Origin of the sequence: Cysteiniphilum sp. JM-1, assembly GCF_008711525.1 — a bacterium.
Classification (GTDB): Bacteria; Pseudomonadota; Gammaproteobacteria; order Francisellales; family Francisellaceae; genus Caedibacter.
Map to the genome: position 1 here is coordinate 1 of NZ_VXKS01000010.1, position 57,671 is coordinate 57,671.

The 57,671-nt window shown below is 38.1% G+C and carries 58 protein-coding genes and 1 pseudogene (1 of these 59 running past the window's edge); 29 read left to right on the forward strand and 30 right to left on the reverse strand.

Annotated features, from left to right (window positions below):
- Window positions 1–253 precede the first annotated feature (253 nt).
- Window positions 254–1,519, forward strand: coding sequence for an RING finger domain-containing protein (locus tag F3D68_RS05835; protein ID WP_151193514.1), 1,266 nt, complete (start codon window positions 254–256; stop codon window positions 1,517–1,519).
- Between the two features lie 10 nt (window positions 1,520–1,529).
- Here F3D68_RS05835 and F3D68_RS05840 read toward each other — a convergent pair whose 3' ends face one another.
- Complete coding sequence (locus tag F3D68_RS05840) at window positions 1,530–2,981, reverse strand: APC family permease (protein WP_224728251.1); 1,452 nt, start codon at window positions 2,979–2,981, stop codon at window positions 1,530–1,532.
- 211 nt (window positions 2,982–3,192) lie between these two features.
- On the opposite strand from F3D68_RS05840, the gene F3D68_RS05845 reads away from it, so the two are divergent.
- The 8 genes from F3D68_RS05845 to F3D68_RS11210 all read left to right on the forward strand — a co-directional run bounded on the left by F3D68_RS05845 (window position 3,193) and on the right by F3D68_RS11210 (window position 9,238).
- The gene (locus tag F3D68_RS05845) at window positions 3,193–3,651 is read left to right on the forward strand and encodes a hypothetical protein (RefSeq protein WP_151193515.1); all 459 of its coding nucleotides are present in this window, start codon (window positions 3,193–3,195) and stop codon (window positions 3,649–3,651) included.
- A gap of 6 nt (window positions 3,652–3,657) precedes the next feature.
- The gene (gene rlmB / locus F3D68_RS05850) at window positions 3,658–4,437 is read left to right on the forward strand and encodes a 23S rRNA (guanosine(2251)-2'-O)-methyltransferase RlmB (RefSeq protein WP_151193516.1); all 780 of its coding nucleotides are present in this window, start codon (window positions 3,658–3,660) and stop codon (window positions 4,435–4,437) included.
- 14 nt (window positions 4,438–4,451) lie between these two features.
- Window positions 4,452–4,952 (forward strand): sel1 repeat family protein, encoded by a 501-nt coding sequence (locus F3D68_RS05855; protein ID WP_151193517.1) that lies wholly within the window; start codon window positions 4,452–4,454, stop codon window positions 4,950–4,952.
- Window positions 4,953–4,957: 5 nt separating this feature from the next.
- Entirely contained in the window at window positions 4,958–5,632 is a 675-nt protein-coding gene (ung, locus tag F3D68_RS05860) for a uracil-DNA glycosylase (protein ID WP_151193518.1), read from the forward strand.
- Window positions 5,633–5,712: 80 nt separating this feature from the next.
- The gene (gene def / locus F3D68_RS05865) at window positions 5,713–6,228 is read left to right on the forward strand and encodes a peptide deformylase (protein ID WP_151193519.1); all 516 of its coding nucleotides are present in this window, start codon (window positions 5,713–5,715) and stop codon (window positions 6,226–6,228) included.
- A 181-nt stretch (window positions 6,229–6,409) separates the two neighbouring features.
- Entirely contained in the window at window positions 6,410–6,859 is a 450-nt protein-coding gene (locus F3D68_RS05870; protein ID WP_151193520.1) for a heavy metal-responsive transcriptional regulator, read from the forward strand.
- Window positions 6,849–9,092 (forward strand): heavy metal translocating P-type ATPase, encoded by a 2,244-nt coding sequence (locus F3D68_RS05875; RefSeq protein WP_151193521.1) that lies wholly within the window; start codon window positions 6,849–6,851, stop codon window positions 9,090–9,092. The genes F3D68_RS05870 and F3D68_RS05875 overlap by 11 nt, the downstream gene beginning before the upstream one ends.
- The gene (locus F3D68_RS11210; RefSeq protein ID WP_191092720.1) at window positions 9,089–9,238 is read left to right on the forward strand and encodes a hypothetical protein; all 150 of its coding nucleotides are present in this window, start codon (window positions 9,089–9,091) and stop codon (window positions 9,236–9,238) included. Before F3D68_RS05875 ends, F3D68_RS11210 begins: the two co-directional genes overlap by 4 nt.
- On the opposite strand, the gene F3D68_RS05880 is transcribed toward F3D68_RS11210, so the two are convergent.
- Together F3D68_RS05880 and F3D68_RS05885 are read right to left on the reverse strand one after the other, a co-directional pair.
- Window positions 9,220–10,089: a MipA/OmpV family protein gene (locus F3D68_RS05880; protein ID WP_151193522.1), complete on the reverse strand. Its 870-nt coding sequence runs from the start codon at window positions 10,087–10,089 to the stop codon at window positions 9,220–9,222. The two genes, F3D68_RS11210 and F3D68_RS05880, sit on opposite strands and share 19 nt — an antisense overlap.
- Window positions 10,090–10,106: 17 nt before the next feature.
- The gene (locus F3D68_RS05885; protein WP_151193523.1) at window positions 10,107–10,709 is read right to left on the reverse strand and encodes a UPF0149 family protein; all 603 of its coding nucleotides are present in this window, start codon (window positions 10,707–10,709) and stop codon (window positions 10,107–10,109) included.
- A 182-nt stretch (window positions 10,710–10,891) separates the two neighbouring features.
- Here F3D68_RS05885 and F3D68_RS05890 point away from each other — a divergent pair, with 182 nt between their 5' ends.
- The 6 genes from F3D68_RS05890 to F3D68_RS05915 all read left to right on the forward strand — a co-directional run bounded on the left by F3D68_RS05890 (window position 10,892) and on the right by F3D68_RS05915 (window position 16,384).
- Window positions 10,892–11,533: an AAA family ATPase gene (locus F3D68_RS05890; RefSeq protein WP_191092721.1), complete on the forward strand. Its 642-nt coding sequence runs from the start codon at window positions 10,892–10,894 to the stop codon at window positions 11,531–11,533.
- On the forward strand, window positions 11,530–12,438 hold the full coding sequence (locus F3D68_RS05895; protein WP_151193525.1) for a ParB/RepB/Spo0J family partition protein: 909 nt from the start codon (window positions 11,530–11,532) through the stop codon (window positions 12,436–12,438). Before F3D68_RS05890 ends, F3D68_RS05895 begins: the two co-directional genes overlap by 4 nt.
- Window positions 12,439–12,462: 24 nt before the next feature.
- Entirely contained in the window at window positions 12,463–13,182 is a 720-nt protein-coding gene (locus F3D68_RS05900; RefSeq protein WP_151193526.1) for a glutamine amidotransferase-related protein, read from the forward strand.
- Window positions 13,169–14,050 carry an SGNH/GDSL hydrolase family protein gene (locus F3D68_RS05905; protein WP_151193527.1) on the forward strand — a complete coding sequence of 294 codons (882 nt, stop codon included), beginning with the start codon at window positions 13,169–13,171 and terminating at the stop codon, window positions 14,048–14,050. Before F3D68_RS05900 ends, F3D68_RS05905 begins: the two co-directional genes overlap by 14 nt.
- Before the next feature lie 47 nt (window positions 14,051–14,097).
- Window positions 14,098–15,108: a glucokinase gene (glk, locus tag F3D68_RS05910; protein WP_151193528.1), complete on the forward strand. Its 1,011-nt coding sequence runs from the start codon at window positions 14,098–14,100 to the stop codon at window positions 15,106–15,108.
- A 109-nt stretch (window positions 15,109–15,217) separates the two neighbouring features.
- On the forward strand, window positions 15,218–16,384 hold the full coding sequence (locus F3D68_RS05915) for an acyl-CoA desaturase (protein ID WP_151193529.1): 1,167 nt from the start codon (window positions 15,218–15,220) through the stop codon (window positions 16,382–16,384).
- A 56-nt stretch (window positions 16,385–16,440) separates the two neighbouring features.
- Here the strand turns inward: F3D68_RS05915 and F3D68_RS11460 are convergent.
- Window positions 16,441–16,634, reverse strand: a pseudogene (locus F3D68_RS11460) (oxidoreductase); the annotation flags it as partial.
- A gap of 195 nt (window positions 16,635–16,829) precedes the next feature.
- On the opposite strand from F3D68_RS11460, the gene F3D68_RS05925 reads away from it, so the two are divergent.
- Window positions 16,830–17,996 carry an MFS transporter gene (locus F3D68_RS05925; protein ID WP_151193530.1) on the forward strand — a complete coding sequence of 389 codons (1,167 nt, stop codon included), beginning with the start codon at window positions 16,830–16,832 and terminating at the stop codon, window positions 17,994–17,996.
- 26 nt (window positions 17,997–18,022) lie between these two features.
- Here the strand turns inward: F3D68_RS05925 and F3D68_RS05930 are convergent, their stop codons facing one another.
- The 3 genes from F3D68_RS05930 to F3D68_RS05940 all read right to left on the reverse strand — a co-directional run bounded on the left by F3D68_RS05930 (window position 18,023) and on the right by F3D68_RS05940 (window position 21,880).
- The gene (locus tag F3D68_RS05930) at window positions 18,023–19,492 is read right to left on the reverse strand and encodes a peptide MFS transporter (RefSeq protein WP_151193531.1); all 1,470 of its coding nucleotides are present in this window, start codon (window positions 19,490–19,492) and stop codon (window positions 18,023–18,025) included.
- Window positions 19,493–19,661: 169 nt separating this feature from the next.
- The gene (locus F3D68_RS05935) at window positions 19,662–20,945 is read right to left on the reverse strand and encodes a replication-associated recombination protein A (RefSeq protein WP_151193532.1); all 1,284 of its coding nucleotides are present in this window, start codon (window positions 20,943–20,945) and stop codon (window positions 19,662–19,664) included.
- Window positions 20,946–20,947: 2 nt separating this feature from the next.
- Entirely contained in the window at window positions 20,948–21,880 is a 933-nt protein-coding gene (locus F3D68_RS05940; protein WP_151193533.1) for a Ppx/GppA family phosphatase, read from the reverse strand.
- A gap of 246 nt (window positions 21,881–22,126) precedes the next feature.
- Between F3D68_RS05940 and F3D68_RS05945 the strand changes: the two genes are divergently transcribed.
- Window positions 22,127–22,582, forward strand: a complete 456-nt coding sequence (locus tag F3D68_RS05945; protein ID WP_151193534.1) for an Hsp20 family protein — start codon at window positions 22,127–22,129, stop codon at window positions 22,580–22,582.
- Here the strand turns inward: F3D68_RS05945 and pyrF are convergent.
- The 6 genes from pyrF to F3D68_RS05970 all read right to left on the reverse strand — a co-directional run bounded on the left by pyrF (window position 22,579) and on the right by F3D68_RS05970 (window position 29,598).
- Window positions 22,579–23,340 (reverse strand): orotidine-5'-phosphate decarboxylase, encoded by a 762-nt coding sequence (gene pyrF, locus F3D68_RS05950; RefSeq protein ID WP_151193535.1) that lies wholly within the window; start codon window positions 23,338–23,340, stop codon window positions 22,579–22,581. The two genes, F3D68_RS05945 and pyrF, sit on opposite strands and share 4 nt — an antisense overlap.
- A gap of 105 nt (window positions 23,341–23,445) precedes the next feature.
- On the reverse strand, window positions 23,446–25,434 hold the full coding sequence (locus F3D68_RS05955; protein ID WP_151193536.1) for a flavohemoglobin expression-modulating QEGLA motif protein: 1,989 nt from the start codon (window positions 25,432–25,434) through the stop codon (window positions 23,446–23,448).
- The gene (gene gshB, locus F3D68_RS05960) at window positions 25,409–26,455 is read right to left on the reverse strand and encodes a glutathione synthase (RefSeq protein WP_151193537.1); all 1,047 of its coding nucleotides are present in this window, start codon (window positions 26,453–26,455) and stop codon (window positions 25,409–25,411) included. The genes F3D68_RS05955 and gshB overlap by 26 nt, the downstream gene beginning before the upstream one ends.
- A gap of 142 nt (window positions 26,456–26,597) precedes the next feature.
- Entirely contained in the window at window positions 26,598–26,759 is a 162-nt protein-coding gene (locus F3D68_RS11215) for a hypothetical protein (protein WP_157968156.1), read from the reverse strand.
- 23 nt (window positions 26,760–26,782) lie between these two features.
- Window positions 26,783–27,982: a cytochrome d ubiquinol oxidase subunit II gene (gene cydB, locus F3D68_RS05965; protein WP_151193538.1), complete on the reverse strand. Its 1,200-nt coding sequence runs from the start codon at window positions 27,980–27,982 to the stop codon at window positions 26,783–26,785.
- Window positions 27,982–29,598 (reverse strand): cytochrome ubiquinol oxidase subunit I, encoded by a 1,617-nt coding sequence (locus F3D68_RS05970; protein WP_151193539.1) that lies wholly within the window; start codon window positions 29,596–29,598, stop codon window positions 27,982–27,984. Before F3D68_RS05970 ends, cydB begins: the two co-directional genes overlap by 1 nt.
- 200 nt (window positions 29,599–29,798) lie before the next feature.
- Between F3D68_RS05970 and F3D68_RS05975 the strand changes: the two genes are divergently transcribed.
- Window positions 29,799–30,506, forward strand: a complete 708-nt coding sequence (locus F3D68_RS05975) for a Crp/Fnr family transcriptional regulator (protein WP_151193540.1) — start codon at window positions 29,799–29,801, stop codon at window positions 30,504–30,506.
- A 208-nt stretch (window positions 30,507–30,714) separates the two neighbouring features.
- On the opposite strand, the gene F3D68_RS05980 is transcribed toward F3D68_RS05975, so the two are convergent.
- Genes F3D68_RS05980 through F3D68_RS05990 form a run of 3 tightly spaced genes read right to left on the reverse strand, consistent with a single transcriptional unit; the run spans window position 30,715 to window position 32,048 of the window.
- On the reverse strand, window positions 30,715–31,626 hold the full coding sequence (locus tag F3D68_RS05980) for an LPS biosynthesis protein (protein ID WP_151193541.1): 912 nt from the start codon (window positions 31,624–31,626) through the stop codon (window positions 30,715–30,717).
- The gene (gene rpsU, locus F3D68_RS05985) at window positions 31,627–31,839 is read right to left on the reverse strand and encodes a 30S ribosomal protein S21 (RefSeq protein WP_151193542.1); all 213 of its coding nucleotides are present in this window, start codon (window positions 31,837–31,839) and stop codon (window positions 31,627–31,629) included.
- Complete coding sequence (locus tag F3D68_RS05990) at window positions 31,839–32,048, reverse strand: cold-shock protein (protein ID WP_151193543.1); 210 nt, start codon at window positions 32,046–32,048, stop codon at window positions 31,839–31,841. The genes rpsU and F3D68_RS05990 overlap by 1 nt, the downstream gene beginning before the upstream one ends.
- A 379-nt stretch (window positions 32,049–32,427) precedes the next feature.
- On the opposite strand from F3D68_RS05990, the gene F3D68_RS05995 reads away from it, so the two are divergent.
- From F3D68_RS05995 to waaF, 3 genes are all read left to right on the forward strand, one after another.
- Window positions 32,428–33,138, forward strand: coding sequence for a tyrosine-type recombinase/integrase (locus F3D68_RS05995; protein ID WP_151193544.1), 711 nt, complete (start codon window positions 32,428–32,430; stop codon window positions 33,136–33,138).
- Window positions 33,139–33,374: 236 nt separating this feature from the next.
- On the forward strand, window positions 33,375–33,572 hold the full coding sequence (locus tag F3D68_RS06000) for a zinc-finger domain-containing protein (protein ID WP_151193545.1): 198 nt from the start codon (window positions 33,375–33,377) through the stop codon (window positions 33,570–33,572).
- Complete coding sequence (gene waaF, locus F3D68_RS06005; protein WP_151193546.1) at window positions 33,565–34,620, forward strand: lipopolysaccharide heptosyltransferase II; 1,056 nt, start codon at window positions 33,565–33,567, stop codon at window positions 34,618–34,620. The genes F3D68_RS06000 and waaF overlap by 8 nt, the downstream gene beginning before the upstream one ends.
- Here waaF and F3D68_RS06010 read toward each other — a convergent pair.
- Both F3D68_RS06010 and epmB read right to left on the reverse strand, forming a co-directional pair.
- Window positions 34,553–35,092 (reverse strand): chorismate mutase, encoded by a 540-nt coding sequence (locus F3D68_RS06010; protein WP_191092722.1) that lies wholly within the window; start codon window positions 35,090–35,092, stop codon window positions 34,553–34,555. The genes waaF and F3D68_RS06010 overlap by 68 nt on opposite strands.
- A 125-nt stretch (window positions 35,093–35,217) precedes the next feature.
- Entirely contained in the window at window positions 35,218–36,240 is a 1,023-nt protein-coding gene (epmB, locus tag F3D68_RS06015; protein ID WP_151193548.1) for an EF-P beta-lysylation protein EpmB, read from the reverse strand.
- A gap of 49 nt (window positions 36,241–36,289) precedes the next feature.
- Here epmB and efp point away from each other — a divergent pair, with 49 nt between their 5' ends.
- A complete protein-coding gene (gene efp / locus F3D68_RS06020) occupies window positions 36,290–36,859 on the forward strand; it encodes an elongation factor P (RefSeq protein ID WP_117001280.1) in 570 nt (189 codons plus the stop codon).
- 13 nt (window positions 36,860–36,872) lie between these two features.
- Window positions 36,873–37,427 (forward strand): oligoribonuclease, encoded by a 555-nt coding sequence (gene orn, locus F3D68_RS06025; RefSeq protein WP_151193549.1) that lies wholly within the window; start codon window positions 36,873–36,875, stop codon window positions 37,425–37,427.
- A 103-nt stretch (window positions 37,428–37,530) separates the two neighbouring features.
- Here the strand turns inward: orn and F3D68_RS06030 are convergent, their stop codons facing one another.
- The gene (locus F3D68_RS06030) at window positions 37,531–38,154 is read right to left on the reverse strand and encodes a fumarylacetoacetate hydrolase family protein (protein ID WP_151193606.1); all 624 of its coding nucleotides are present in this window, start codon (window positions 38,152–38,154) and stop codon (window positions 37,531–37,533) included.
- Window positions 38,155–38,323: 169 nt separating this feature from the next.
- Here F3D68_RS06030 and F3D68_RS06035 point away from each other — a divergent pair, with 169 nt between their 5' ends.
- Window positions 38,324–39,025, forward strand: coding sequence for a DUF445 domain-containing protein (locus F3D68_RS06035; RefSeq protein ID WP_151193550.1), 702 nt, complete (start codon window positions 38,324–38,326; stop codon window positions 39,023–39,025).
- Here the strand turns inward: F3D68_RS06035 and purB are convergent.
- Window positions 39,018–40,385: an adenylosuccinate lyase gene (purB, locus tag F3D68_RS06040; RefSeq protein ID WP_151193551.1), complete on the reverse strand. Its 1,368-nt coding sequence runs from the start codon at window positions 40,383–40,385 to the stop codon at window positions 39,018–39,020. The genes F3D68_RS06035 and purB overlap by 8 nt on opposite strands.
- A gap of 193 nt (window positions 40,386–40,578) precedes the next feature.
- On the opposite strand from purB, the gene F3D68_RS06045 reads away from it, so the two are divergent.
- Window positions 40,579–41,349, forward strand: a complete 771-nt coding sequence (locus F3D68_RS06045) for a YgfZ/GcvT domain-containing protein (RefSeq protein WP_151193552.1) — start codon at window positions 40,579–40,581, stop codon at window positions 41,347–41,349.
- A 6-nt stretch (window positions 41,350–41,355) separates the two neighbouring features.
- Entirely contained in the window at window positions 41,356–43,419 is a 2,064-nt protein-coding gene (locus F3D68_RS06050) for a UvrD-helicase domain-containing protein (protein ID WP_151193553.1), read from the forward strand.
- Here the strand turns inward: F3D68_RS06050 and F3D68_RS06055 are convergent.
- On the reverse strand, window positions 43,412–44,179 hold the full coding sequence (locus F3D68_RS06055) for an ABC transporter ATP-binding protein (protein ID WP_151193554.1): 768 nt from the start codon (window positions 44,177–44,179) through the stop codon (window positions 43,412–43,414). The two genes, F3D68_RS06050 and F3D68_RS06055, sit on opposite strands and share 8 nt — an antisense overlap.
- Before the next feature lie 249 nt (window positions 44,180–44,428).
- Between F3D68_RS06055 and F3D68_RS06060 the strand changes: the two genes are divergently transcribed.
- From F3D68_RS06060 to hslR, 3 genes are all read left to right on the forward strand, one after another.
- The gene (locus tag F3D68_RS06060; protein WP_117001272.1) at window positions 44,429–44,770 is read left to right on the forward strand and encodes an ArsR/SmtB family transcription factor; all 342 of its coding nucleotides are present in this window, start codon (window positions 44,429–44,431) and stop codon (window positions 44,768–44,770) included.
- A 224-nt stretch (window positions 44,771–44,994) separates the two neighbouring features.
- Window positions 44,995–46,362 carry a glutathione-disulfide reductase gene (gorA, locus tag F3D68_RS06065; protein ID WP_151193555.1) on the forward strand — a complete coding sequence of 456 codons (1,368 nt, stop codon included), beginning with the start codon at window positions 44,995–44,997 and terminating at the stop codon, window positions 46,360–46,362.
- 32 nt (window positions 46,363–46,394) lie between these two features.
- Window positions 46,395–46,787: a ribosome-associated heat shock protein Hsp15 gene (gene hslR / locus F3D68_RS06070; protein WP_151193556.1), complete on the forward strand. Its 393-nt coding sequence runs from the start codon at window positions 46,395–46,397 to the stop codon at window positions 46,785–46,787.
- Here hslR and F3D68_RS06075 read toward each other — a convergent pair.
- The 9 genes from F3D68_RS06075 to F3D68_RS06115 form a co-directional block, all read right to left on the reverse strand.
- On the reverse strand, window positions 46,766–47,509 hold the full coding sequence (locus tag F3D68_RS06075) for a copper homeostasis protein CutC (RefSeq protein WP_151193557.1): 744 nt from the start codon (window positions 47,507–47,509) through the stop codon (window positions 46,766–46,768). The two genes, hslR and F3D68_RS06075, sit on opposite strands and share 22 nt — an antisense overlap.
- A 39-nt stretch (window positions 47,510–47,548) precedes the next feature.
- On the reverse strand, window positions 47,549–48,520 hold the full coding sequence (speB, locus tag F3D68_RS06080; RefSeq protein ID WP_151193558.1) for an agmatinase: 972 nt from the start codon (window positions 48,518–48,520) through the stop codon (window positions 47,549–47,551).
- A 15-nt stretch (window positions 48,521–48,535) separates the two neighbouring features.
- Window positions 48,536–49,162, reverse strand: coding sequence for a zeta toxin family protein (locus F3D68_RS06085; RefSeq protein WP_151193559.1), 627 nt, complete (start codon window positions 49,160–49,162; stop codon window positions 48,536–48,538).
- 21 nt (window positions 49,163–49,183) lie between these two features.
- Entirely contained in the window at window positions 49,184–49,828 is a 645-nt protein-coding gene (locus F3D68_RS06090) for an O-methyltransferase (protein ID WP_151193560.1), read from the reverse strand.
- Window positions 49,825–51,201, reverse strand: a complete 1,377-nt coding sequence (locus F3D68_RS06095; protein WP_151193561.1) for an RNA-binding domain-containing protein — start codon at window positions 51,199–51,201, stop codon at window positions 49,825–49,827. The genes F3D68_RS06090 and F3D68_RS06095 overlap by 4 nt, the downstream gene beginning before the upstream one ends.
- A complete protein-coding gene (locus F3D68_RS06100) occupies window positions 51,198–53,321 on the reverse strand; it encodes an AAA family ATPase (RefSeq protein ID WP_224728252.1) in 2,124 nt (707 codons plus the stop codon). The genes F3D68_RS06095 and F3D68_RS06100 overlap by 4 nt, the downstream gene beginning before the upstream one ends.
- 75 nt (window positions 53,322–53,396) lie before the next feature.
- Window positions 53,397–53,933 carry a methylated-DNA--[protein]-cysteine S-methyltransferase gene (locus F3D68_RS11490; protein WP_151193562.1) on the reverse strand — a complete coding sequence of 179 codons (537 nt, stop codon included), beginning with the start codon at window positions 53,931–53,933 and terminating at the stop codon, window positions 53,397–53,399.
- Between the two features lie 157 nt (window positions 53,934–54,090).
- Entirely contained in the window at window positions 54,091–56,181 is a 2,091-nt protein-coding gene (gene dinG / locus F3D68_RS06110) for an ATP-dependent DNA helicase DinG (RefSeq protein WP_151193563.1), read from the reverse strand.
- A protein-coding gene (locus tag F3D68_RS06115) for a single-stranded-DNA-specific exonuclease RecJ (protein ID WP_151193564.1) crosses the window boundary here: on the reverse strand, window positions 56,178–57,671 show its 3' portion. 324 nt of this gene lie beyond the right edge of the window; the window shows 1,494 of its 1,818 coding nt (coding positions 325–1,818); the start codon falls outside the window, past its right edge — the gene reads right to left on this strand; it ends in the stop codon at window positions 56,178–56,180. The genes dinG and F3D68_RS06115 overlap by 4 nt, the downstream gene beginning before the upstream one ends.

The window sequence follows — 57,671 nt, forward strand, 5'->3', positions numbered from 1 at the left end:
TACATCATGCAACCGTGATTAGCCTAGAAGGAGAAAGTTATCGTATGAAAAAATAATTTTTTTGCTATAAATCGGCAAAGTTAGTTGTCGTAACCGGAAAAGTTAGTTGACATTTGATAATGGAACACCAGCTAAATGGCAAGGAAGCACGAATAATGTTATTTGAATGGTTAGCAACAATATTATTATTTGATGCTAATTTATTTCAATGTATTTAATGTTGTCAAATAAAGTAGGAATATAAGGAGATATAATGCCTGCATATAATATTATTGAGCCTAGTAATACTACTGCTCGCGTAAATTGTACCATTTGTCTTGAGGACTTACATGCTGATAATCCAACAGAACAGAAAGTCATATGTGAAACCACGTGCAAACATTATTTTCATAAGCCATGCATTGACACATGGTTGTCACGCTCAGAGGAGTGTCCACTGTGTAAAACGAGCTTTGGTAATAGGCGGCAACGACCAGAAGATAACTTTGATATCGGGGAGTTTTTAGAGGCGGAACAAAATGGCTTGGGACAAGCAGATGACTGTATTATTTGTCTTCAGCCAATGGATAGGTCATTTAATATTTTATGTCCAAATCAGCATGATTGTTTTCATGAAGCATGTGCGCGAACATGGTTGCAAAGTTCTCAAAGGTGCCCCGTTTGTCGAGGGGTTTCCCAACTACAAGTAGATCGTCCAGTGAGAAATGGCATAAGAGTTATAAATGGAAATGTTCCAGAGCCAAACTATCAAACAACTTTAAACCCATTATTACCAAATCGTCGAGAGTTTTTTCAAAATCTAGTAAATCAAAGTATTCCAAGTCAAAATATCACCTTGCAAAATTTAAAGGATGCTATAAATAGTGCCACTGGGAACTATTTAACGTGGCGAGGAAATGGCAGAGGTTTTTTCCACAGAGGAAATACAGGACGCGACCGAGCAGAAAATTTTAGAATAGAGATTAATAACTATAATGCTTCAGTTAGTAATTGTTGGCGACATATTTGTAATACCATTAGGGACTACCCGAGACATAATCACTCATACACATCATTTATTTTAAACAGCTTTAAAAACATTCCAGGTTTGAGGCTTAGAAACCTTGACTATACTTTAGATACGCGTGAAGTAAGAAACGAGCGTTACAGGTTGCTTGATGGCGGGTTATTGCAAATTAATATAGCTGAGCAACAAGCTCGTACCTTAAAAGCACTTGTTTTAGGGAGTACAGAAAGTCATCGTTTATTTTGGCGTATATGTTTTAATGAGAATGAGCCCAATAACCTCAGCACAATCGGGCAGACAAATAAAACCATTAATCTTCAACATAATGAGCGTTTGCAGTTATGGATAACCGCAGGACAGGAGCGTTTTAGAACGATTACAAGAAGTTACTACAGAGGTGCCCACATGATTATATTGGTAGGTGATAATAATGAGCTTAGGGACTTTGCCTCGCGCATACAGGAGAATAATGACACACCCGTAGTATGGATCAGATTACCTGTGGATCAGTAAATTTGTATCTTTATTTATTCAGTGAATGCCCTAATTTCGTCACAAAACGTTGACTGGTGACAATTAAAAAGAACACAATTGCCAAGATAATAGTGGCAATTGCTGAGCTTGCCACTAACATCAAAATCCATAAGAATATGACAAAACTAAATGCAAACCAGTTAAAGCCACCTTGTTTTATTTGCAGTACAGCATAAACTGCCATCATGACAGTGACAGCAAGATTACTCAGTAAAAAGTCTTTTTCTGGTAGGGTGGCTAATAGCAACGCCAGTACAATAAAGACAAATAAAGTCATTATTTTGGTTGATAGTTTGCGGCTACCTAACACAGCTAGCGAAAGTGGCGCACCCATATAACCTAACACGTTAAAGGCAGTAGTAATTACCATTAACGATGCCCAGCTTGCGGAATTTAACAAAATAATAATGCCAATAATGAAGTTTAAAAATAGTGAACGTTTAGATAAATGATGCACAGGACACAGCTTAGCAATCCAGCGTGGCATTTGCCCTTTTTCAGCCATCGCATAAAGCATTCTTGAGCAAGAGCCCATATAAGTTAAGCCGGTAACAGATGGGCTTACGATCGAATCAGCAATTAATAAAACAGTTAAGAAATTCAAACCAAGTAGCATGGTTAAGTTAACTAAAGGGCTTGAGAAATTAAGAGCCGCCCAACCTTTAGCAGCAACATCATGCGGCATTGCCGTCATAAAGGTAAATTGCAATAGCATGTATAAGATAAGGGTAACCACAACAGAGATAATAATCGCTAATGGAATATTGCGCGTTGGGTTTTTAATCTCGCTGGCAAACGATGCAACGACTTGAAAGCCATTAAACGCATAGACAAGCCCCGCACCTATAAGTGCCGTTTGAATCGAGCTTGCTGTGTAGTGATTAACCGCAAGATTAAGATTGGTGGTATCAAAGTGAGCAGCTAATAAAACGATAATAGTTAGTGTTGGAATACTGATTTTAAAAACAGTTGAGATATTGTTGACATAGGCTAATAGCTTGATGCCAAAGTAATTCACGATAAAGTAAATTGCTAAAATAATAATGGCAAATAGCTTGCCTGACCAAGTCAAACTTTCACCATGATATAAAGTCGTAAACTTGATAAATGGACTTAAATATTGCACGGTTGCTTGCGCTTCAGTTGGGATCATTGCTAATAATCCAAACCAGATGGCAAAAGCAAAGACCATGCCAAAGTCTTTGCCGTGGCTTAGTGATACGCATTTGGCATTTAAACCACGTTCAGGGAATAATGCGCAAAGTTTTGCAAAACATAACCCGACAATAATGGCGATAAAAGCCGCGCCTATCCATGCGATAAACGCGTAGTTTCCTGCTAATTGTGCATTTAATTGTGCGCTAAAGAGCCAACCAGAACCCACCATTGATGTCACTGGAATAGCAATGGCTGAAAATAATCCTACTTTATGTGCTTGCACTTGAGTAATCTCCCTAAAATTTTATACCCTAGACGTCATTATCCTACCAGTCTTTGAATAAAATTCATTATAAATTTTGCTGATTTATTTAAATGTCGATCATGTGCTAAATGCTTTCTTGAGTGATGGTACAAAACGCCAAGAAAACGCTGCAAAAAATGCAGTGTTAAGTATATAATGCCTGACATATATCTTCATAAGCTAAGTAATTATGTCCAAAAATAAAGTCACTTTATCGAACAGGAAGCGTTTAAGTGAGCTGCAAAATGAATCTGTGAGAACCATTGCAGATGTCAGGCGTGAGCAGATTCAATCAATGCGAGAAATGCATATTATGCCCGAAGGCAAGCTTGAGCTCGCGATTGAGCAAATGGTCACGGATGTGGTGTTTGAGCTAAGTAATTTGTATCGCCAGTGGAGTCAACCGCTTGATTTTAATCGTTTTCGCTACAGCCCGAACGAGCGCAATAAAAAATTATTATCTGAACTTAAGATGTTTTTGAATGAGATTGCAGATTGGTTGGTAACCAAAGGGTTTCGTGGTGAGGAATGTAAAGAAAAATGCCAAGAAATCATTAATCGGATTACCCATGGGTTACATTTTGAAGGAATTCCAATTGGTCATTTATACTTACGTGCGCCGAAAGGTCAAAGAAAAGAGAGTTTTTAATTAATTATGTCACTACTTTATGGAATACATGCGATCAAGGCGCGCCTTAAACTACATGCCGATGGTATTAAAGTTATCTATTGTCTTAAAGGCAAAGACACATCCCCAAGATTGGGTGAGTTAAAATCATTGATGGCTAAGAAAAATATTGAGTTTGAGCTTGTCAATAAGGATGAATTTCAATCATTACTACAGTCTCATGCACTTGAAGATGTGGTACATCAAAATGTATTAGCAGCTTGCCAAAGCGATATTAAGTTATATGAAGAAAGTGATTTATCGGATCTTATCGCTAGCTCTTCAAAAACACCTTTTATTTTAATCCTAGATGGCGTTCAAGATCCACATAATTTAGGTGCATGCATTAGAAGTGCTGAAGCTGCTGGGGTTGATTTTATTGTTTTCCCAAAAGACAACAGTGCGACGATCAATGCAACGGTTGAGAAGGTTGCCAGCGGTGCAGTAAGTAGCATGAAGCTTGTATCAGTCACGAATCTCTCGCGTGCTATTGGCGTCTTAAAGGATAAAGGTATATGGGTTACAGGATTAGCGGGTGAAGCAGAGAGTCTGATCTATGATAGCGACTTTAGCGGTGCGATAGCGTTAGTGATGGGTGCTGAGGGTTCAGGTCTTCGTTTTGGTACGCGTAAGATGTGTGACTATCTTGTGAAACTACCAATGCAGGGGCAGGTATCAAGTCTGAATGTCTCAGTTGCAGCAGGTGTTGCCATGTATGAAGTAGTGCGCCAGCGTCGTGAGCTATTGGCAGAAAACCTAAACAATTAAACTAGGAGATTGTTTTGAAATTAAAAAAATCAAAACCTATGCAGTGGGTTATTCTGGTCATTTTATTGTTTATCTTTGCGGGCATTATGGTAGATGCTTTGCATAGTCGTTATGAAAGTAAGCTGACGTTAAACACCTCACAACGTCAGGTTCAAGCCGATGCCAGTGCCTTATTGTCTTCCATTAAATTGACAAGTGACGAGCCACAAAACTATCAGTTGGGTTATCATAATTTTGAAGAAGGCAATTGTCCTCTTGCTTATCAGCAGCTTTTGCCTTTTGCGCGAAGTGCGGATACCAATGCCACTTTAGTGATTGGCTATATGTATGAGTTTGGCTGTGGAGTTGCCAAAGATATGAAAACAGCTAGTCTTTGGTATTATATTGGCGTACAACGCAATGCCTATAATAAATCACCAATGTTGCGTGGTTTGCATGCATATAATAGCGGTGATTATAGAATGGCAGCTGAGTGGTTTCGTATGGCCAGTGAGCTTAATGTCATCAGAGCATAACTAAGATGCAAGCAGATCTCTCATTGCTCTCATGGTCAGATGTTTTAGCTGATTATAAAAAAAGCACTGAATTTAAAGAAACCTTGGCTTTTGTTGATAATGCGCGATGCCAAGGAAAACAAATTTTTCCGCAAAAGGAAGATGTCTTTAATGCATTTAAATTGTGTTCATTTGAATCGCTAAAAGTTGTTATTCTCGGACAAGACCCTTATCACAATATCAATCAAGCTCATGGTCTGGCATTCTCAGTGCAGGCAGGTGTTAAACTACCGCCGTCGGTTATGAATATTTATAAAGAGTTGCACAATGATTTGAATGTCGATATTGCGAAAACAGGCGATTTGAGTGCTTGGGCAAAGCAGGGTGTGTTTTTACTCAATACTGTTTTAACGGTAGAGGCGCATCAAGCACATTCGCACGCCAATAAAGGCTGGGAGCAATTTACTGATCATGTGATTCGTCAGATTAGTCAACATAAAAGTCATGTTGTTTTTTTATTATGGGGAGCTCCCGCGCAAAAAAAAGCACAATTAATCGATCACAATAAGCATTGTATTTTGAGATCGCCACATCCATCACCCTTGTCAGCACATCGTGGCTTTTTTGGCTCAAAACACTTCTCACAAACAAATAATTACTTATTAGCGCATGATTTATTGCCAATTGATTGGAAAGTGTGACGCAAGTAGTTAAGCTCAAAAACAATTTATGGTAGACTAACGCGCATATTACAAATTGTTATAAATGAAGCTTTATCAATATGGCACTATTAACTGTATTAAAATATCCACATCCCTTTCTAAAGCAAAAGGCAGATCCTGTCGCTATTGATGCGATTAATGATGCGTTACGTCAAACAATTGCTGATATGTTTGAAACGATGTATGTCGAGCATGGTGGCGGTTTAGCTGCCACGCAAGTGGGACTCAACATGCGCTTATTTATTATGGATGGCTCTGAAAATAAAGATCAAAAAATCGTTGCCATTAACCCTGAAATCATCGAACGCAAGGGTGAAATTGATGACGAGGAAGGGTGTTTGTCATTCCCTGGCGTCTCAGCTAAAGTTAAGCGTGCTGAGTGGGTTAAAATGCGCGCTTTAAACGAGTTTGGTGAAGAATATGAAATGGAATGCGATGGCTATCATGGTCGCTGTATTCAGCATGAAATTGATCACTTAGATGGAATTACTTACTTTGATCACTTATCAGCACTGAAGCGTAAGATGATTGAGAAGAAATATAAAAAATTGATGCAGGAAAATGCTGAAGACTAAACTGCATAGATTATTTATTAAGTAGTCATTGCCTGATTGGCTGCTCTCACCACTTTTAAAGTATACTATTTTTTGCTTAACTTAAATTTCTTAAAATATTTCAAACTAGCTCCTTGACCTTAACCCTAAGGTTAATCTTATATTGACTATACTAAATGAAAGATAATCATCTGGAGACGTTATGAATATTGGTGAGCTTTCGCAGCAATTAGGCATTACAACGGTTACTTTAAGGCATTATGAAAAGATTGGTTTATTAAAGCCCAAGCGCAGTGCTAGCGGTTACCGACAATATGACCAATCAATCATTGATAAGATACGATTTATTGAAAATGCCAAGTATATTGGCTTTAGTTTGGCAGAAATTTCTGAGTTATTTGCGATTGAGGATAAAAATCTATCAAGTGCTGAGATCAAGCAAAGAGTTTGGCAAAAACTAGAAGATGTTAATGAGAAAATTACATTATTGACACAGTTAAAGCAGCATCTCACAAAGCTTGAACAGTTCTGTGACGGCAAGGCAGCAAGCAAAGACTGTCCGATTTTAAAAGACCTTTATCAAAATCAAGAAAATACGAAAAGGCTGCAAGGAGCAATAAGAAGTAAAAAGGAGCAAAGTAATGATGAATAATGCAAAAATAAATCAGTATGAGTTTGCATTGAAAAATGTCTCATGCATGAGCTGTGTTGGCAAGATTGAATCAGCGCTTGCTAAAACACCGGAAATTACAGAAGGGCGCGTTAATTTTGCTGATAGAACCCTTCATGTTGAAACGCATCTTAAAGCACTAGATATTATTCAATGTTTAAAGCAATTAGGTTATATCGCTGAAGAAATCACCGAAGCCTCAGAGAAAGCTACATTGGCTGAAAAACCTAAGCTATGGCAGAAGGTAATTATCCCTGGTGTTTTTGGCTTGTTTTTAATGTTTTATGGTATGAGCTCATACTCGCCAGTAATTATGCCGCATAACATAAATATATTTTGGCTTATTATGTCAGTGCTTACGCTTGTTATTATGGTTACATCAGCTGCACATTTATATAAATCAGCCTATAAAGCCTTTTTGCAGCATCACGCAACAATGGATACGCTGATTAGTTTAGGCACGATAGCCGCGTGGATTTATTCAATAATTGTGATTATAACGCCAACAATAATCCCTGAAAATGCCAGACATAATTATCTTGAGGCAGCACTTATTATCATAGCACTGGTTAATCTTGGCGCTTGGTTAGAGCAAAAGGCACGTGGTAAAACATCCGAAGCCATTAAACAACTTATTGGTTTGCAACCAAAGTTTGCCTATCGTATTAATGCTGATGGGCAAGAGGAGAAGGTTGAGATCGATCAGCTGAAACTGGGTGATGTAATCCGTGTTAAGCCTGGATCTAAAATTGCACTAGATGGTGAGATTATCGAGGGTAGCTCTTATGTTGATGAGTCTATGTTAACTGGTGAGCCCGTAGCCGTTGCAAAGTCAATGTCAGATAAAGTATTCTCAGGTACCATCAATAAAACGGGTAGTTTTAACTATCGTGTGACTAAACTCACTAAAGATACGATACTTGCGCAAATCATTGCATTGGTGAAACAAGCGCAAAATACCAAGCCATCTATTGCGCGCTTTGCCGATACGGTATCAGGCTATTTTGTCCCTTTTGTTATATTATGCGCAATTGCAGCAGCACTTATTTGGTTTAATTTAGGATTTGGCATTGGTTTTATGCTCGTGTCAGGTATTACAGTACTTGTGATTGCCTGTCCGTGTGCACTAGGTTTGGCAACGCCAATTTCAATTATTGTGGGGATGGGTAAGGCCGCACAACTAGGCATTTTAATCAAAAATGGTGAAGCCTTACAAACTGCGAGTAAAATAACACATGTGGTGCTTGATAAAACCGGTACGATTACCAAAGGGAAACCTGAAGTTGTCAGTGTAACTTGTGTTGATGGTATTAATGAACAAGATTTATTAAAAATAGCGGCGAGTGTAGAAGCACATTCTGAGCATCCATTGGCTGAAGCAATTGTCAAAAAAGTGTTAAATTCAGCAGAGCTATTACCCGTTAATAATTTCCAAAGTCATACAGGGTTTGGTGTGACAGGAGATGTCGACAGTCAGAATATTATCATTGGCAATCATAAAATGATGGCAAATCATGGCATTGAAAATCTCAAGTTAGAAGCACTTGCGACAACTAAAAGCCATGAAGGTCAAACGGTCATGTATGTGGCAGTTAACAAGGTATTAAGTGGCATTATTGCTGTTGCTGATCCCGTTAAAGAACATGCTAAAGAAGCCATTGATACATTCAAGCGCAATAACATTCAAATTACGATGATCACAGGTGACAATAAACAAACCGCGAAAGCAATTGCTAAAACGCTTGGTATAGATAAGGTCTTAGCCGAGAGTATGCCAGAGGATAAACTTAAGCATATCAAAGCTTTACAGCAGAAAAATGAAACGGTTGCCATGGTTGGCGATGGGATTAATGACGCACCTGCATTAGCACAAGCGGATGTGGGTTTTGCGATTGGTAATGGCACAGATATTGCGATAGAAAGTGCCGATATTACTTTGATGCGCAGCTCACTTATGAATGTTGTTGATGCTATTTTGGTCTCACGGGCTACAATGAAGAATATCAAGCAAAATCTATTTGGTGCTTTTATCTACAATGGCTTGGGGATTCCAGTAGCTGCAGGGGTGTTATTCCCTGTTTTTGGTGTGCTTTTAAGTCCGATGATTGCAGCAGCTGCAATGGCTGCATCATCACTCACGGTTGTTACTAATGCAAATCGCCTACGGTTTTTTAAGGTTAAACATGTTAACCAATTTAAAGGAGAAGTAGTATGATTACGGTTATTGTGAATTTTCTATTAATCATTATCGCCATTTTTGTAGTGTATTGGTTTTGGTTGTCGCAAGCAAAGATTGAGAAAATACAAAATAATATAGCGACGATCACTGTTAAAGATGAGGGCTATAAAGCAAAGTTGTAAGTAAAGGAAACAACAGTTGTAAAAATATATTGATTGCTGACCATTGGGCTATTATAAACTTCATTTGATAAACGGTTTAATCTGGTGGCAATGAAGATATTCCAATGTTTTGAAAAGTTTACTGCTGTCATCAAACCAATATAGGGGCTAAGTGCGCCATTTGTTGTGTATTGTGGCAACCCTGATTTCTGTGACTCAGGTGCTGTAATTCCATAGTAATAATCAGTGATTTCCTTGCTGCTATAACTTAAACCAATCGAAGGTGTAACAAAGAAAATTAACTTTGTATTTACTGGCAATATCAGACGTTTACTATATTCAGCACTTAGCAAATAACCGTTGGTGCGCGTTGTAACATCAATATTAGCAGCGAATGCTAAATCACCATAAGTGCTTTTGAAACCTTGGGTGAGTCCCAACATTACAAGGTAGTTGCGATTATCAAGCTGTTGTAACTGCGGATCATCACTTTGACTAGCCCTAAATATTTCAGGATATAGAAATAACTGTGCTTGTGTTTTAGTGTGCTTGGTATTTAAAAATCGGTAAGCAATATATGGTCCATTGATCGAGAGATTTTCACCTTGATAGCTAATGACGGGGATGGGTAAGATAGTTGGCGAGGTATTTTTATAAGGATTTGGCGAAAAAATACCACCAAAGCCGATGCCAAAAGGGTATGCTTCCGGTTTGAAAGCTTTATATTCATTATTGAGTTGTTTCGCTTTAGTATTATCAGTCGCAGTGATCGTCTTGGTATTGTTGTCTGAATTATGAATGTCAGAATATGCGGGCGCAGAAAGCGCCAATAAAAGATAAAAAGATATTGTAGCAAGATCTTTTTTCATCATATGAATGTCGTCCTATCTTATTTGGCATTTGGGTTACTGCAAATTAACGCATATAACTGAATGATTAAATCAGTGAGTCTCTCTAGTGATTTATTACGTTGATCTAATGATAAATGCTCGAAATCGCAATCATCATCAAACCCTAAAATATCATCAATAACGGCTTCAATTTGCGGATTTAATATCCAAGCATCTACGAAGTACTCAAAGCCACGTTCAAAACCATCAAGCCATAGATCAATCGCAGGCAATGCTTGATCATTATGCATTTCGTGATAAACAAGTGGTTCAAACTCAGTCAGCTCATTGGCAAATGCTTTTTTGACACGGCTGTGTTCAGCAATCAATAACTTTATCAGTTTTTCTTTTTCTGCTTGAGATGTAAATTGAGGTAGTGCATCTTCTTGCCAAACACCTTCTAACCAATCGTCATGATCTATCATGTCAGGGCAAAGCAATACCGCTGTCAGATATCCATCTAACATAGATAGTGAAAAAATATGCTCATCTTTATCAAAATCATCGGCAGGTTCTGGATATAAATTAAGAAGCAGATCATCGAGCTCATTAGCTTTATTTGAATCGAATTTAGTGTGTTTACTTGAGGCTTTGTTATGCATAATGCATCCTTGTTTTTTGTTATTGGGTCAAACTAGGAAGAGAGTATAGTCAAACTGAGCCGGTGAATCAAAATAAACACTAAGCTTCATACGGAATAAAGCAAAAAAGCCATGGCAGAAAGGCTGTAAAATGCTTGATGAGTGTTATATACTGGCACAAGCATTAAACGTAACTTAATCAGTTGAAGATGAAGACAGCAAAAGTAATTGCCCTTTTACAACAAAAAGGTGGCTCTGGTAAGACAACAACCGCAATGAATATTTATGGTGGACTTAAGGAATTAGGTCATTCTGTATTAGTTATTGATATGGATAAAGACAAGCCAGATGCTTGGTCATGGGCAGCTAAAAATGAAGACTCGGCTGATAGTGTTATTCAAGTGGATGAAAAGCATGCCAGAGAGGCAATTGCAGAAGTTAAATCAAAAGTCGATTATATCGTTATTGATACACCACCAAATTTTCAAACGGCAGCCTTAAAGGCGGCCTTACTAGCTGATTTAGTGATTATTCCAGCAGCGCCCAGTGGCATGGATTTATCAGGCCTTCTTGAAGCAAAAGATCTAGCGTTAACTGCTGATCGCCCTTATAAGCTACTGGCTAATCGCGTCGTTAAAGGCTCAAACATGTCACGCAGCTTGCTTAATGTGTTAGAAGAAGAAGGTAAATCTTTTAGTACGTTTATTCCGCAAAGTGTTAAGTTTGTCGAAGCTGAGGCCTCTGGTATGTATATTGGCGATTACGCACCTGAGAGCAATGTCCATGTTCAAGTCAGAAGGTTAGCTAAGGAAATCGTGGCTTCATTCTTAAGGGTGACTGCATGAGTGCCAAAATATCCTTAGCCAATAGAAAAAGGGTGCATGAATTGGGGAGCACTGATGGCAGCGCTGATAATAAAAAGGAAGCGTTACTGGCACTTAAGCTTAAAACTTTAAACGAACATGCAGCACAATCAGGTGGGTTGCTTAATATCAATTTAAATGAATTAATGCCTGATCCAAATCAGCCGCGTAAGATCTTTAGAAATATTGATACTTTGGCGCAGAGTATCGCGCAAAAAGGCATTATCCAACCGATTATTGTAACGCCTAAAAAGGATGATGGTTTTTATCATATTATTGCTGGTGAGCGCAGGTTTAGAGCGGCAAAAGAGCTTAAGCTTGAAAGTGTGCCATGCATTTTACGTGATGAAGCAGATAATGATATTTTAATTATTCAATTGCTTGAGAACGAGCAACGTGAAAAAGTCTCTCCCTTTGAAGAAGCGGATGCTTTAACTGAGCTTGTAATGAAGCGCAAAGTGAACAAAGCAGAAGTTGCTGAATCTTTAGGGCGTGAACCAAGCTGGGTATCAATGCGCTTAAAACTTGCCAAATCGTCACAAGCAATTCGTCTGTTAAGTCAAGATGGTTTGATCGATGATGTGCGTACACTCTATGAATTAAAAAAGCTTGAGGATGAATTACCGCAAGTTGCCAATCAATTTGTGCAAAAAGTGCGAGAGAATAAAATTCATGGCGCTTATCGCCAAGCGATCAAGCGTGCTAAAGAAACATGGTATAAGAAACAAGATAAGCTTGACGACAAAGAAAGCTCAATTCAGATTGAAGAAATCTTGAATTTAGATGATGGGGTAATCGGCTTTAAAGCAGATAAAGAACATGCCAGTAAACTCTATACGTTCAAGTTATCAAAAGCAGCATTAATGCAGCTCAAAGAGATGATTTAAAGAGTTGGGGTTTAAGAGGTCTTAATGAAAATAGCCTTACTGCAAGCTGATCATATTCCAGAATATCGCCACTGTGTTTCAGGGGGTAATTACCCTGATATGTTTGCCAATCTTTTTTTGAAAGTCTCAACCATTGTCGATATTGATGTTTTTGATGTGACTGTTGGTGAATACCCAAAGGATATCAATCATTATGACAAGTTTATTATTACCGGCAGCAAAGCAACATCATTTGAACGTTTGCCATGGATTTGTGCCCTAGAAAATTACATAAAGACACTGTTTAGTTTGCACAAAAAGATGATTGGTATTTGCTTTGGTCATCAAATCCTAGCGCAAGCCTTAGGTGGACGTGTTGAACGCTCTGTTAAGGGCTGGGGTGTTGGTGTACAGTGCATTAAAATACTTGAAAGACAAGCTTGGATGTGTCCATTTCACGATCATTTGAGCTTGGCTTTTTATCATCAAGATCAAGTGGTTGAGCTGCCGAAAGGCGCCACTTTAATTGCCACAAACACCTTTTGTCCTGTACAGATGTTTGTCATTGATAATTTAGTGTGGGGAATGCAAGCACATCCAGAGATGTTGCGCGCGCATAATCATTTATTAATAAAAGAGCAAAAAGAAGCATTATCACATTGCTTTGAGTCAGGCATAGATAGCTTGAGAATGCGTGATCACGGTAGGGTGGTTGCGCAATGGATGGTTAATTTTTTTGAAGGAGCTAACGATGACTGTTGGTAGTATTGTAGTATTTGGCGATAGCTTGCAAGATAATGGCAATTTAATTAAAACACTGGAAATTCCAGGGGTACCTTATGATCGTGGGCGCTTTAGCGATGGATTGGTTGCTTGTGAGTATCTTGGCAAGATGCTCAAAGAAAAGCAGCAAACAGTAGCGGATATTAAAGTAAATAATTATGCCATAGGTGGTGCATGCACCTCAGGTAAAAATCCAAAATCATTATTAACAGCGCATTCTTTTTCAGTACAAAATCAGATTGATCGCTATGTTGCTCGACAAGGGCGCTTTGCTGATGATGCGCTTATTATGCTAAATGGTGGTGGCAATAACTTTTTATTTGCTGTGCATAATGAAAAACCTTTCTTAAACTTTCCCGCGGTCTATCGCGTTGCCAGTGATTTACTTTCTAGTATTGATCGAGTCATTAAGCTTGGTGCCAAGAGAGTTGTTGTCTGGAATGTGCCAGATGTGACTGTCGCACCTGCTTATGAGGTGACACCTTTTCCAAAGCCTGTAGTTATTTGGCTTAAGAAATATATCAAGCGTAATATTATCAAGCAGAATAAGCAGCTTGAAATCGGTGTTAATAAGCTTAAAGAGAAATATCCTTTCGTACAGATTCATTTATTTGATGCCTATGCCTTATTGCACGAAGCCTTAGAAACACCAATGGCATTTGGTTTTGATAATGCAACGGAAGCCTGTATTAGAAGCTTTGGTGGTGTTGATGCTAATGGTGAAATCCAAACAGATATTCCGATTGAACATGATCCACAGACACATTTATTTTGGGATTATGTTCACCCAACAACCAAAGCACAAAAGATGCTTGCTGAGAAAATATTTGACTTACTACATCCGCTGTAGTGTATTTTAACCATGATTTAATTTGTTAAACAACAAGGACAAAATAGATGATCGTATTAGCTGGTGATGTTGGTGGAACCAATACACGTTTGCAGTTGACTGAGTATAAAGACAAAAAGTCAAAAGTATTATTTGCTAAAAAATATTTAGCCGTTGATTTTAAAAGCTTATCCGCCATTATTGAGAAGTTTCTTTCCGAATCGGCGATTGATAAGGCGTTGATTAAAGCTGCTTGCATTGCTGTGGCAGGTCCTGTTAAAAATGGTGCGATTGAATTTACCAATCTACCGTGGGGACTTACGGAAACCGAGTTAGCTGAAGTATTAACGCTTGATATTAGTAAGGTTAAATTAATTAATGATTTTGCCTCTATCGGTTATGGCTTAGACTCTGTGGAAACCAAAGACTTAGTCTGTCTACAACAGGCGCCGATTGATCAAAATGCACCTGTTGCAATGGTTGGTGCGGGCACTGGCATTGGTATGGGGATCGTTACTAAGCATGATAACAAGACCTTTGTTTACCCAAGCGAAGGAGGGCATCAAGATTTTGCACCTGTTGATGATGAACAGATTGGCTTGTTTCAATTTTTAAAGAAGAAGCTGCATCGTGTGTCCATCGAACGTATTTGTTGCGGTCCTGGTCTTGTTAATATATATAAATACGTCGTTGCTAACCCTTTATATAATCAACCAGAGTCACCTGAATTAAGACGCGATATGCATAAAGGTGGCGATCAAGCGCAGCTGATTACGCAATATGCCGTTGAAAAGGGTGATCCGATGTCATTAAGAGCCGTCGATATCTTTATTCGAGTTTATGGCGCAGTTGCTGGAAATATGGCGCTAGCCACTTTGCCAAAACGTGGGCTTTATATTGTTGGCGGCATTGCGCCAAAGCTTATTAAGCAAATGCAAGATGGCCGCTTTATGAAAAACTTCCATGATAAAGGACGTATGACGGGGTTAATGAAAGAGATTCCGGTTTTTGTCGTGATGGATACTGATGTAGGTATAAAAGGGGCTAGCGCTTTTGCCTTGTCATTGTGCGAAAAATAATCCTAGTATTTTTAGAGATTTGCGATAAGATGAGCAGTGGAGATTCATTTTTCGCTTTGCGTTTTCGCATTTTTGTTTTTTGCTGAATTAACTTAGAAAAAGGATACGTATGCAAAACAATGTAGAAAAACGGCCACTTGATATGAAAAGTGTGCTGATTTTAACGTTAACACCGATTGCGGCATTAATATTTATTCCATATTATGCCGTAACTTATGGCTTTTCCTTGGCTGACTGGCTTTGGTTTGCCTTTTTTATGATAGCAACTGGCTTGTCGATTACTGCAGGCTATCATCGCTTGTGGTCGCATCGCGCCTACAAAGCAAAAGCACCCCTTAAGATCTTTTTTATGCTATTTGGTGCGGCAGCTTTGCAAAACAGTATTATCAAATGGTCATCGGATCATCGTAAGCATCACCGTCATGTTGATGATAAGGAACTTGACCCTTATGCAGCAACCAAAGGCTTTTGGTATAGCCATTTCACTTGGATGCTAAGAGAGTTACCAAGAAAAGTGAGTAAAATTGAAAACGTCAATGATCTTGAGAAAGATAAGATCGTTGCTTTTCAACATAAATACTATGTGCCATTAGCTATTTTTATGTGTGTATTATTGCCAATGCTTATTGGAGCTACCTATGGCAGTATTGGTGGGTGTTTGTTATTAGCGGGCTTATTACGTTTAGTGCTTAATCATCATTTTACATTCTTTATTAACTCACTAGCGCACATTTGGGGTAAACAGAAATACTCTGATGAGAATACCGCACGTGATAATCCTATTTTGTCATTAGTAACTTATGGAGAGGGTTATCATAACTATCATCACAAGTATGCTGGAGACTATCGCAATGGTGTCAAATGGTATGACTTTGATCCTTCTAAATGGATTATTTTTAGTGCATCAAAAATTGGTTGGGCATATGATCTAAAAACCACACCAAAGCCTGTGATTGAAGCAGCACGCGCGTCGATGCAATTGAAACATGCACAAAACAAGCTTAAAGATAAACGTTATATCAAGTTAGTTGTTGACTTTGAGCAGCGCTTAGAGACGCAGTATAAATTGCTTTTTGATAGTATTAAAGACTGGGCAAAGGCCAAACAAGCCTGTTTGCAAGCAAAGAAAGATAAACTTCCATCAACACAAATAATTCAACTTAAAGAGCGCTATAAGGAATTAAAGCGTAAATTCAAAACTGAACGCAAAGTATGGCGCGTAATGGCTTATTCGTCAGTTAAACTTGCCAAGTCACAAAATGGACGTGCTGCTTAAGGTTAAAGTCAGATAACCACCCCTCCACAAATCACTTTTTGATGGGTATATATCAATTAAGGTTGTTGTTTTGTTGCCGCAATAACAATTTCGCGAATGCAAACATAATGCAAACATTTTGTGGCTGCATATAAGCATAGATAGCGGCATTAGCAACATCATCAGCGGATAAAACTCCGCCCATATCATCTTTCCATGCTTCATAACCAGCTTTTATCTCTGATGATGAAGTATGGCTTAATAATTCAGTTATTGAGACGCATGATTCTATAAAAGCATGGTAGATTTAATTTAACATAATATATATTATGCGAATCTATATAATCATAGTAAAACAACTGCCTCATAATAAGCTTCATACATTTATGCTTGTGATCATCTTGTTAATTCAACCAAAGTAACTATCATCTTTTATTATGCAAACTGACCTTATTATTTAATCATCATGGATAAATCCAAGACGCTGATAGCGCTTTTACTTTGTACGCCAATATTTGGTATTGGTATTGATCTTTACACACCTTCATTGCCACATATGAGTGCCTATTTTAATAGCACAGCAACAGCAACTAAATTAAGCATTAGTTTATTTATGCTCGGCGCATTTATCGGCATGATTGTTTTTGGCACGATTGCTGATGCTTTGGGACGGCGCAAAATTGTCTTATGGAGTTTGGCGCTTAATATGGTATTTAATATTGCTATTGCATTATCACCGTCAATGTCATGGGTTATTATTTTCCGTTTTATCACAGGTATTTGTGCAGGAAGTGTGTCATCAATGAATCGCGCGCAAGCCACCGATATCTTTAGCGCGCAAGAGATGAAAAAAGTCTCTTCATCAATGACGATTGCTTGGGGTCTTGGACCGATTTTGGCACCCTTTATTGGCGGCTTGCTACAGGAGTATATTTCATGGAAAGCAAGCTTTGTGTTTCTTGCATTTTATTCCTTTATTCTTATGGCGTTTGTTTATCGTTATGTGCCTGAAACTCATGTACACAAGCACAAATTAAGTCTATCTAAAGTGTTTGCTAATTATAAGCTCGTCCTAAGCTGTCAGCAGTTTTTAGGGGCTATTTTACAAAGTGGCGTGCTGTATATGCTGCTGCTTTATTTTGGGATTATTGGCAGCTTTTATATTCAAGAAATATTACATTATTCTGCCGCAATCTTTGGTTATATTTCATTATTTATCGGTATCGCTTATTTTGCTGGAACGATTGTAAGGCGCTTATTAAGCTTTGTTGATGATAAAATTCTAATGAATATCTCATTTGCCATTTTGCTTATAAGTAATGTTGTATTCCTTATTATGAGTTTTGCCTTTAGCCAAAGCCTTAGCATATTACTTATTAATATCTTTATCGCCTGCTTTCTTACCGGTATTTTATATCCTATTTACTTGAGTAAAACCTTAAGCTTATTTCCGCAATTAGGAGGTACTGCTGGCGCTATGGCAGGGGCTTCAGTCATGTTAATCATTAGCTTAATGACCTCCATTGCCAGTCTTTTTCGCATCCATACGCTAACAGAGTTTGTTGTGCTTTATCTTGTGACGGTTGTTATTGTCGTCATTATTCAAATGCTAACAAGCACAAAAAAATCTTAAAATTGACACAGCCGCCCTGCTTTTTGTTATTTTAATTCAATCTGATGTTTGTTAGCCCAAAGCTGCATAAGATAAGCAAATATCACATAGATCACACCTAAGCCGATACATATTAATCCAACCCAAAAGAAATAAGACATATAGGTTGGCAGGCTTTCCAATGGATTAACTTTACCATCAGGCATGGCAACTAATTGCCCTAGTTTTCCTGCAAGCGCCCCACCTGCGGCTAATGCCAACATGAAAAAGCCCATGCCAAGAGTGACGATCTCTTTTCTGAAATATAATGCTACCAATGAGAAGCCAAGAGCAGCAACAAGTAGTTCAGCTAAAGCAGCAAAAACATAAAATAAAATCATCCAGTTACCATTGATATAACCATCTTTGGCACTCAATAGACAAATGACAAATAGTACGATAAATGCAGCACCTGATATGATAGTGCCTAATGCATATTTATAAGGGATAATTGAAAATTTAGTGCGCTTTGATCGTTGATATAATAGTGCAAGAATCGGACTTAAAATAACTAACCAAAAGGCATCCAATGAGGCATAAGTCGCCGGTGACACATTTAAACCAATTAAAGTTAAATGCACATTATGCTTAGCAAATAAGACAAGGGTTGAAAACATCTGATTATAAATCACAAAGTAAACAATGGCTTCAATAATCAATAGCACACCGATAATTTGCATGAAACGCACTTTAATATCTGCCACTTTCATTGCGTCTTGTAGCATATAGATAAACATTACAATACATAGCGCTATAATCAGATAAAAGGAGACATCAGATATCTGAAATAGCAAGTAACAAACGACGATTTGCACTAAGGAACCTAAGACAATCATCGCAATAATTTTTAAATTAATGTGCTCACCATCACGTTCACCGTTAATATCTTTTAATAATTGGTAACGCAAGCCATAGTTTAGTAGTGAGACAATCATCCCCAGTACCGATATTCCAAAAGCTGCTGAATAGCCCGTGTGTTCAGCAATGATTGGGGTAATGGCAATTCCTAGGAAACTACCAATATTAACACCCATGTAATATAGCGTGAAAGCTGAGTTGGAACTGGCTACGTTATTGCTAAATATCTTTGAGATTAACGCTGTCGGTGCCGGTTTAAAGAAACCATTACCAACAATAATAAACGATAATGCCCACATAACGGTATTAAGATTATGCGTCAATGCCAACATGCCATAACCAACAAAGAGCATAATGCCACCGGCAACTAAAGCACGCTTAATACCAATGTATTTATCGGCAATATAGCCGCCAATAGTCGGTGTTAAATATAGCAGTGCGGCAAAGATGCCAAAAATCAGATAAGCTTTAGATTCATCAAGATGCTCTGCGGTGATAAATAATAAAAACAATGATTGAAAGCCATAAAAAGCATAACGCTCCCATAACTCCATAAACCAAATGACGCCAAATTGGCGCTTACTTAAATTTTTTTGATTGATTTGATGTTGTGTACTCATTATTGGTGAAATTCTCGATATTTTAGCGTGAAAATTATGTTTTTAACCACGCATTTTTGAACAAGGAAAGTCAATAATGGCGAGATTTAGTGCTTTTGTAAATAATTAATTTATGCTGCAGAGTCAATGGGTGCTATTGAGTTTAATGTAAATAGTTATTTACGATATATTACATTTTGTATTTTGATTTTAAATACGTAAGCTTTTGCGCGATCTTACTTTCAAGCCCCCTATCTGTTGGATAGTAATATTGGCTAATGATACCTTCCGGTAAATAGCGCTGATTAACATACGCATCTGGAAAATCATGTGGGTATTTATAGCTTTGCCCTGCTACCTCTCCTGCGGGTTTCACATTACGCAAATGCATTGGCACGCTGACATCTGAATGATTTTTTAAATCGCTAAAAACATTCTTATATGCCATGTATGATGCGTTACTCTTAGGCGCTGAAGCGAGGTAAATTGCTGCCTGAATTAGTGGCAAGCGCCCTTCTGGTAATCCTAAACGTTCATATGACTGCCATGCATCTAATGCAACGCTAAGTGCGCGTGGGTCAGCATTACCAATATCCTCCGAGGCAATACATAGCATGCGCCTTGCAATCACCAAAGGATCAGCACCACTTTCGATCATATTGGCAAGCCAGAAAATCGCAGCATCTGGGTCAGAGCCGCGCACTGATTTATGAAATGCCGATAATTGATCGTAGAAATAATTACCCTGTTTATCGAGCTTATGGGCGTTTTCACCCAACGCAATATTTAGCAATTCATCATTTAATTCCACCGATTTTTCTTGACTGGTATCTGCCATTAAAAAAAGCATTTCAAGGACATTAAGCGCTTGTCGGCAATCGCCTTTAGCATAATGATATATTTTCTCAATAACTGTATCTGATAATATGAGCTCATGCGCTGATAGTGTCTCATCATAGATAAGCACATATTGCAAAAGCTCACTAATATCTTCAAGAGACAACGGCTTTAAGCGCAGTACTGTCAAACGAGATAACAACGCGTTATTGACTGAAAAAAATGGATTCTCCGTCGTCGCACCAATTAAGATTAAATCACCACTTTCAACATGAGGTAATAACGCATCTTGTTGTGATTTATTAAAGCGATGAATCTCATCTAAAAATAAAATAGTTGCCTGCTGATGCTCAGCAAAATGCATTTTTGCTGATTCTACAGCAAGCTTAATATCTTTAACACCGGCACTGACTGCCGATAGCTCTATAAAGTTATAGGAAAGCTCTAGTGCCAAGACTTTGGCCAAAGTGGTTTTACCAACACCAGGATCGCCATAGAAGATCATTGACACAATATGAGACTTATCAAGCATCCGTGTTAGTATCTTTTGTTCACCTAATAAATGTCGCTGCCCTACATAGTCCTTGATGTTTTTAGGGCGCATTCGATAGGCTAAGGGCGCTTGAACATAAGACATAGCTAATCCTTATTATTTTGATAATTATTGACGATTTCGTACAACATTCCTTCACGCAACGCGCCATCTGATTTCAACATGTTTTTAATCGATAAACGATTAAACAGCGCATAGAGTACGCAAAATCCACCCGCCAAGATGTTTTCGCGATCTGCTCTTAGACCATTAAAGTGAATATTAGCAACCACCTTCTTTTGTAATAACTCAGCGGCCAAATTCTCTAAAACCTCACGTGTGATACTGCCATCTGACCAGTTATTTGCTAAGGCCAAATCCGCAATGGAGCGAATAGTGCCAGAGGATCCCAGAACAACTTCCCAGCCCTTTTGAATGTATTCTGTGGCAATTGGTTCAATCAAACTATTTGCATATATAATCGCTTGACTCATATTGGATAAGCTTAATAAACCGTCATTAAAGAACTGGTTTTGCATGCTGACACAACCCATTTCAAGACTGACTAATGCTTTTAGATTTTGTCCTTTTCCAATGACTAGTTCTGTTGAGCCACCACCAATATCGATTATCAAAGCTTGTTTCTTTTTGGCTTGAGTGACAGATGAAGCGCCTACATAGACAAGACGTGCTTCCTCTTCACCTGAGATAACTTCAATTTTTGTTTTTAAGATATGTTGAGCCTCTGTTAAAAAGTCCTGAATATTGTCCTGTGCCTTACGTAGAGTATATGTGCCAACGACTTTGACTTCATCTACCTGATAATGATCAATGGACAAAGCAAAATTTTGCAAACATTCCAAAGCACGTGTTTTGGCTTCATCAGTAAGTCCCATGTCATCAGTAAGCCCCGCTCTTAGCTGTACTTTACTTTTACCGCGATAAAGCTCTTTGATATCACCTTCGGTTGTCACCTCGGAAATCAACATATGAAAACTATTAGAACCTAAATCGATTGTCGCTACTTTTTTACTCGACATAATGTATTATTTTTCCTAACTTTTGCTATCCATTGGCATCATAGCATAGCAACAAGTAATGCCAAAGGCATTCACTTTTATCTTCCACTAAATTTATATAAACTTTTCAATTTTTTTCTTGAAATCCTAATTTTACCCCCTATTTATCAACACGTGATATGCCAAACGGGTATTACAAAACCTTTTGAGTCATATGACTATGATTTCAAAACATCAAAATAAACTTGCTAAATTAGGAGTAAAATTATGAATACATTAGATGCACTTGTTAGAAATGCTATTGGGTTTGATCGATTATTTGCATTGGCTGAAACAGGCAAACCAACCAGCTACCCTCCCTACAATATCGAAGTTTTAGGTGAGCATGATTACTTAATCAGTATGGCTATTGCAGGCTTTAAAGAATCTGAGATTGATATTGTTGTTCATCAAGGTAAGTTAACTGTCACCGGCAACAAAAATGAAGACAGCAAAGAACGTAAATTTATTCATCGCGGTATCGCTGAGCGTTCATTTACACACACTTTTGAGCTTGCTGATCATATTGAGGTTAAAGATGCGCAATTTGAAAATGGTATTTTAAATATTTCTTTACTTAAAGAGATTCCTGAAGCAATGCAGCCTAAGAAGATCAAAATAAATTCAAATGCTCAAAATTCTCAAAATACACAAAGTGCTAGAACGCTTGAAACAATCGACTAACTAAGCACCAATTGACTTAATAAATCCCAAGCTTTCTTTTTATAGTTGCAAGCAGCTCTTTCTGGGTTTTCCGCACCATAAATGCCTCGTCCAACAATAATAATATCTGATTTCTTGTGCGTGATAACGTGTTGAGGGATATTGTAGTTTTGCCCTAAATTATCACCCATGGATTCAAAATTCACTCCAGGTGTCATCGTTACTAGATCATTATCTTGACTTAGTTTTTCTTGCGCGATAAAGCCCATTACAAAGTCTTTATTTTGCTCTGCCTCAACTACAGTTTTTCGTGTGTATTCATTACTAAATAGATTGCCTTTACTACTCATTTGTGCCAACAGAAGTAAACCAATATCACACCCTTTACACCCTTCTTTTAACCCATCAATAATGCCAACCCCAGGCAAAAGATGGGCATTAATAATATCCGCCCATTCAGCAATATGATAAATCCCATCACGCACTTGATGACAAACGGTGTTACCAATGTCCGCAAACTTACGATCTTCAAAGATAAGAAACCCTGCCTCATCGGCGATTTGGCGTAATTCTCGTGTCAATTGTGGTGTAAAGTCAGAGACAATATCAATATGTGTTTTCAAGATAGCAATATGATCTGCTGTTTTCTCAACAAGCTTTAAAAGTGATTTACTATCGGTGACATCAGCTGACAATGCCAAATTCGTTTTTTTGTTTTGTACAATCTTGTGTAATTTTCGTGTGACTGGATGCGTTGATTTAGCATAAGGAAGTAGCATGATTCAAACCTAACTGTATAAGTGATTTGAGCACAAACTATAACATAGGTGCCTTTTGGCGTCTATGAATGGCATTGATTATTTTAGTGATTTTAATGATTTTAATTATTTAATCGACTGCATCAAATAACGAATGATTTGATCATCGGCATCAACGGTTGGTGATTGATAACTTACGGGAATAAGCTTAGGCGCTATCAAATACCCTTCTTTAGCAATTTTATGCAAGCTATCAAGGTATTTAAGACTGGTTTTGCCAGTAAATAACAGATTAATATCCATCCTTTGATGTGCATCAATAATCTCACGCAAGCCACTAAGATATAAGAAGTCTTTGCTAAAGCCACCACCACGATAAACGCGTGCAACCAAACGAAAACAGGCATGCGATTCAAGCCCACTGATCGAGCGCAAGTAATGATAAGTTTTAGAAAACTGCATATGCTTAATCATATGCTCAACAGCGATAACACGAAGTGCTAATTCATGCAGACGCTTAATCGTTAAATTGCCTGACAAATACTCACTAAAGATTGCTAAGCCCTCTTGCGTATGCGTATTATTTGGCAAGCCTAAACGCAATAATGACAAAGGTTGAGATTCAGCGTTAATGGTTGTTAATGCATGCACACCGACCTCATGATGAATCAGCGCTTGTAACTCTTTATGATTGAACTTAGCATTTTTGTTAATCACGACTTCTTTTTTGCCATTATCAACCATTGCTTTGGCAATAATCTGATCGGAAAGCTTGATTTTGAAGTCGATTTGATAACTCTGAATGACTTCCTCAAAAGCATTAATAATCTCATCACCTTCATAGCTTGTTTTGCAAGGTTTAGTAATATCAGGTGCATGTAGTAAAAAATTGGCATTAGCAATATCACGGTTACTTGGCTCACCATAAATACGCAAACTATTATAAAAAAATTCATCTTTGCCAACACTTGTTAAAAGATCGACATCTAATGCAATTGAGTCGATCACCTCACAATATAATTGTCTTAACGCAGGAGATTCAACATCATGCAAAGGTAAATGATAAAGCTTTTCTCTAAACTCAAACGGATTGATTTTTAACTGGCGATAATGAAATTTTGGCTCGTAATCACCACGCTTTTGGAAAAATTTCTTCTTCTCGGTGTGAAAGTTAATCGGATTAACATAATTAAGCACATCGATCTTACGTGATAATTGAAAAAGCCGTTTATCAAAAGCAAGTAATCCTTTGTCAAGCATGCCCTTATTTTTTTGGCGTACTTGACGAGGAGTTTTACTAAATCCTTCCATAGTTTTATATATCGCACTTTGCAAGCCTTGCGCAATTGCCTCAATAACTAAAGGATAATGCTCGCCACTTAACTCATCCATATAGATTTTTTTGACCTCTAAAGGTATAAGTAAGGTGTTTTTAAACTGTGTATGAATAAACTCAGCCTGATAAGCGCGTCCATAAAATACCAAATCATGCTCAACAGTCGTTTCAATATTAGGAATAGCCATTTCAGTTAACAGTGCTAGGCTGAACTTTTTAAGCGTGTTATGCCATTTACGTTTATTGATAAAATGTGTGCCAATGTTAAACACCGGTGTGACTTTATCCGTAATACGTTGATAATTATAACTGTGTACATCGATAATACAGCATTTTTGATATGTGCTTTCAATTACATTCACAAGCGCTGAAAGCACCTCATGATAACTTTTATGCTTAGCGATTAAATTATTCTTTACTTTACTGGCAAGTGGCGTATGCCAAACGGCTTTACCCCAGGCAGTATCATAAATACATGAATCTAGTGCGCGATTTAGATCATACGCATAACGCGAATCATGGGCAATTAATGTTATTGGCAGTCCGGTAATAAAATGATCGGTAAATGGATCTTCTTCAAAATAGCGCTCAGTTTCCGTCAGCTTACAGTGAGATTTAAGCGCGCTATCAAAGTTGCTACCCGCATGAATAGCCGTAGCAATAAATGGTGCATAATCACGAATGGAAATACTAAACCCACCATGATTAACCGTTGCCTCAAAGCATTCGTTGGCATTTATTTTGTCAATAATTTCATTGGTCGTTAGCGTTAGCATCATCAATCACCTTGGTTAATAACTTCTTATGTTTGATCAAATTTTTGCGTGTGACTACAATATTTTCCAAGAAATCGATGACTTTTTCTTGTAGTTTGACTTTGTTTAACATATTAATTCGTGAGATTCCACCTGGGCTTTGGACATTAACCTCAATCAATTTGCCATTGATAACGTCAATCCCAACAAAATAAAGTCCATCTTCTACCAATTTAGGACCAATAAATTTACATAGTGCTTTTTCTTGTTTGCTTAAGCTATGCTTTTGCACATGCCCACCTGCGTGCACGTTTGAGCGAATATCATCTTTAGCAGGTACGCGTTTCATCGCACCTATTGGCTCACCGTTGAGCATCAGAATCCGTACATCTCCCTCTTCAGCACCATCAACATACTCTTGCAAAATAACATAATTGCCTTTGGAGTTTTTATCCCCTATATAAAAATCAAGCAGCGATTTGAAATTAGAAGACGCTTTTTTCTCAACAACGATCACACCTTCTCCACCAAAACCATTTAGTGGTTTCAGTATCATCTTCTCTCCTGATTCTTCTTCAAGAACACGCTGTAAATATTCACGGTTTTTTGAAGCATGAGTCACTGGAATAAAACGATTTTCATGATCATTAAAGCCTGCAGTATAAAGCTTATTATTAGCGATTCTAAGCCCATTTAAGCTATTCATAATAAAGGTATCTGAATGAATTGAATCAAGGAAGTTTAATGCCAGATTATCCAATGGCGGATTATCACGCATAAAAATCACATCGAAACCTGATAATGGCAATTGGCAGCGTTTAAACTTAGCATTATTGTAAAAGGATACAAAACTTGAGCTAACCTTTGTCTCTTTAGTGAAAACATCTGCATAAGCCTGTGCAACACTATCACGAATCGTGAGATTACTAGGTGTTGCAATTGCAACTGTATGCCCTCTTTTAACACATTCGTGAATCAAACGTAATGTTGAATCCATCTTTGGTTCAACACGCTCCCAAGGGTACATAATAAAGCATATTCTCATGTGTCTTTCCTGTTTTCTTAATGCCAATTTGGCAATCCATGCGCATCTTAATCACAAATAAGTGTAGTGTAAAATAAAAAATATGTCGCGCATGAAGAAGGATATTTGATGAAAATATGATTCCATTGGAGAAATTGAGTTGTTATTCGCTTTCAGCAGGCAGGTTTTTGTCAACACTATGCGCAACAGTGCACCCAGCAACAACTGCAGTAAAAGCCGTTGCCAACCAGAATATATAAAAGCTTTCAAATACATAGGACAACACCAAAGCGGCAATGCCAATAATCCATAAAATTAGTTTCATTTTTTAAAAACCTCTTAGTTTTTTTAATATAACTCATGCGAGCGTTGTTCTACTTCTTGCGCTGTCATTTTAGTATCTCTACCCCACATCTTCTTGTAAACAAAGGTTGTGTAGATAAAAATGATTGGCAGCATAATCACTGCCACAATTAATATGCCAATCAGTGAAATCAATGAGCTACTTGAATTCCAAAGCACCATACTTTGCATAGGTTCAATGCTTGATGGCATGATAAATGGAAATAAGCTAAAGCCTAGTGTAAACACCGCACCAAAGCATGCGATAACACTACCTGAAAATGCAAGTAGTGGATTTGATTTCTTAGCAAAGCTTAATACCATTATTGCGCCAACAAAGCCTAATACAGGCGCGATTAGCATCCAGATATGATTGCCATAATTACTCCACCAACCACCTTGTGTCACGGTCACAATGCCACCTGTTAATGGGTGATTGATCGCTTGTGAATATGTGCTTAAGTCACTCGCTAGCTGCCAGTGAAAGCCAGGAATAAAGATAAGCCAAATACCACCGATGGCAAACAGGATGATAAAAAGCCATGCGCTTACTTTTTGGATCTTAACAAAACGATCTAATAACACCCCACTGGTACGCATTGCGCAATATGACGCACCATGCATAATCGACATAATTACGGCAAAAATACCAATTAATAATGCAAATGGTCTTAATAGTCCAATTAATGAAACAAAGGCAGGCTCTTGCACCAATGCTTTGGTTTCACCATAGTAAAAACGTAAGCTATGCGGATCAAATTGAAATGGCAAGCCTAAGAATAAATTACCAATAGCGACACCAATGATCAAAATAGGAATCAAGCTACCTAAGCACAGCATCCAATCCCAGAAACCTGCCCATTTGGTGTTTTCAATTTTATGGCGATATTCAAAAGCAACAGGACGTAAAAACAAGCCCCAAAGCACAACCAAAACACCTAAGTACATACCTGAGAATGAACCGGCATAGACACGTGGCCAAATCGCAAACAATCCAGCACCGGCGGTGATTAACCAGACCTGATTACCATCCCATGTTGGTGCAACTATATTGATAATGGCACGTTTTTCATTGTCATTTTTACCGACAAAACGTGCCAAGATGCCCGCACCAAAGTCAAAGCACATTGTTGCAGCTGTCAAGAACATGATAAGACCAACCGCTAACCAGCTTAATAACTGAATAACACTATATAAATCCATCATTATTGCTTCTCCTTCGTAGTTGCCGCTGCTTTATTAAGGACTTTGCTTGGTCCCAAGCGCGCAAACTTAAACATCAAATACATTTCAACAGCGAACAATAAGGCATAGAACAAGCAGAATATTACTAATGTGAATAAAATATCCCAACCATTAATCATCGATGAGCTTACGGTTGTTGGCAACATATCATACACTGTCCATGGTTGGCGTCCGTGTTCGGTAACAATCCAACCGCATAAGCAAGCAATCCACGGTAATGGGATCATATAAAGCATCGTTCGTAAAACCCAACGCTTCTGCCATAAAGTTTTTCTAAAGAGTAAGATCAAGCCGCCAATCATGACAAGGAACATAAATACACCAATGCCAACCATTATTCTAAATGTCCAGAATATGGTTGAAACATTTGGCACTGTATCTAAGGCTGCTGCACGAATCTGTTGAGAAGTCGCTTGAGTCAATGGCTCACCGACTGGCAAATAACGTAATAGCAACATGCCATAACCTAGATCTTGGTGATATTCGTTATAAGTAGCGTAGTCACTTTTTGCAGCCGAGCCATCGCGCATTTTCATCATCGCTTCATATGCCTTGGCACCGTTGGCAATGCGTGTAGTAACTGCAGGAATTTCTTTACCTGTCATGACATCAGTATAGCCATCAAAGAGTATGGTATTAACACCATAAATCTTCTGATCAAAGGAATGTGTGGCTAATAAACCTAATAGATGAGGAATTTGAATTGAGAAGTCATTCTTGCGCTCAGACTGGTTAGGGAAGGCAATGACATTAAAGTTAGCCGGAGGTGCTTGTGTACCCCACTCCGCTTCAATCGCAGCAAGCTTCATTGGCTGATATTTATATGCCAAAATACCCTGTTCATCACCCATTACCATCACCATTAGTGAAGCAATTAAACCAAAGCCTAAGCCAACCCCCATCGAACGTTTAGCAAAGGCAACATCACTTTTATTTTTCTTGCGTAGCAAGTAAAAAGCACTGATACCAATGACAAACACAGATGATGTTACATAACCGGCAATTACCGTATGTGCAAAGCCAATTTGTGCTATCGGGTTAATGAACAAATCCCACAAATGCGTTGTTTCCATACGCATTGTCTGCCAGACAAATTCGCCGCCAGCTGGGACTTGCATAAAGCCATTTGCAACTAAAATTAAAAGTGCAGACAAGTTTGAACCAATGGCTAAACAAAATGTCACACATAGATGCTGTTTCTTAGAGAGCTTGTTCCAACCTAAGAAGAACATACCCACAAAGGTTGATTCAAGCATAAAGGCAACTAAGCCCTCAATCGCCAATGGTGTTCCAAAAATATCGCCAACAAATTGTGAGTAATATGCCCAGTTTAAACCAAATGAAAACTCCATCGTTAAACCTGACAAAACACCCACTGCAAAGTTAATTCCAAGGAGTTTTCCCCAGAACTTGGTCATGTCTTTATAGACTTGTTTGCCAGTGATGACATACATCAGCTCCATCGTGAAAATAATCCACGTAAGCCCCAGTGTCAATGGTACAAAAATAAAGTGAAAGCAGGCAACAAAGGCAAATTGCCAACGCGCAAGCTCCACTGATAATAGACTTGGTATCATTTATACTACCCTTCATATGATTGAACATCGTTATCAACACTTCGCATACGACAAAGCATCTTGCTGCCTATTGTAGTTTGAGTTATCACCGAGCTAAACTATCAAAGATAAATCAATCACTTAAGCTTGCTCTTTGTTGACATAGATCAAGTTTTTGGCACAATGCCTGATATCTCTTATAGAATAGTTGAAGCAAATTCATGGTGATACATCAAGCCCATAAATTAACCGGTCGCCCTAAAACCTGTCATTTTTGTGATTGCCGTGATTTATGTAGCGCACTTAATATCAATCCATTTGATGATGACAAAACATTAACTCAAGTGAAGTCCATTGCGGTTAATATTAAAAAAGGCGATGCGTTATATACAATCAATCGCAATCTAACTGCCTTTTATAGTGTGCGTGCTGGTAGCTTTAAACTAGTGAACGCGCATGAACATATCGTTGATTTTTGCCTACAAGGTGATGCCTTTGGATTTGATGGCATTGAATCAAATCTACATCAATTAAACGCCATTGCTTTAGAGGATAGTACGGTATGTGGCTTTGATTACCCGAGCTTTGTGAAAGCTATTTCAAATGACACACTATCTAACTTGGATTTCTTGCAATTAATGAGTAAGAAATTTAATGCTGCCATTCATCTTGTTGACGCGACCTGTGAGGCACATATTAAGTTAGCACAGTTTATTTATCGCTTAAGCACTCATCAAAAACGCTGTGGTTACTCCAACACATCCTTTACTTTACCGATGAAGCATTTAGAGATTGCAAATCATCTCAACCTAAGTATTGAAACGGTTTCGCGTGCTTTTAAAACATTGGTCAAAGATGGCATCGTTCAAGCTAAGCATAAAGATATTACAATATTAGACATGCCAAAGCTTGCAACGCTTATTTCTTAATTACTCATTGATATATCAAAAGAAATACATAACGATACACATTTGTGCATTATGCGATCTTCCTAGTTTAGCGAAGATAGCAGACTTAACTGTGCGGAGTTTTGTTATATGCAAAGAAGTCTACTATCAATTTTAAGCTTAACCATTCTTTCACCATTTGGACAGTTGTTAAGGTACGTGCGCTGAGGGACTACATTCCAAAAACACCTTAATGATAAAGAGCTTCTTCACCACTGGGTCTGGTTTTAAATCTTCTATGTTGCCATAAATATTGATCTGGGTAGCTTAAAATTATCTTTTCTAGAAATTGATTATATCGTTCAGCGTCATCGTAGTCATTTCCTGATGGAAAGTTATGCCATTTTGACATCATATGGATTTCATAACCTGACAAATCTTTCTTTCTGATGTAATAGCACGGTATTACATCACTCTTACCGTTTTTTGCTAACCAGCCTGTAGCAGTTAGCGTTGCGCAAGGGACTTTGAAAAAAGGAACAAACAAAGTTCTCTCGTTGCCAAAGTCTTGATCAGGTGCATACCAAATAGTCTCACCTCTTAACAGGTTCTTAATAATGGAGAACACATTTTTACGTTGAATACAGAGCTTGGCATAACGACTGCGGGAAGAAGTCATTATGTACTCAAAAAAATCAGATTTATGCTTTTGATAAATAAAGCTTACATTGAAATTTTTAAGGTTGCTTGCCATTAACCTACCCATTATTTCCATGCAGCTAAAGTGACCACCAAGCAATATCATAGCGTGATTAGGGTCATGATTAATAAAATCCTTAGAAAACTGCTTATCCAAATAAATCTTCCTAAACTTTTTATCTGGCATAAACCATGCAATAACAGTTTCAATGCCGGACATGCAAAGGGCTTCAAATGATTTCTGGCATAATTTTTCAAGCTCTGTTGTTGATTTATCTGGGAAGCATAATTGAAGGTTGCGATAAGTTATTTTATAACGACGCTTTGCTAGTTTATAAAACTTTCTGCCAATAAATCTTCCCGCTCTCATTTGCCATTTGTAGGGTAACCGAACAAATAATTTCAGACAAAAAACAAGTATCCAGCTCGTATAATATCGTGGATGGATAAAACGGTTATTCATTTAGCGAAATGCTCTAGAAGAAAATGCATTTCTTGATTCTTTTTTAGCGCGTTTAATTGCCGCTCTTTTGGCTATTTTTCTTTGTTCTGTAGGTTTTGTATAATGTTGTCGTTCTCGCATCTCTTTAACAATTCCAGCCTTTTCACATGCTCGTTTAAACTGCCTTAGCGCTATGTCAAAAGGTTTACGATCATCGACTCTAATGCGAGGCATTATGCCAACTCAACATTAATGGCTTCGGGTCCTTTCTTGCCTTGCTGTGTTTCAAACATAACGCTTTGACCATCTTGCAAATGCCCACCAGTGGCATCTAGGTTTGTGATATGTACAAAAACATCGTTACTTCCATTATCAGGTTGAATAAATCCAAATCCTTTTGCACTATTAAAAAACTTTACGGTACCTTGTACTTTATTACTCATAATTTTTATATCTCTTTATTGATTTATGTACACTGCGATATTGCCATGTAGCCGTCACACCATAACACGAAAGAAATAGCAAAGATATAAGTTCCTAAAAAATATTTATTTGCACTTTTTGTTGTTGTAGTTGGTTTTTTTATATAGAATTTCGATGATATTGTAGAATCTTGCATATATCTGCTACCGATACCAGTAATTATAGGAACTTATTTGATGAACAAAGATAATCTTTTGTCTGATGACGATATTATGTTATGTCGATCAAAGACAGGAAAACCCCTATTATCAACTCACATCAATCCATATGGTATATTCCCAATCAATTTTGATGAGCGCATTAATTTTGACAACAATATATTGAATGAGGCAGTGCATAATGAACAATCAACGAACACCCGTAAGAGAAAGAGCGAAGCAGTTTTCGAAACAGCTTAAAAAAGACAATCCAGATTATAACTACCTAAAAGAACTTTTTAGACATATTCGTCAAGAATTGGATATAAAAGTTAATAAGTCGGAGCCAAAAAAATTACCTTATGTTCCTACTGAAGAAGAAATTAGCAAGTACTATAAAGTTGTTTGGCAGTCTAGAAACATGAAATACGTTGTAATAGTAAAAACACTATTATATACAGGCGTTCGAGTATCTGAATTAATTAATATAAAGATATCAGATGTTGACTTGGATCGTTGTCAAATTAGAGTTAATCAAGGCAAAGGAAACAAAGATAGAATTATACCATTTCCTAACCATTTTACTGAGGTGCTAGCTGTACATATTAATAGTATGCACAAAGAAAAAGCAGTCTATTTATTTGAATCAAACTGGAAAAAACCCTATTCAGACAGGGGAATACGCAAGATTTTAGAAAAATATTCAGATGAGGCAGGTCTTGATCATGCAATATCTCCCCATAAGCTGAGACATTTTTTGTTTACTTGGATGAAGAAAAAAGGTGTAGATGATGCCTTAATTCAATCTTACTCAGGGCATGAAAGTAGAAAATCTTTAGAAATATATTCAAAACTATCACTTAATGATTGCCAACAAGAGTATGAACAACAGATAAAATCATTTCCAATTTAGATGTGACCCCTCAGTGCACGTACCTAAACACCTGTCCATATTGCAACCATCATTCCAAGTGATGAGTCAAAAGCAGAGGGTCTGCCATGGGTGGTGATTTATGATGTCAAAGATAGCTTTAGAGCACCCCAGTAACTTTCTACTTAATTCAAAGTAGACGAGTAGACGAATTGTCGCAACCAACACTCTATGCTACACTACGCGTCATTGTGCATAGTTAGCTAGAGTGTTTTTTTATGTCTAAAGATATTCAAACCGTCAAAGTGTCCAGTGGACAAAGAATCTGTTGCCCTATTCCTGAGCACGCTTCTTGGAACCAGCATCCACGCGTATATATAGACCTACATGACCAAAACGAAGGCGTCTGCCCATATTGCAGTACGCGCTTTGTTGTCGTTGATAATGGTCAAAGTCAAACTGTCTCTGATGCGTAAATATCTCATTATCGCACCCAGTTGGGTCGGTGATATGGTGATGTCGCAATCACTTTATCGCTTTCTCAAATCACAAGACCCCAGCTGTATTATTGATATTGCAGCCCCCAAACATTGTTGTGAGCTCGCGCAGCTCATGCCTGAAATTAATCAAGCTTTTGAGCTTGAATTTAAGCATGGTCAATTTGGTTTTAATGCACGCAAACAAAAAGCACTTGAATTTAAAGGCAAAAGTTATACCGATGCAATCGTCTTACCCAACTCATGGAAATCGGCATTAATTCCTTTTTTTGCTCGCATTAAAAAGCGCACTGGCTGGCATGGCGAAATGCGTTTTGTGCTGTTAAATGATCGCCGTAAACTCGATAAAGCAAAATACCCCTTAATGATTGAGCGTTTTTGCGCATTAGGCATTACTAAAAAAGAGCACTTACCCGAAAAAATGCCCTACCCTAAGTTTAATGTTGATCGTCATTTAGTTGACACTACACTGATTAAGTATCGTTTAACCAAAGATAAGCCGATTATCGCGCTGTGCCCAGGGGCTGAGTTTGGTCCTGCCAAAAAATGGCCAAGTGTGTATTATACAGAGCTTGCGCAATATCTGTTGGATCAAAATTATCAAGTGCTTTTATTAGGTGGCGCTAAAGATCAGCAAACCACTTCAGATATTAGTAAAGGTTGCAATCATCATGCGCATTTATTTAACTTAGCCGGAAAAACCACACTGCCAGAGGCTGTTTATCTATTGGCGAGTTGCCAGCGGGTTATAAGTAACGATTCAGGATTGATGCATATCGCTTGCGCGCTTAATATCCCAACACTTGTTATTTATGGTTCGACTTCTGATAAGTTCACGCCACCATTAAACACATTGGCAAAAAGTATTTATCTTGATGGTCTTGAATGTCGCCCTTGTTTTAAACGCGAATGCCCATTAGGACATATGGATTGCATGAATAAACTGCTACCACAAAAGATTATTGCTGAGCTTGAGAAATTGCCACTAAGCTTGCCAACATCATATTCACATAATCCGGATTACTAGGCACTCCTTCGACTTTATTCATCGCTGCTTTAAATGCTTTTGAGCTAATCGCTAATGAGCAGCGCTTAAGCGATGGTAATGCATCTTTAATCGCAGGATAAAGTGATTTATCAACACTACTTATTGTCGCTCTTAAGTTCGTTAAATCTAAATCTTTATGATCAAAGTTTTTAGGGTCAGCGAGCCACTTGTCTAGCCAATACTGCTCAATAAACTTTGACATATCCATTTGTAATTGACTAAACATTAAGGTTGGATAAAGTGGTAAATTTTCTTTGTTCGCAATTGCTTGAACATTTTGTAACACCTGTATCTCACGCGCTGGTGCGTAAATACTTGTCTTATCTGAGTATTTATCAGCAGCAACTAATTGCATAACTTCAGCGCGCTTAGCAATTAAATTAAATGCTTTTGTGAGTTTGCTGCTATCACAATCAGACGCCTGTGACACGCCGGTTAATACTACTGCCATAAAACATACCCTTGTTACTTTATTGATTATTTTTAACATTATTTCCTTCTCATCATAAAACCGTAAAAGCAATGATATTAAGCTATATCGTATCTTTACTTTCAATGCTTTTATGCAAAAAAGCATTAATTTATCCAAGTTTTTGCCAGTTCATGCGCCACTTCGCGTGTTAATTTAGGAACAAGATAGCCTGAAGTTAATGACTTGAGCTTGGTATGTATTTCCTTGGCTATTTTTTCATCAATATCAAAATGTGCTGCCCCTTTGACTTTATCAAGCACATGCAAATAATATGGCATAACACCTGCAGCAAAAAGTGCTTCAGATAAAGCTTTTAATACATGTGCATTATCATTAACGCCTTTAAGCAATGTTGATTGATTAAGCAAAGTAAATCCAGCATGGTTTTTAAGCGTGCTTAATACTGCAATGACATCATCATTAATTTCATTGGCATGATTGGCATGTATGACCATAATTTTTTGCAAGCGCGTTTCTTTAAACACAAGAACCAAGTCATCAGTGATTCGTTCAGGCAATACTACCGGAATTCGTGTGTGAATACGCAAGCGTTTGATATGCGGAATTGCCTCAATTTGTGCCAAAAACCACGCTAATAGCGCATCATTATGCATGAGAGGATCACCTCCAGAGAGAATCACCTCATCAAGCGCTGTGTTTTTACGAATATACTCAAAAGTGTCAAGCCACAATGCTTTTGATTGTGTTTGCGCTTGATAATCATACTCCCGACGAAAGCAATAGCGACAATGGACGGCACACGCTGGATGAAGTATCAACAGCGCGCGATTTTTATATTTATGCAAAAGACCTTTTGCCGGATTGAAATCTGACTCTTGTAAAGGATCATCAACATAGCCATTGGACAATTCAAACTCTTTTGCTGAAGGTAAGACTTGCAATAATAATGGATCATTAATGTTACCCTTTTGCATACGCGACGCAAAGCCTTTAGGGATACGCATCGGAAATGATTTAAGTGCTGGAATATCATAAGACGTAGGATCAATTTCCAAAAATCGTGCCAAGTCCTGCCAATGCGTAAAACCTGTTGCCAATGCATTTTTCCAATCTGCACTTTTGCTGTGCGCTTTACCCTGTTGCGTGGCGTGTTTTTCGTGTATCATGTTCGACGTTTTGAAATAAAGTAGCGCTAATATACTAAAGAGGAAAAAGATGGCAAGTTTTAGTACAAGTGAATTTAAAAATGGTTTAAAGCTTTTACTGGATGGCAACCCGATGGTTATCGTTGAAAATGAGTTTGTGAAGCCCGGTAAAGGTCAGGCATTTAATCGTGTCAAGTTACGCAATCTAAAAAATGGACGTGTGATTGAAAAGACATTTAAATCAGGTGAATCAGTTGATGCAGCAGATGTTCTAGAGGTGGCAGCAAGCTACTCGTACTTTGATGGCGAATTTTATGTTTTCATGCATGATGAAACATTTGAGCAATACAATGTGACTGAAACAGCATTAGCTGATAGCAAGAAATGGATTAAAGAGCAAGATCAATGTTCTATCACTTTGTTTAACGGTGAGCCAATTAGTGTTACCCCGCCAAACTTTGTGCAGCTTAAAATTGTTGAGACAGATCCAGGGCTAAAAGGTGACACAGCAGGTACTGGTGGCAAACCAGCGACACTTGAAACAGGTGCAGTGGTTAAAGTGCCTTTATTTGTTCAAATCGATGAAGTGATCAAAGTCGATACGCGTACAGGTGATTACGTTTCACGCGCTAAGGACTAAGGTTGTGAGCGACGTGGCACAAACAAAAAGTAATCTTATCTGGCTTGATCTTGAGATGACCGGTCTTGAGATTGACACGTGTCATATTATTGAAATCGCTGCGATTATTACCGATCCAGATTTGAATATCTTGGCTGAATCGCCTGCTATTGCCATTCATCAAAATGAAGACGTTTTAAAAAACATGAATTCATGGTGTATTAAAACGCATGGTGAGTCAGGCTTAACTGAACGTGTTAGACAAAGCAACATCGGTTTAAATGAAGCTGAGCAAATGATTCTTGAGTTTATTAAACCATATGTTAAAAAAGGTCAATCACCCTTGTGTGGTAACTCAGTTTGGCAAGATCGCAAATTTTTAGCAAAATATATGCCAACTTTAGAGGGCTATTTCCATTACCGCTTGCTTGATGTAAGTTCCTTTAAGATTGCTGCTTCATTCTGGAAACCCGCACTTTTGCAACAATTTGACAAACAAAGCACGCATTTGGCTTTAGATGATATTAAAGAGTCCATTGATGAGATGAAGTTTTATCAGGCAAACTTATTAAATCTAGATATAACTTAGATTCCCTAGCAAAACAGTTGGCTGAGCGAAGTCGAAGCCATTTGATCTTAATGCTAATTCAGTTAATACTCCTACTTTTGGACGTAGCATATCAAATCATAAGCTAGCGATTACCTACGACATATTGCTTTGTTAGCACAATTTTTTCTTTGAGATATAAACTAAGCTCAAAGACATCATTTAGTTTAACTTCACCAACACCTTCAGGTGTGCCTGTCATGACAATATCGTGATCATTCAAGCTGAAATATGTCTGGATATATTGAACTAAAAACTCTGGTTTATGCAACATATGCTCATACACGCCATGCTGTTTAATGTTCCCATTAATCATTAATTTAAATGACAAATCAGCTAAATCATTGGTGTTTTCTAAGGGAATAAACGCACTAAAAACTGCAGCACCATCAAATGATTTGGCTTTTTCCCATGGTAGCCCTTTTTGTTTAAGCTTGCTTTGTAGATTGCGATCGGTTAAGTCAAGTCCTAAACCCACGGCTACTATTTTTTGTGATTCTATCAGTAGGCATAACTCTGTTTCATAGTGCAGTGTACGCGCGGAGTCAATCGCTAAAGTGTCACTGATCGCTGAGTTAGGCTTAATAAAAAGCACAGGCTCTTCGGGAATCGCATTATTAAGCTCTTTGATGTGATCTAAATAATTGCGCCCAACACATACGATTTTTGAAGGACAAATACTTTCACCATTAAAAACAATGCTTTGCATATAATTCACAACACGAACCTAAGTAAGGTAAGGCTAACAGTTTTTAAATTCGCTGTAATGACTAATATAAGCAAAATCATAAAATTAACCGATTGAACGTTTGCTTGAAGTACAAATTTTTCTTATGATAGCCGCCGCTTTAAACCGATTAATGGAAACTATAATAAATATGTTTAATAAAAGTCTTATGACCAATCTTATCGCGCTTATCATCAGTATTTTAGGCGTACTATTTGCTAACGCCCAGCTTAAAGCGGTTGGTTTCTATGCCCTTTCTGGCGCTATCACCAACTGGCTCGCGATTGTGATGCTTTTTGACAAAATCCCCTTTGTCTATGGCTCAGGTGTTATTCCACGCCAATTTGAAGGCTTTAAACGCGCTATTAAAAATATGTTGTTAAAGCAGTTCTTCAAAACTGAATATCTTGAGCGCTTTTTATTAAGTACTTTTGCTGATGAGAAAAGCAGCTTTAAAGATACTATTGCCAAAAAGGTTGATTACGATTTGCTATTTGACAGTTTTGTTGAGGCGATCATGGAAAGCCAATTTGGTAGTATGATTGAGTCTTTTCTAGGTGGAAAAGATGCGATTGAGCCAATGCGCGATTCTTTTAAAGCTAAGATGGAAAAATCAATTATAGCGATGCTAAGTAACGCTGATGGCAATGGTGAGTTTAAGTTTGATCAATTAAATGCACACCATATTGCTGAAAAACTTGAGTCTATGATTGATGCGCGTTTAGAAGAGCTTACACCAAAGATGGTGAAAAACATTATTCAAGAGATGATTAGAAAGCACCTTGGCTGGTTGGTCGTTTGGGGTGGCGTTTTTGGTGCTATTATTGGACTTGTTGCCAGTTTTTTTAATTAGCGTACTCCTGACATAATTGCTCGGCAATACCGATATAATTTGCCGGTGTCATCGCTTTTAGATTTTCCTTAACGTCATGCGGTAAAGCCAACCCATCGATAAAGATGGATAAATCATTCAGTGAAATACGTTTGCCACGTGTTAGCTCTTTAAGTTTCTCGTATGGCTTTTCAATACCGTAACGACGCATCACAGTTTGCACGGCCTCACCTAAAACTTCGACATTATTTTTTAGATCATCTAAAATAGGCTCGCGATTAAGCTCAAGTTTTTTCATGCCCTTTAGCATCGCCTGATAAGCAATCAAACTATATGCCAAACCAACACCAATATTACGTAATACCGTTGAATCCGTCAGATCGCGCTGCCAACGTGAAATCGGTAATTTAGCAGATAAATGATTCATTAACGCATTAGCAAGACCTAGATTGCCCTCAGCATTTTCAAAATCAATTGGATTGACCTTGTGTGGCATAGTTGAAGAACCAATCTCACCAGCAATCGTTTTTTGTTTGAAGTAATTTAGAGAAATATAACCCCAAATATCACGGTTAAAATCGATACAAATGGTATTAATACGACATAAACAATCAAAGCATTCAGCGACATAGTCATGTGGCTCAATCTGTGTTGTTAATGGGTTATAGCTTAACCCTAAGCTCTTGACAAATGACTTAGCCAGTTTCTGCCAATCAATGTCAGGATATGCTGCAACATGCGCATTGAAGTTACCGACCGCACCATTGATTTTACCCAAATACTCAATTTGCGCTAATTGCTTGGTTTGACGTGATAAACGATAAACGACATTAATGAGCTCTTTGCCAAGCGTTGTCGGTGACGCGGGTTGCCCATGAGTGCGCGATAACATCGGTTGATCAGCAAAATCGCTTGCTAATTTTTGAATAAAGTCTTGAACATGATTAACCTCTGTTAATATCACCTTTTCAATCGCATTTTTTAGCATTAAGGCGTAAGAAAGATTATTGATATCCTCAGAGGTACAGGCAAAATGAATAAACTCGCTGATATTGGCAAGCTCGGCATTTGCTGCAATTTTATCTTTTATAAAATACTCAACGGCTTTGACATCGTGATTGGTTGTTTTTTCAATCTCTTTAACTGCGAGGGCATCCTTTTCGCTAAAGTTATTCACAATACCATCTAAGACATTTAAAGCATCTGTTGACAGCTTTGGCACTTCATTAATTTCAGGGGTATTGGCAAGATGCTTTAGCCATTTGATTTCAACAAGTGTGCGATAATAAATTAGTCCATATTCGCTTAAAAAGGGGCGTAAACTCGCTGCTTTATCAGCATAACGACCATCAACAGGTGACAAACACAATACGGAATCCATAAAGTTAAGACTCAACATTCAAAAACAAAGGTAGCCAGATTGTAACAAAAACTATTTAGCACCCTCAAACGCTATTTATAGATTTCTATTATTTTTATACTTTTCAGCACCACGCAAGCCTCACTTTGCTTTACTTTGGGCATTAAATCGGCTATTTTCCTTAGCATTGTGACTAGCCTTTTGTGTTGATTTTATGGCTTATTATATTTATGAAGAGTTTGAAGTGATTCGCGTATTTGGCGCGGACTGTGTGAAGTTCTTACAAGGACAACTTACCAATGATGTGACATCGCTTAATGCTGATAACCCGATGCAGCTAAACGCGCTATGCAATCAAAAGGGACGTATTATCGCCCTATTCTTTATGCGTTTTGTTGCTGAGAATGATTTACTATTAGCGTTACCCAGAAACTTGGCTGATCAAGCATTACAAGCCCTTAGAAAATATGCTGTATTTTCCAAGATTAGCTTTGAGACTTCTGATCAACATCAATTAATATATAGTCAAAATGATGACGAAAAAGGCTTTTTGCTGCAACACGCTATTGTTGATGTTTCTAAACAGCTTGTTAGCTCATTAAATTTTGACAAAGTGCAAAAAGAAAATATTTGTCAACAATTGCCAATCATTGATATTCATAATAGCGAATCCTTTCTACCTGCAGAGCTTAATCTTGATCGCTTGGATGTCATTAGCTATCAAAAAGGCTGCTTTATGGGACAAGAAATTATTGCGCGTATGAAATATCGCGGTAATTTAAAGAAATCCTTGTTAAGCATTGAAACGGACAAGGCATTGCCCTTTGCCGAAAAACTGCAAAACGTTGACGGAAAAAATATTGCTGATATTGTCAATCAAGTCAATATAGATGATAAGAGCTTTGTGCTTACTGTGTTTAATCACGGCATTGAAAACGCGCCGATTATCTTACAAGGCGATATCCATGCCAAAATTATTGCTTAAGCTCAAATGCGTCAATTAAATCCACAGCAACAACAAGCGGTTGAATATATCAGTGGTCCACTCTTAGTACTTGCGGGTGCCGGAAGTGGTAAAACCAGTGTGATTACTGAGAAAATTGCCTACTTAATCCAAAAATGTCATTACAAGGCACATAGTATCTTAGCGGTGACTTTTACCAACAAAGCAGCCAAAGAGATGAAATCACGTGTGCAATCACGCCTTGAAGGTGAGAACACTAGAGGCTTGCGTATTTCAACTTTTCATAATCTTGGGTTAACGCTATTACGTAAGCATCATGCGCTTTTAGGTTATAAAGCCAATTTCACCCTTTTTGATGAGCAAGATGCGATTACATTGATTCATGAGGTTGCTTATAGCGCTTTTCAATCAACCAAACAGGCAGCTGCTGAATTTAAACAGCAAATTTCATTGTGGAAAAATGCACTAATGACCCCGACTGAGATCATGCTGACAGGCAATGATCATTTAAAGCAGGCGCATGAAGTATACATTCAATATCAGAAATATCTTAAAGCCTATAATGCGGTAGATTTTGATGATTTGATTTTCATTCCTGTGCAATTGCTAAAAAAGCATCCCGAGGTTAAAGAGTATTGGCAGCAACGCTTTCATTATGTATTAATCGATGAGTATCAAGACACCAATGAAAGCCAATACAAGTTAATGCAATTATTAGTTTCTCAGCGCCAGCAATTTACCGTGGTCGGTGATGATGATCAGTCGATTTACGCTTGGCGTGGTGCGCGTCCTGAGAATTTATCTCTCTTGCAACAAGATTATCCGAAGCTTAAAGTCGTTAAGCTTGAACAAAATTATCGCTCAAGCGGGCGTATTTTGCATGCGGCTAATACATTAATTGATAATAACCCCCACCTATTTACCAAAAAACTTTGGTCAGCTCATCACTATGGTGAGCCGATTCGTGTATTGGTAACCAAAAGTGAAGAAGATGAAGCACAACGCATTGCCAGTGAAATTATGACGCACAAAGTCAATAATAATACGCATTTTAAAGACTATGCTGTGCTTATTCGTGGCAATCACCAATCATTTTTGATTGAACGTTATTTTCAGCTATATAAAATCCCCTATGCCATTAGTGGTGGCAGTTCATTTTTTGCTAAAACCGAGATTAAAGATGCTTTGGCTTATTTTAAATTGCTTGTGAATGATCAAGATGATTGTGCATTTTTGCGCGTGATCAATACCCCAAGACGCGAAATTGGTCCATCGACACTTGAGAAGCTTGGTGAGTATGCAACATCGCGGCATATCTCATTATTCAATGCAATCGATGAAATGGGTTTAACACAAGTATTAAAACCTATTGCGATTGAAAAGCTTAAAGTCTTTAAACAATTTATTTATGACTATCAGCGTAAAATTAAGGATGTACACCATCTAGCAACGCATTTAATCCATATGATGGAAGCAATCAATTACCATACTTGGCTTGTTGATAATACGAATTCATTGGCGCAAGCGGAAAAACGCTATAAAAACGTACTGGATTTAATTGGTTGGATTTGTGAGAAAAAAGAAGATAGCAATGCTAGCGATATAGCTGATGTAGACGAAACAACAGAAATAGAAAATGTAGAAAACCAGTCCGTAGAGATAAATTTCGCAGACACGATCAATCGGATGTTGTTATTAGACATTATCGATCGTGAACAAGAACAAAAAGAGGATGAAAAAGTCCAAATCCTCACAGTCCATGCCTCAAAAGGTTTAGAATATCCACATGTTTATGTAATGGGTGTTGAGGAAGGCTTATTACCACATCAGCAAAGCATTGATGATAATTTTGTCGAAGAGGAGCGCCGCTTGGCTTATGTTGCCATTACCCGCGCTAAGCATACCTTGACCCTAACCTTGACAAAAATGCGCAAAAAATTTGGCGAAACGATCCCTTCAAAACCCAGTCGGTTTATCGATGAACTGCCACAAGATGACCTGAGCTGGAGTGGTAAATCAGAAAGCACACAAGCTGAAAGAAAGACGCTTGCCAAGAGTAATTTAAGCTTATTAAAGGGGCGTTTTAGCTAATTGTCGTAAACAAAAATGCATCCTCATAAGCTAAATATTTGGCTTTAATTTTAAATGCTTTAGAAAACTCATCATCAAGTATTACTTTTTTTGGCTCATCCATTTTAAGCAATTTGCCGCTATCAATTAAAAGCATTTGATCACAAAATTGAGCTGCTAAATTTAAATCATGCATCACCATAATGACACCTAGATTATGCTGTTTTAATAATTCATCTAAAACTTCAAAAACCTGCGCTTGTTGATAAAGATCTAATCCAGCGGCATGCTCATCTAGTAGCAGCCATTTCTCTTCACTATTATCACCAGCAATAATTTGTAATACGACACGTGCTAAATGAGCCCGTTGTTTTTGCCCACCTGAAAGCGTATGAAAAGGCATGTTTTTTTGTTTAGATAAGCTTAACATTACGCATATCTGATTGATTAGATTTTCTTTACGATTGGGATTTAAGTCATGCGAATAGAGCCCCATGCTCACAACATCATTAACAGTGTAATTAAATAAAACCTGTGTATTTTGCGCAAGATAAGCAAATCTTTGAGCTCGTTTCTTTGGGTTGAGTTTAGCTATATTTTCACCGCCAAGCAAAACTTCCCCCATCATATTTTTTCCAGAAATCTTGGATGATATCACGTCTAATAGCGAAGTTTTGCCAGCGCCATTAACACCGATAACTGCATATTTTTTACCAGATTCAAATGATGCGCTCACATTAAAAATCCTGGCATCTATATTGATATTTCTTAATTCAAGCATGCGCCTCACCTTGCCCAACCACCAAGAGCACCACTATAAAGAAAAGCCCTTAATATAGCAATAAAGCAGCACTCGCATATTCATGTGTTTATATATTTAAATATTCATATATACGTATATTTGAATATATAGATATAAGGATATTTGCAAAAACAGGTATTTATTTATACCTCTATGCATATATTGTTTGACTGCCCTGCCCTCATCGGTAAAAATAGATGTAATTTAAGATGATGAAGGGATATTTTTATGTCGATATTAAAAAACTTAGGCTCAACTTATCAAACGGAACTGTGTTTAAAGGCATTTAAAGCACTGGCTAATCCCGATAGATTTAATATTGCACTATGGTTATTAGAACCTAAAAAGAATTTTTTCTCTGAGAAAATTGATATTGAAAAGGAAGGTGTCACCATTAATATGATTATGCAAAAATTAGACCTTTCTCAGTCTGTCACTTCACAACATATTCAACAACTTCAAGAAGCTGGCATTATTACGTGTGAACGCAAAGCGCAATTTAGAATGTGCAAATTAAATAAGACCTATACGCGCCAGATGTTTGAATCAATTGCCGATATGTTCCAGTAACCTGCCCTTTGATTATCAACGATTAAAATTTATTTTTATCTCTCTTTATTACTGTCTTTAGTCGTCTCTTAACATTATTATTTTATTCATCTGATCTAAACAAACAGTTGTTTTTTATTTTTAGAGTGACTGAAATTATATTGATTAAATGATGGTTACTACTCGTAAATATAGCGCTTGCTAGTTTATACTACTGCCCTACTTTTCATAAAGAGACAAGAAAAATGCAACACTTTGATTTAATTTGTATTGGTGGCGGCAGTGGCGGTATTGCTGCAGGTGTTCAAGCAGCGCGCTTCGGGAAAAAAGTGGCTATTGTTGAAGCAAAAGACCTAGGTGGCACTTGTGTTAATCGCGGATGCGTACCTAAAAAAGCCATGTGGTATGCAGCTAACCTTGCTTCTCGCTTAAAACACGACTATCAAGGCTATGGCTTTGATCTAGATGTTAAAGGCTTTGATTGGCAAATACTTAAAAACAAACGTGAGACTTATATTTCGAATATTCATCAGTTTTATAACAAGCTATTTGACACCCAGAAAATTACCCACTTTAAAGGATGGGGAAAATTCAAAAATAGCAATACTATCATCATTGATAATGAAAATGGAGGCACCGAAATAACTGCTGATTATATCTATGTGTGCCCAGGTGCTTACCCTTTGATTCCAAAGAATATTCCAGGCGCTGAACATGGCATTACCTCGGATGATTTTTTTGAACTTGACACACAACCGCAAAAAGCCGTTATCGTCGGTGGTGGATATATTGGTGTTGAGATTGCCGGTGTTTTTCATGAACTAGGTACAGAAACTCATCTTCTGATTCGTCGTGATAAACCACTTAAAGAATTCGATGAGATGTTAAGTGATGAGCTTCTTAACAGCATGCAAATGTTAAATCTAGATGTAAGAACTCATACCAATATTATCCAGGTAATTAAAAAGTCCAATGGTTTACTGGATATTCATTTAAATAATGATGATGTGCTTTATGATGTTGATTGTCTTGTTTGGGCAACAGGACGTGCCCCACTTACGGCTAATTTAGGATTGGAAAATACAAATGTTAAACTCAATGACAATGGCACTATTATCGTTGATGAGTACCAAACAACAACAGTTTCTCATATTTTCGCCATTGGTGATGCAACAGGAGCTGCACAACTAACCCCGGTTGCAATCGCTGCAGGCAGACGTTTATCCAGACGTTTATTTAATGGTGAAAGCAAACTTAAATTGGACGCACATTTGATTCCTACAGTTGTTTTTTCACATCCAGCAATTGGCACAGTGGGGTTATCTGAAAAAGATGCCAATAATCAGTATGGCAAAGATAATGTCAAAGTCTATCAAAGTAAATTCACCCCGCTTTTTGCTGCGATCTCGGGCTTTAGATTGCCTACCGTGATGAAGCTTATTGTTGCAGGCGCTGATGAAAAAGTGGTAGGTTGTCACTTGATTGGTTTAGATGCCGATGAAATATTACAGGGCTTTGCCGTTGCCATCCAAATGGGTGCCACAAAACAAGACCTTGATAACACCATTGCCATTCATCCAACCAGTGCTGAAGAGCTGGTTACCATGCGCTAATATTACTAAGCTAATTTCTACAAGGATAAAATATGGCAGATGATGTTCGTTTAGACAAATGGTTATGGGCGGCACGTTTTTTCAAAACGCGCCAATTAGCCAAGGATGCTATTGAAGGTGGCAAAGTGCATTACAATGGCGCGCGCTCCAAAGTCAGTAAAAAAGTTGAGATTGGTGCGATACTCACCATTCGTCAAGGCTATGCTGAGAAAGTTGTAACAGTCATCGGCTTATCTGATACGCGAGGGGCGGCAAGTATTGCGCAAACACTTTACAATGAAACTACTGATAGCATTGAGAAACGCGAGCATGAAACAATGCTTAGGAAATTAAACAAAGCTACTCTACCCAATCCAACGAAACCAAATAAAAAAGAACGTCGCCAAATTATGTCTTTTAAGCATCAGCAAGATAGTGGTGATTGATATTGACAAGCTATAGCTGCAATATTTTCTTTAACAATATCCTCATTGGTTACGTTATAACTTAATGAGCTTTTGCTAAAAACACTTTCACCCTTCACATTACTTTTGCTACTTGCAGCTGAGAAATGCACGGCATCAACGCCAACTTTTTTAAAATATGGAATATTACCTTTATTAACACCACCACCTGCCATAATCTCGATTTGACCATGATATTTTTGCACCACTTTGGCAATGTCGTCTAGCCCCATAAATGCTTTACTTTGACCACCAGATGTTAAAATGCGATCAATACCCAGATCGACACATATCTGCACACTGGCAAGATAATCAGGCACCATGTCAATCGCACGGTGAAAAGTAACTTCCAATTGATAAGACCTAGCAAGATCTGTTAAATATTTAGTTGCCGCGATATTAATATGACTGTTTGCATCAAGCGCACCGATAACAACACCATCGGCACCTGATTCATGCATAAGTTTTATCTCTTGAGCCATCATCTTAATTTCAGCCTCGTTATAGCATAAATCCCCTGCGCGCGGGCGAATCATTGTATGACGACGAGCTACTGATTTCTCTTTAGCATATTGCACTAAATAAGGCGCGGGCGTTAAGCCATCTAAACTCAGAGCACTACAAATCTCCAAACGAGTTATCTCGGGAAACTTTGCTACGACATCAACGGATTCAATATTATCCAGACAAATTTCAATATTCATGTTTAATTGCTCTCCCCCACTTTTTGCTTTTACTACCTATTATTGGCTTTCTTGATTAGCTATTTTCTTTTTATCATGTGCTAAAAGACAAATCATGTCACAAGCGACATGTGCCGCAGCAATCGCCGTAATTTCAGCATGATCATAGGCAGGGGCAACTTCAACCACATCAGCACCAATCAAATTTAAACCCGTTAATCCACGCAAAATAGCTAAGCCTTGCGCTGAGCTTAAGCCCCCTGATACAGGGGTGCCTGTGCCTGGTGCAAAAGCCGGATCCAAACAATCAATATCAAAAGTAATATACGTTGGTCTATCACCGACAATCTGCTTTAAACGCTCGATAACTGTTTTAACGCCATGCTCATGAACAAAAGGCGCATCCAGTACATTCATTCCCATAAAGTCTTGATTCCATGTGCGAATGCCTATTTGTGCCGAATGTTTAGGATCAACAATGCCATTTTTAATTGCTTTATAAAACATTGTGCCATGATTCAAGGAATCTTCATCATCATCGCGCCACGTATCACAATGTGCATCAAAATGGATCACTGATAAACCTTTGCCGTATTTTTCAGCCATCGCCTTTAAAATAGGATAGGTAATATAATGATCGCCACCAAAGGTCAATGGAAAGACGTTGTGATCAAGTAAGTTTCTGATATGCGCTTGGATAGCATGAGGTGTCGTCATTGGATTATGTGGATCCAAAAAGCAATCACCATAATCAATCACAGCCAACTCATCAAAAGGATTAAAACCCCATGGAAATGTAGTAAGCTCCGCAAGTTGTACTGATGCTGCGCGTATCGCTCTTGGTCCTAAGCGTGCACCTGAGCGATAGGTAACTGCCAAATCAAAAGGCACACCACTGACAGCAACATCAACATTTGTCAAATCTTTGGTGTAGTTGCGACGCATAAAACTCGTTACCCCACCATAAGTCATCTCAAATTGCGATCCTTTTAGCGCTTTACGCGCAATGGCTGCATCAACTAATTCACTCATTTATGCTCTTTCCTTTTATTGATTAATTTGTCTATAAATACCATTAGCCCAAGGCAATATTTTCTCATATTGAACCGCTTGATCTTGATAACGTGAGAACTGCAAACGATAATAATCCAAGCTGTTATCAATCACATGTAACTCATCAAACAAATGATGATGATTGATGAGATTAGCGACTGATTCATCATAGCGTTTAAGGATAAGCTCAGTAGCAATATCATGCCCTCCCTTTTTCACTCGATGGGCAACACGCTCGATATTTAACTCAACAGATTCCAAGCCCATAAAATAGCATATGGTACGATAACCTTGCTGTTTAGCACGCATGATACGATTTAAAATACTCTTACCTGAAAATGTGCTCTCCATACAAGTATTTAAGCTATTATCAAGTGCAGTTTTATATAAAGTAATCGCTTGCTTTGATGCAAAGATCAATGGATTATCTTTATTTTTTAACATCGCAATACGATTAAGTGCATCAGGATCAATATTCGTTTGGATATTTGATAAATCCAAATAAGCACGTAATGAGCTTTTGCCCGAACCGTTGGCACCCAACAAAAAAATGGCAATAGGTGCATTATCAGCATTGACCTGAATGGATTGCATTACAAAATGGTTAATCGTTGTATTCATCGCATGTACTTTTTTAATTTCTTATTTTTTAATGACTAGATGTAATCCGTGTCTGATTGGCAATATTAAATTATCCACTTGAGGATGACTACAAATATATTGATTAAAATCATCTAATGCCTTGGCGCGCTTATCCACAGGATCAAGCACTTCACCTCGCCATAACACATCATCAACAATGATCATGCCCTTTGCACTTAACTTCGGCAGTAGCAAATCGAAATAGCGCCGTGTTTGCATTTTATCCGCATCAATAAAAGCAAAATCAATATCATCAGGAAGCTTGATTATCGCATCAACAGCCTCTTGAATAAGCATTTTAACTTTATAACCAACGCTGCTTTCCTCAATATACTTACACGCTAACTCATGTCCAGATTGATGTGTGCGATCAATCGTATATATTAAAGCATCATCAGCAGTTGCTTCCGCCATAGCTAGTGCAGACAACCCACTAAAGGTACCCAAATCAACGCATATTTTTGGATTTTGCATTTTGATAAAGAATTGCAAAAGCTTAGTGACAATCGTTTCTGATAACATCTGTGCACCATGTACTGAGCGTTCAGTGTCAGCTTTTAAGTCTTGTAAAAGTGGAGAGTTTGGCTTGGTATGGTCAAGACAATACTGCCAAATAGTTTGTTCTGTAAATTGGTTTTGTTTCATGTCATGATCTCCCAGTAACCACCTTTGGCTGAACCAATCCGCTTGATAACACCTTGCTTTTTAAGACGGCTGATTATTTTCTCCACACCTGAGGTACTTAACCCTGTTTCTTCTGCGATAGCTACTATGCTTATCTTATTGTTATATGAAATCAGTGCTAAAACTTTGCTTTCATTTTCACCCCACTTTTCACCCCACTTTTCACCCCACTTTTCACCCCACTTTTTTACCGGTGTTTTTGTGCTTTTATCGAGACCTTTTTCTTCCAACGAATCAAAATAATCACGATCATAAGGAAAAGCAACCTCCATAAAATTTTCACTAAAATGAAAAACACGTTTTGAATAAGCTTGTAGAATACGATTCATACCAGATCCCAGCTGCTCGACCAGATCAAGGTCTCGATATACTCGCATCAACTCACGATTACGAATCATCGAGCGACCCTTGAAAAACTCAGTTTTACTTAAACCCGACACAAGACCACCGTAAGATGTAATCGTCAAACAATCAGCATAGATTTCGACAACAGGTGTGACTTCGCGAGTATAATCATTATGCACCATAGCATTAATCAACGCCTCTCGAAGAGCCGTTTTATCAATCATATTCTTTTGCAATCGACGTGCTGCACCGGTAATTTTAGTAAAGGTTTTATTCTCAACGACGAGCTTATCTAATACCCGCTCAGTTGCTTTAATCAGTGAGCAATAGCCATATTCTTCATTTTCAATTAGATCAACTTTATTGCTCCCAGCATACTTTGCAACTTTGATTGATACACTGTTTTGATCTGCCAGTAGGTATGCGACATAATTAAACTCGCCATGTGATGTATATAGATCCAGATTCTCCAAAAAGGCATCATTTACCGTAAAACCCTTCTCGTCATAATAAATTTTAAGCTGATGAAAGCTTAAGTTTTTGCGCGGTGAGGGAATATTACGCAATGAATCACGCGCACGTGTAGCGTAAAGCCTTTCAATCATGTCAGTCGTTAATGGTTGTGCTCCGCTACCGACTCGTATATATGCCCCTGACGGTGACATACCATGTTTTTTCAGATAATAAGGCTTCTCTGTTCCGCGAGTGACAATAACTTTAATCACCGATTTTCCATCGAGCGTTTGTGTCACGACATCAAAAAAACCTAAGGTTGTCGGTAAGATATTATTTTTAATTCGATCAATAATGGCTAATTGCAGTTTATCAGGATGCTCCACACCAACAATAGTCCCATTATCTTCAACACCGATGTAAATATCGCCACCTTTTGCAGAGTTTAAAAAGGCAACCACTTCCTTTTCCAGTCTATCGGTAAGCTCGCGCTTAAATTCCGTGGTTTCGTTTTCATATGGGTGGAAGGTGATCATGATTCGGCTAACCTAAAGATTTTGTCACATTCAAACACAATATATTCTGGAATAGTATCAAATTTGGAAGGATCAAGCTGACAGATGAATTCATTCTCGATGTGGTATGTTTCATTGATGAATTTCTGAATGACGGAATTCTTAACATCAAGACCCAATAGGCGGAAAATTTGAAGCTTCTCATAGCTATTATCACAAGTTTCAAATAAGGTTTTAAGTCTTTCAATGCTTTTAAGTTGATCTAAAATATTACGGTATGAAAAGCCATTCAAATCCTTTGATATTTCCTTGCATCCACTATCAAACTTACTTTGTTCCATTTCTGGGTAGTTCCCTACCGGATCTTTTTGCTCGCGTTTGTCAATCCCACGCTCTTTTCCATTCCCTTTGTGAAAAAGGTTTGATAACACCTGATAAGCATCACCCTTATTGTCAATAACTTCAAAATAGCGCCTCAGGTAGATGAGTTTGACAATATCGTCTTTGCCAGAGGCGATGGCGCTTTTACAAATTTGGGAAAATGTCTGTATATCATCCTTGCCTATGTTACATTCCCTTATTTGACCTGCAGCCAATTTTAGAAATGATGCCGATGTCTGATTGCTGAACGTGTGAGACAGTGACTTTATCGTGTCGATGATGGGCTCTACATCATGGGTAAGCATTAGAACAGTTTTATTCTTCAGACATGAGTCGGGTTTCCGGAGAAAGAGCATTTCAAGGATGGCGTATTTTTTGTTTTTATCGAACGATGAAATTGGATCATCCAGAATGATCAGGTCTGGTGTTTTGGATAGACACTCATACATGAAAAGAACGATTGCAAATGCATTTCTCTCCCCAAAGCTGAGGTGCTGGTTGCCACCGCTCAGGTGATCCTTTTGATCAATATGTCGCAGCTTTAGTTGCGCTTGTTCTCCATCACCGACGATCTCAACTGCGTAGCGGTATCCAGCATAGGAGAGAAATTCATTGATGTCTTTCTGATGCCGTTCGATGGTTTCCTTCATCTCGCTTCGCTGTTGATTAATTTTGCCCTGAAGAGCCCCTGCTTGCACGATAACATCATCTATGGAGGCATTAATTGGAGCGATGGCGTCCTGCATTTTGTTTGACTTAAGTTCTGAGAAAAACTGCAAATCCAGTCTGTATGCAGGGAGTTTTTCGGCGACTTTTTCACCGTCATTGAACTGAAACGCGGATAGCGTTCTTAGCTTTTCCAGATTTTCTGTGAAGGTGTCGATTTGTTTTTTCACTGTGGCAAGGGCTTCCTCGTGCTCTTTTTTAAGGCCATCTTTCAACGTTGTGATTGTTGTCAACTTTTCTTTGGCCTCATCAGAAAAGTAGTCGCCCAGCTTTTCAATCACGTCAATGATGGCGATCAGGTTCTTGATGGTGTTTTTGTCATATTCCTGACCGACCTTTTTGATCTGATCTTTTTTATCAGCTGCATGTGAGGTGCAAAAGGGGCAATTATCCGACAGGTCTGCAAAATCGTAGCCTTTAGTTTGCCAATCAATCCAGCCGACACTGTTTTGGCTCTGAATAAACGGAGTGTAGGATTCTAATCCAGCAGGAATATGCTTTATTTTGTTACCAGCAGATAATCCCTTCATTCCGATTGACGATTTGGATAAGCCGGATTTGGTAATCTTAAAGGCATCTCCCATTTCTTTGAGAGTAGTTATCAATGCTTCCAATTCCTGATTCCCAGAAAACAGTTGCTTGATATTGCGGACAAGCTCCTCTATTTCCTTCTCTTTCTTTTTGTAGGCATCGGTTCTGATGAAAATGTCAAAGCTGTTGCTGAGGAGTTCGTTCGGTTTGAAAACAAACTGCCTAACATACTCCTCGTTGAAGCACATGATGTTTCTCAACACATCAGCCCCCTTGACTTCAGGCTGCTTTTTCTCTCGATTTTCTTTTCGGAGTTTGAACGGCATGAGTTCGTTAAACAGATTTTGATCATCTTTAGATCCGAGCAATATCGCCTTGGCAATAGTGCTTTTGCCGGTTCCATTAGGCGCAAATTTGATGTTTAATTTATATTTAGAGATGAAAATCTCTGCATAATCAATGTTGTTACAGTTACTAATTTCAACCTTCATAAAATTACTCATGCGTTCCTCCACTCATACTTTTTTTCAAACGAAAATAATCATAAATAATTATAATTTTAGATACTCATTATACTATTACGATACAGTACCACCCCTCTCAAGCTCCAACAACTTTGCCTTATTATCCAATCCTCCACCAAAGCCGGTTAAACTGCCATTGCTGCCAATGACTCGGTGACATGGCACAATAATTGAAATTGGGTTTAAACCATTGGCAAGTCCAACAGCGCGTGCTTTGTTTTTATCACCCAAGCGTCTTGCTTGCTCGCCATAGCTTATCGTTTTGCCATAAGGGATATTACGAAGCTCTTGCCAGACACTTAGCTGAAAGTCTGTGCCATGCGGGCATAATGGAATACCAAATACTTGACGTTTGCCCTTGAAATATTCAGTCAATTGAGTTTTTGCTTTAACGATTATCGGGTGATCAACATCTTGTTTAAACGCTTGAATCCTACTCTGAAAATCCTCTGATTGCGCCTCATGTTCCCAAAAGACATGATGAAGTCCTTTATTGGATGCAAATAAAATAAGCTCGCCAACGGGTGAATTCAGCTTATCATAGACGGTTTGATCAGGTAGAAGTTTGAAAAATTTCTGAATTCTCTTCATGGTTTTCCCTTTCGTTTTACTATGTAATGAATCAAGAATAAGTTGAGTTTTAATATCCCCCTCACCCGTTCAGCTTAAGCTGAACGACCTCTCCCTCAAGGGGAGAGGTACCAGCTGATGCAACTTATTCATACATCATTACTATGTCACAATTTTATCATTTTACAATTTCAAAATCAGGCAAATTCTCCAAAAGAGCTTTACCATAAAACTTGGTTTTTAAGCGCTTATCCAAAATAATCACCTCACCAATATCCGCCTCTGTACGCACCAAGCGCCCTACCATTTGTGTTAATTTTAGTGATGCTTGCGGCAATGATATATCCATAAATGGTTTGCGCTTAATCGACTCTAACCATTCAGAGCGTGTTTTGTCAATTGGATTGGTTGGCACAGAAAATGGTAATTTGTGAATAATCAATCGTGTTAGATAAGCACCAGGCAAATCAACCCCTTCAGAAAAGCTATCAACACCAAAAATAATCGATGGTTTAAATAGATCTACACGCTTTTTATGAATGGCAATCATTGCCTGTTTTGAGCGATCACCTTGAATAAGCGTTATTTTCTTAAGAGCACTGTTTAAGCGCATATAGACCTTTTCCATTGCATGAATACTGGTAAAGAGCATTAAAGCGCCTTCATGTAAGTCTTTAAAATAGACTTCATTGAGGAGTTTGGCTGTTTCTTCAATATGTTTGTCTTGTTGCGCTGGCTCATATTGCATATCAGCAATAATAAGCTTTGATTTGGAATAATTTAATGGTGAAGATAAAAGCAAGGTTTTGGCTTCTTTTTTAAGGGATGTGGCATTTAAAAAGCGATCAAATTTGCCCAGTGAGCGCACCGTGGCTGAACACATCACCACACCATGTTGTACATTTTGCCAAAAGACTTGTTTTAATAATGAGGCTGCTTCAATCGGTGAGGCATGAATATCATAATCTTGAAAATGAGTTGCCAACATATCCGTTTGCACCTCTTTTACTTCTTTTGCTTCTTTTACTTCCTCTTGTTTAACTTTCTTTTCATGTGGGACAATCCATTTGGCAATTGGCGGCATCGTCGCTTGATTAATCATCAATGACCAGACATTATAAAGATTTTTTGAACGCTCTAACAAAAAGCCGATTTGTGTGAATTGCTTCTCTAAACTGATTGCTGAATGAATCTGACTTTTCTCGGCAAAATCATCAAGTTTCGTTTTGAGCTTATCACACTGATTCATATAAAATGCCGCGCCCTCTTTGATCGATGTGGCAAGCTGAAGCAGCTCATCCGTAATATGGGTCATGCGCCAAACATTTTCTTCTTTTATTGCATGAGCATACATCGGATCAATTAACTGCTGCATTTGAGTGAGCTGCTGAATCAGGTTTTTACGCACCTCTTTCCAATTCTCACGCATGACGCGATCAGCAAGCTCGGAGGGTAGGCCATTTAAGAGTTTATCAACATCATTAATCCATGTTTGCGACCCGAGTAACGAAGCAAAGCCAGAAAGTGATCTTAATGCCCGATCCGGTAAATGATGACACTCATCGATAATGTACAGGCTATCTTCAAATTTAGGTAAAATTGCACCATCCCCCAAATCAAGATGTGACAATAGCAGGCTATGATTGACAACGATAATGTCCACTTTACGCAAGCCTTGGCGCGCGTTAAAAAAAGGACATTCGCGATAACACTCACAGCGGCTAAACGAACACGAGCTGCTGGTGTTATAAATCTCACTCATCAATGCTTTAGAAACCGGTTTCTCCAACAGATCAAAATCGCCATCCCAATCTTTGCTTAAGCGCTGATCGAGCATTTCTGCTTCTTTCTGCAAGTCACTATCATCACTGTCAAAGTGATGCAATTTACGCGGGCATAAATAGCGCGAGCGCCCTTTTGCCAATTGATAACTAAACTCAATTTTATGGTGTTGCATAAGCTGATGAATAAACGGCAAATCTTTATCAATCAGCTGCTCTTGCAACGCTACCGTCGCTGTTGACACAACAATCGATAATTTTTCTTGCCCTTGTTTTGCGCGCACTTCATTGGCTAAAAGCGCACCGAGTAAATAAGCAAAGCTTTTACCGGTTGCCGTTGGCGCTTCAATAACAATTTTTTCATTATTGATCAGTGTCTCTTTGACTGCTTCAATCATTGTCAACTGTGCATCACGCACATATAAACCGGCTTCTTCAAACAGCTTTTTGATATTAAGCTCTGTATGTCCAACACTTTGAGTCGTCATAATATTTGCCTTTGATGCGTCAACTTAGCCAAGTGCACGATCTTTAAGCTCACATAAGTCTGACCATTAAAGTGCTCTTTTGATAAACGATACGCCACTTGGACTTCTTCACCCACTTGAATATCAGCATCATCTAAATACTCATCAGCAAAAAACCAAATGCTTTTAAGTGTTTTACCATGAATGGTAAGCATTAATTGCAGATGTTGGCTTTCTTTTCCCACCCATTTAAAACTATAAATACTTGCCTTGTTACAAAAAACAGGCGCTTCAAACTCGCGACCATAAGGCTCAAGCAAAGCAAATTTTTCAACATGTTTAAGCGTAAACTCCTCAGCAGTTAACTCACCATCACAATAAATAATTGGTGTGGCAGTAATATTATTCTCAGCAATCGCTTTTTGACAGTAATCATTAAAGCTTTGAGAAAATTCTACAAATTTATCTTTGTAAATGGTTAATCCAGCAGCTCCGGTATGTCCACCATATTTGATCAGAATATCTGTCGTATTTTGATAAATAAGATCTAAAACAGCTTTAATGTTTAAGCCATCAATGCTGCGCGCTGATCCCGTGATAATATCATCTTCCCCTTGCTTGGGTGAGAATAAAATCGTCGGCAAGCCAAAACTATCTTTAATGCGACTTGCTGAAATGCCATGCACCCCAGCATGCCCATCATCAAGATAGACACAAATACTTGAGGCACCCTTTGCGTATTGCTTTGAGGCTTCACTCATCGCTTTGGCAGTCATATCTTTTTGAATGGCCTTGCGATGATTGTTCTGCTGCTGCAAGAACTCAACCCATTGTTTGGTTTTTTGATGATCTTCGTTTAATAAGAAACTCACCGAACTTAAGGCATCAGACATACGTCCATCACTATTGAGTAAAGGTGCTATGACAAACCCTAAAAACTCACTATCGACCTTGTGATGAAAATGATCACTAAAACTACTCCAACAGCTACGTGTTAACTGTGAAATTTTGTGCATACCATAATAGGCTACAACACGATTATTTATACTCTTTGCCATGGATACACAGTCAGCAACTGTGCCAACAGCAACAAAATCAAGTAAATCCGTTAACTGGCAGTCACTATTGATCGGTTTTCCTTCAAGTAATAATAGTCTTCTGACCTCTGCCATCAACAACCAAGCCACCATACATCCAGCAATAAAAGGATCATTATACTCACAGCCCTTTTGTGTTGGATTTAACACGGCATAAGCGCTTTGAGGTACCCCTTCTTCAGGAATGGCATGATGATCGGTGACAATCACATCGATATTTTGTGACTTTAATAATGCAATACGCGCTTCATCGGTTGAGCCATTATCGGCAGTGATTATCAATGTCGGACGCATATCATCATCTAAAATACGTTGCGCAAGCTTATCAGATAAGCCATATCCCTCTGCCATTCTATGCCCAATATATGAGCGAATCTTACCAACTGGATGGTTAAAAATATTAGTCAATGCAAC

What these genes read in the sequence shown, in the direction of transcription:
- F3D68_RS05835 (WP_151193514.1), top strand. Translation starts at nt 254, where the DNA reads ATGCCTGCATATAATATTATTGAGCCTAGTAATACTACTGCTCGCGTA.
- F3D68_RS05845 (WP_151193515.1), top strand. Translation starts at nt 3,193, where the DNA reads ATGTCCAAAAATAAAGTCACTTTATCGAACAGGAAGCGTTTAAGTGAG.
- rlmB (WP_151193516.1), top strand. Translation starts at nt 3,658, where the DNA reads ATGTCACTACTTTATGGAATACATGCGATCAAGGCGCGCCTTAAACTA.
- ung (WP_151193518.1), top strand. Translation starts at nt 4,958, where the DNA reads ATGCAAGCAGATCTCTCATTGCTCTCATGGTCAGATGTTTTAGCTGAT.
- def (WP_151193519.1), top strand. Translation starts at nt 5,713, where the DNA reads ATGGCACTATTAACTGTATTAAAATATCCACATCCCTTTCTAAAGCAA.
- F3D68_RS05870 (WP_151193520.1), top strand. Translation starts at nt 6,410, where the DNA reads ATGAATATTGGTGAGCTTTCGCAGCAATTAGGCATTACAACGGTTACT.
- F3D68_RS05875 (WP_151193521.1), top strand. Translation starts at nt 6,849, where the DNA reads ATGATGAATAATGCAAAAATAAATCAGTATGAGTTTGCATTGAAAAAT.
- F3D68_RS11210 (WP_191092720.1), top strand. Translation starts at nt 9,089, where the DNA reads ATGATTACGGTTATTGTGAATTTTCTATTAATCATTATCGCCATTTTT.
- F3D68_RS05880 (WP_151193522.1), bottom strand. Translation starts at nt 10,089, where the DNA reads ATGATGAAAAAAGATCTTGCTACAATATCTTTTTATCTTTTATTGGCG.
- F3D68_RS05885 (WP_151193523.1), bottom strand. Translation starts at nt 10,709, where the DNA reads ATGCATAACAAAGCCTCAAGTAAACACACTAAATTCGATTCAAATAAA.
- F3D68_RS05895 (WP_151193525.1), top strand. Translation starts at nt 11,530, where the DNA reads ATGAGTGCCAAAATATCCTTAGCCAATAGAAAAAGGGTGCATGAATTG.
- F3D68_RS05900 (WP_151193526.1), top strand. Translation starts at nt 12,463, where the DNA reads ATGAAAATAGCCTTACTGCAAGCTGATCATATTCCAGAATATCGCCAC.
- F3D68_RS05905 (WP_151193527.1), top strand. Translation starts at nt 13,169, where the DNA reads ATGACTGTTGGTAGTATTGTAGTATTTGGCGATAGCTTGCAAGATAAT.
- glk (WP_151193528.1), top strand. Translation starts at nt 14,098, where the DNA reads ATGATCGTATTAGCTGGTGATGTTGGTGGAACCAATACACGTTTGCAG.
- F3D68_RS05915 (WP_151193529.1), top strand. Translation starts at nt 15,218, where the DNA reads ATGCAAAACAATGTAGAAAAACGGCCACTTGATATGAAAAGTGTGCTG.
- F3D68_RS05925 (WP_151193530.1), top strand. Translation starts at nt 16,830, where the DNA reads ATGGATAAATCCAAGACGCTGATAGCGCTTTTACTTTGTACGCCAATA.
- F3D68_RS05930 (WP_151193531.1), bottom strand. Translation starts at nt 19,492, where the DNA reads ATGAGTACACAACATCAAATCAATCAAAAAAATTTAAGTAAGCGCCAA.
- F3D68_RS05935 (WP_151193532.1), bottom strand. Translation starts at nt 20,945, where the DNA reads ATGTCTTATGTTCAAGCGCCCTTAGCCTATCGAATGCGCCCTAAAAAC.
- F3D68_RS05940 (WP_151193533.1), bottom strand. Translation starts at nt 21,880, where the DNA reads ATGTCGAGTAAAAAAGTAGCGACAATCGATTTAGGTTCTAATAGTTTT.
- F3D68_RS05945 (WP_151193534.1), top strand. Translation starts at nt 22,127, where the DNA reads ATGAATACATTAGATGCACTTGTTAGAAATGCTATTGGGTTTGATCGA.
- pyrF (WP_151193535.1), bottom strand. Translation starts at nt 23,340, where the DNA reads ATGCTACTTCCTTATGCTAAATCAACGCATCCAGTCACACGAAAATTA.
- F3D68_RS05955 (WP_151193536.1), bottom strand. Translation starts at nt 25,434, where the DNA reads ATGATGCTAACGCTAACGACCAATGAAATTATTGACAAAATAAATGCC.
- gshB (WP_151193537.1), bottom strand. Translation starts at nt 26,455, where the DNA reads ATGAGAATATGCTTTATTATGTACCCTTGGGAGCGTGTTGAACCAAAG.
- F3D68_RS11215 (WP_157968156.1), bottom strand. Translation starts at nt 26,759, where the DNA reads ATGAAACTAATTTTATGGATTATTGGCATTGCCGCTTTGGTGTTGTCC.
- cydB (WP_151193538.1), bottom strand. Translation starts at nt 27,982, where the DNA reads ATGATGGATTTATATAGTGTTATTCAGTTATTAAGCTGGTTAGCGGTT.
- F3D68_RS05970 (WP_151193539.1), bottom strand. Translation starts at nt 29,598, where the DNA reads ATGATACCAAGTCTATTATCAGTGGAGCTTGCGCGTTGGCAATTTGCC.
- F3D68_RS05975 (WP_151193540.1), top strand. Translation starts at nt 29,799, where the DNA reads ATGGTGATACATCAAGCCCATAAATTAACCGGTCGCCCTAAAACCTGT.
- F3D68_RS05980 (WP_151193541.1), bottom strand. Translation starts at nt 31,626, where the DNA reads ATGAATAACCGTTTTATCCATCCACGATATTATACGAGCTGGATACTT.
- rpsU (WP_151193542.1), bottom strand. Translation starts at nt 31,839, where the DNA reads ATGCCTCGCATTAGAGTCGATGATCGTAAACCTTTTGACATAGCGCTA.
- F3D68_RS05990 (WP_151193543.1), bottom strand. Translation starts at nt 32,048, where the DNA reads ATGAGTAATAAAGTACAAGGTACCGTAAAGTTTTTTAATAGTGCAAAA.
- F3D68_RS05995 (WP_151193544.1), top strand. Translation starts at nt 32,428, where the DNA reads ATGAACAATCAACGAACACCCGTAAGAGAAAGAGCGAAGCAGTTTTCG.
- F3D68_RS06000 (WP_151193545.1), top strand. Translation starts at nt 33,375, where the DNA reads ATGTCTAAAGATATTCAAACCGTCAAAGTGTCCAGTGGACAAAGAATC.
- waaF (WP_151193546.1), top strand. Translation starts at nt 33,565, where the DNA reads ATGCGTAAATATCTCATTATCGCACCCAGTTGGGTCGGTGATATGGTG.
- F3D68_RS06010 (WP_191092722.1), bottom strand. Translation starts at nt 35,092, where the DNA reads ATGGCAGTAGTATTAACCGGCGTGTCACAGGCGTCTGATTGTGATAGC.
- epmB (WP_151193548.1), bottom strand. Translation starts at nt 36,240, where the DNA reads ATGATACACGAAAAACACGCCACGCAACAGGGTAAAGCGCACAGCAAA.
- efp (WP_117001280.1), top strand. Translation starts at nt 36,290, where the DNA reads ATGGCAAGTTTTAGTACAAGTGAATTTAAAAATGGTTTAAAGCTTTTA.
- F3D68_RS06030 (WP_151193606.1), bottom strand. Translation starts at nt 38,154, where the DNA reads ATGCAAAGCATTGTTTTTAATGGTGAAAGTATTTGTCCTTCAAAAATC.
- F3D68_RS06035 (WP_151193550.1), top strand. Translation starts at nt 38,324, where the DNA reads ATGTTTAATAAAAGTCTTATGACCAATCTTATCGCGCTTATCATCAGT.
- purB (WP_151193551.1), bottom strand. Translation starts at nt 40,385, where the DNA reads ATGGATTCCGTATTGTGTTTGTCACCTGTTGATGGTCGTTATGCTGAT.
- F3D68_RS06045 (WP_151193552.1), top strand. Translation starts at nt 40,579, where the DNA reads ATGGCTTATTATATTTATGAAGAGTTTGAAGTGATTCGCGTATTTGGC.
- F3D68_RS06050 (WP_151193553.1), top strand. Translation starts at nt 41,356, where the DNA reads ATGCGTCAATTAAATCCACAGCAACAACAAGCGGTTGAATATATCAGT.
- F3D68_RS06055 (WP_151193554.1), bottom strand. Translation starts at nt 44,179, where the DNA reads ATGCTTGAATTAAGAAATATCAATATAGATGCCAGGATTTTTAATGTG.
- F3D68_RS06060 (WP_117001272.1), top strand. Translation starts at nt 44,429, where the DNA reads ATGTCGATATTAAAAAACTTAGGCTCAACTTATCAAACGGAACTGTGT.
- gorA (WP_151193555.1), top strand. Translation starts at nt 44,995, where the DNA reads ATGCAACACTTTGATTTAATTTGTATTGGTGGCGGCAGTGGCGGTATT.
- hslR (WP_151193556.1), top strand. Translation starts at nt 46,395, where the DNA reads ATGGCAGATGATGTTCGTTTAGACAAATGGTTATGGGCGGCACGTTTT.
- F3D68_RS06075 (WP_151193557.1), bottom strand. Translation starts at nt 47,509, where the DNA reads ATGAATATTGAAATTTGTCTGGATAATATTGAATCCGTTGATGTCGTA.
- speB (WP_151193558.1), bottom strand. Translation starts at nt 48,520, where the DNA reads ATGAGTGAATTAGTTGATGCAGCCATTGCGCGTAAAGCGCTAAAAGGA.
- F3D68_RS06085 (WP_151193559.1), bottom strand. Translation starts at nt 49,162, where the DNA reads ATGAATACAACGATTAACCATTTTGTAATGCAATCCATTCAGGTCAAT.
- F3D68_RS06090 (WP_151193560.1), bottom strand. Translation starts at nt 49,828, where the DNA reads ATGAAACAAAACCAATTTACAGAACAAACTATTTGGCAGTATTGTCTT.
- F3D68_RS06095 (WP_151193561.1), bottom strand. Translation starts at nt 51,201, where the DNA reads ATGATCACCTTCCACCCATATGAAAACGAAACCACGGAATTTAAGCGC.
- F3D68_RS06100 (WP_224728252.1), bottom strand. Translation starts at nt 53,321, where the DNA reads ATGAGTAATTTTATGAAGGTTGAAATTAGTAACTGTAACAACATTGAT.
- F3D68_RS11490 (WP_151193562.1), bottom strand. Translation starts at nt 53,933, where the DNA reads ATGAAGAGAATTCAGAAATTTTTCAAACTTCTACCTGATCAAACCGTC.
- dinG (WP_151193563.1), bottom strand. Translation starts at nt 56,181, where the DNA reads ATGACGACTCAAAGTGTTGGACATACAGAGCTTAATATCAAAAAGCTG.